The organism is Pseudomonas sp. RGM 3321 (assembly GCF_022836805.1).
In the GTDB taxonomy this organism is placed as follows: domain Bacteria; phylum Pseudomonadota; class Gammaproteobacteria; order Pseudomonadales; family Pseudomonadaceae; genus Aquipseudomonas.
This window is the reverse complement of record NZ_JALHBH010000121.1, coordinates 514547-566060: the sequence shown is the minus strand read 5'-3', so window position 1 is coordinate 566060 and position 51514 is coordinate 514547. Positions and strand designations below refer to the sequence as shown.

At 57.6% G+C, this 51514-nt stretch carries 68 protein-coding genes, 1 tRNA gene and 1 pseudogene (2 of these 70 cut by a window edge); 36 read left to right on the top strand and 34 right to left on the bottom strand.

Annotated features, from left to right (window positions below; genetic code table 11):
• From RGM3321_RS28025 to RGM3321_RS27950, 16 genes are all read left to right on the top strand, one after another.
• Positions 1–163: the final stretch of a type II toxin-antitoxin system HicB family antitoxin gene (locus RGM3321_RS28025; protein WP_122283810.1), read on the top strand. Its footprint begins 284 nt before the window's first position; the window shows 163 of its 447 coding nt (coding positions 285–447); its start codon lies beyond the left edge, outside the window; it ends in the stop codon at positions 161–163.
• Entirely contained in the window at positions 160–603 is a 444-nt protein-coding gene (locus RGM3321_RS28020) for a hypothetical protein (protein ID WP_122283809.1), read from the top strand. Before RGM3321_RS28025 ends, RGM3321_RS28020 begins: the two co-directional genes overlap by 4 nt.
• A gap of 559 nt (positions 604–1162) precedes the next feature.
• Positions 1163–1354, top strand: a complete 192-nt coding sequence (locus tag RGM3321_RS28015; RefSeq protein ID WP_244395725.1) for a hypothetical protein — start codon at positions 1163–1165, stop codon at positions 1352–1354.
• A gap of 850 nt (positions 1355–2204) precedes the next feature.
• Positions 2205–2402, top strand: coding sequence for a hypothetical protein (locus RGM3321_RS28010; protein WP_244395720.1), 198 nt, complete (start codon positions 2205–2207; stop codon positions 2400–2402).
• A complete protein-coding gene (locus RGM3321_RS28005) occupies positions 2399–2629 on the top strand; it encodes a DUF551 domain-containing protein (RefSeq protein ID WP_244395719.1) in 231 nt (76 codons plus the stop codon). Before RGM3321_RS28010 ends, RGM3321_RS28005 begins: the two co-directional genes overlap by 4 nt.
• Positions 2630–2649: 20 nt before the next feature.
• The gene (locus tag RGM3321_RS28000; protein ID WP_244395718.1) at positions 2650–2892 is read left to right on the top strand and encodes a hypothetical protein; all 243 of its coding nucleotides are present in this window, start codon (positions 2650–2652) and stop codon (positions 2890–2892) included.
• The gene (locus RGM3321_RS27995) at positions 2889–3140 is read left to right on the top strand and encodes a hypothetical protein (RefSeq protein WP_244395717.1); all 252 of its coding nucleotides are present in this window, start codon (positions 2889–2891) and stop codon (positions 3138–3140) included. The genes RGM3321_RS28000 and RGM3321_RS27995 overlap by 4 nt, the downstream gene beginning before the upstream one ends.
• Positions 3137–3640, top strand: a complete 504-nt coding sequence (locus tag RGM3321_RS27990) for a hypothetical protein (RefSeq protein WP_244395716.1) — start codon at positions 3137–3139, stop codon at positions 3638–3640. Before RGM3321_RS27995 ends, RGM3321_RS27990 begins: the two co-directional genes overlap by 4 nt.
• Positions 3637–3834: a hypothetical protein gene (locus tag RGM3321_RS27985; RefSeq protein ID WP_244395714.1), complete on the top strand. Its 198-nt coding sequence runs from the start codon at positions 3637–3639 to the stop codon at positions 3832–3834. Before RGM3321_RS27990 ends, RGM3321_RS27985 begins: the two co-directional genes overlap by 4 nt.
• Before the next feature lie 55 nt (positions 3835–3889).
• Complete coding sequence (locus RGM3321_RS27980) at positions 3890–5014, top strand: hypothetical protein (protein WP_244395713.1); 1125 nt, start codon at positions 3890–3892, stop codon at positions 5012–5014.
• A gap of 7 nt (positions 5015–5021) precedes the next feature.
• A complete protein-coding gene (locus RGM3321_RS27975; RefSeq protein ID WP_244395712.1) occupies positions 5022–5165 on the top strand; it encodes a hypothetical protein in 144 nt (47 codons plus the stop codon).
• 10 nt (positions 5166–5175) lie between these two features.
• Positions 5176–6042, top strand: coding sequence for an ATP-binding protein (locus RGM3321_RS27970; protein ID WP_244395711.1), 867 nt, complete (start codon positions 5176–5178; stop codon positions 6040–6042).
• Complete coding sequence (locus tag RGM3321_RS27965; protein ID WP_244395710.1) at positions 6039–6710, top strand: 3'-5' exonuclease; 672 nt, start codon at positions 6039–6041, stop codon at positions 6708–6710. Before RGM3321_RS27970 ends, RGM3321_RS27965 begins: the two co-directional genes overlap by 4 nt.
• Before the next feature lie 11 nt (positions 6711–6721).
• Positions 6722–7084, top strand: a complete 363-nt coding sequence (locus RGM3321_RS27960; protein WP_244395709.1) for a hypothetical protein — start codon at positions 6722–6724, stop codon at positions 7082–7084.
• Between the two features lie 81 nt (positions 7085–7165).
• Complete coding sequence (locus tag RGM3321_RS27955) at positions 7166–7477, top strand: hypothetical protein (RefSeq protein ID WP_244395708.1); 312 nt, start codon at positions 7166–7168, stop codon at positions 7475–7477.
• A 57-nt stretch (positions 7478–7534) separates the two neighbouring features.
• The gene (locus RGM3321_RS27950; protein ID WP_244395707.1) at positions 7535–8137 is read left to right on the top strand and encodes a hypothetical protein; all 603 of its coding nucleotides are present in this window, start codon (positions 7535–7537) and stop codon (positions 8135–8137) included.
• Between the two features lie 76 nt (positions 8138–8213).
• On the opposite strand, the gene RGM3321_RS27945 is transcribed toward RGM3321_RS27950, so the two are convergent.
• A complete protein-coding gene (locus tag RGM3321_RS27945; protein ID WP_244395706.1) occupies positions 8214–8708 on the bottom strand; it encodes a hypothetical protein in 495 nt (164 codons plus the stop codon).
• A gap of 79 nt (positions 8709–8787) precedes the next feature.
• Here RGM3321_RS27945 and RGM3321_RS27940 point away from each other — a divergent pair.
• A pseudogene (locus RGM3321_RS27940) lies at positions 8788–9644 on the top strand (phosphoadenosine phosphosulfate reductase family protein).
• Here RGM3321_RS27940 and RGM3321_RS27935 read toward each other — a convergent pair.
• A complete protein-coding gene (locus RGM3321_RS27935; protein WP_244395705.1) occupies positions 9645–10298 on the bottom strand; it encodes a hypothetical protein in 654 nt (217 codons plus the stop codon).
• A 32-nt stretch (positions 10299–10330) separates the two neighbouring features.
• Between RGM3321_RS27935 and RGM3321_RS27930 the strand changes: the two genes are divergently transcribed.
• Positions 10331–10597 carry a DNA cytosine methyltransferase gene (locus RGM3321_RS27930; protein ID WP_347880989.1) on the top strand — a complete coding sequence of 89 codons (267 nt, stop codon included), beginning with the start codon at positions 10331–10333 and terminating at the stop codon, positions 10595–10597.
• A gap of 186 nt (positions 10598–10783) precedes the next feature.
• Positions 10784–11368 (top strand): hypothetical protein, encoded by a 585-nt coding sequence (locus RGM3321_RS27925; RefSeq protein WP_244395703.1) that lies wholly within the window; start codon positions 10784–10786, stop codon positions 11366–11368.
• 303 nt (positions 11369–11671) lie between these two features.
• Here RGM3321_RS27925 and RGM3321_RS27920 read toward each other — a convergent pair whose 3' ends face one another.
• Together RGM3321_RS27920 and RGM3321_RS27915 are read right to left on the bottom strand one after the other, a co-directional pair.
• Complete coding sequence (locus RGM3321_RS27920; RefSeq protein ID WP_083493096.1) at positions 11672–11998, bottom strand: hypothetical protein; 327 nt, start codon at positions 11996–11998, stop codon at positions 11672–11674.
• A gap of 226 nt (positions 11999–12224) precedes the next feature.
• Positions 12225–12443 (bottom strand): hypothetical protein, encoded by a 219-nt coding sequence (locus RGM3321_RS27915; protein ID WP_055007613.1) that lies wholly within the window; start codon positions 12441–12443, stop codon positions 12225–12227.
• A gap of 121 nt (positions 12444–12564) precedes the next feature.
• On the opposite strand from RGM3321_RS27915, the gene RGM3321_RS27910 reads away from it, so the two are divergent.
• The 4 genes from RGM3321_RS27910 to RGM3321_RS27895 are packed head-to-tail and all read left to right on the top strand — an operon-like array spanning position 12565 to position 14929.
• Positions 12565–13062 carry a hypothetical protein gene (locus tag RGM3321_RS27910; protein ID WP_244395701.1) on the top strand — a complete coding sequence of 166 codons (498 nt, stop codon included), beginning with the start codon at positions 12565–12567 and terminating at the stop codon, positions 13060–13062.
• Between the two features lie 47 nt (positions 13063–13109).
• The gene (locus tag RGM3321_RS27905; protein ID WP_244395699.1) at positions 13110–13439 is read left to right on the top strand and encodes a hypothetical protein; all 330 of its coding nucleotides are present in this window, start codon (positions 13110–13112) and stop codon (positions 13437–13439) included.
• 39 nt (positions 13440–13478) lie between these two features.
• Positions 13479–13880, top strand: coding sequence for a hypothetical protein (locus RGM3321_RS28540; RefSeq protein ID WP_244395698.1), 402 nt, complete (start codon positions 13479–13481; stop codon positions 13878–13880).
• Entirely contained in the window at positions 13766–14929 is a 1164-nt protein-coding gene (locus RGM3321_RS27895; RefSeq protein ID WP_244395789.1) for a tyrosine-type recombinase/integrase, read from the top strand. The genes RGM3321_RS28540 and RGM3321_RS27895 overlap by 115 nt, the downstream gene beginning before the upstream one ends.
• A 79-nt stretch (positions 14930–15008) precedes the next feature.
• On the opposite strand, the gene RGM3321_RS27890 is transcribed toward RGM3321_RS27895, so the two are convergent.
• The 9 genes from RGM3321_RS27890 to thrS form a co-directional block, all read right to left on the bottom strand.
• Positions 15009–15085: transfer RNA gene (locus tag RGM3321_RS27890), tRNA-Pro, on the bottom strand.
• Between the two features lie 88 nt (positions 15086–15173).
• The gene (locus RGM3321_RS27885; protein WP_002553165.1) at positions 15174–15530 is read right to left on the bottom strand and encodes a MerR family transcriptional regulator; all 357 of its coding nucleotides are present in this window, start codon (positions 15528–15530) and stop codon (positions 15174–15176) included.
• The gene (gene ihfA / locus RGM3321_RS27880) at positions 15511–15813 is read right to left on the bottom strand and encodes an integration host factor subunit alpha (protein WP_002553164.1); all 303 of its coding nucleotides are present in this window, start codon (positions 15811–15813) and stop codon (positions 15511–15513) included. The genes RGM3321_RS27885 and ihfA overlap by 20 nt, the downstream gene beginning before the upstream one ends.
• Positions 15814–15816: 3 nt before the next feature.
• Complete coding sequence (gene pheT, locus RGM3321_RS27875) at positions 15817–18195, bottom strand: phenylalanine--tRNA ligase subunit beta (RefSeq protein ID WP_244395697.1); 2379 nt, start codon at positions 18193–18195, stop codon at positions 15817–15819.
• 28 nt (positions 18196–18223) lie between these two features.
• The gene (gene pheS / locus RGM3321_RS27870; RefSeq protein ID WP_002553162.1) at positions 18224–19240 is read right to left on the bottom strand and encodes a phenylalanine--tRNA ligase subunit alpha; all 1017 of its coding nucleotides are present in this window, start codon (positions 19238–19240) and stop codon (positions 18224–18226) included.
• Positions 19241–19344: 104 nt separating this feature from the next.
• Positions 19345–19701 (bottom strand): 50S ribosomal protein L20, encoded by a 357-nt coding sequence (gene rplT / locus RGM3321_RS27865; protein WP_002553161.1) that lies wholly within the window; start codon positions 19699–19701, stop codon positions 19345–19347.
• Between the two features lie 29 nt (positions 19702–19730).
• Positions 19731–19925: a 50S ribosomal protein L35 gene (gene rpmI, locus RGM3321_RS27860; RefSeq protein WP_002553160.1), complete on the bottom strand. Its 195-nt coding sequence runs from the start codon at positions 19923–19925 to the stop codon at positions 19731–19733.
• Positions 19926–19985: 60 nt separating this feature from the next.
• Entirely contained in the window at positions 19986–20537 is a 552-nt protein-coding gene (gene infC, locus RGM3321_RS27855) for a translation initiation factor IF-3 (RefSeq protein WP_170855886.1), read from the bottom strand.
• Positions 20537–22459 (bottom strand): threonine--tRNA ligase, encoded by a 1923-nt coding sequence (thrS, locus tag RGM3321_RS27850; protein WP_244395696.1) that lies wholly within the window; start codon positions 22457–22459, stop codon positions 20537–20539. Before thrS ends, infC begins: the two co-directional genes overlap by 1 nt.
• A 360-nt stretch (positions 22460–22819) precedes the next feature.
• On the opposite strand from thrS, the gene RGM3321_RS27845 reads away from it, so the two are divergent.
• Together RGM3321_RS27845 and RGM3321_RS27840 are read left to right on the top strand one after the other, a co-directional pair.
• On the top strand, positions 22820–23125 hold the full coding sequence (locus RGM3321_RS27845; protein WP_244395695.1) for a hypothetical protein: 306 nt from the start codon (positions 22820–22822) through the stop codon (positions 23123–23125).
• Positions 23126–23420: 295 nt separating this feature from the next.
• Entirely contained in the window at positions 23421–23633 is a 213-nt protein-coding gene (locus RGM3321_RS27840; RefSeq protein ID WP_002553156.1) for a cold-shock protein, read from the top strand.
• Between the two features lie 65 nt (positions 23634–23698).
• On the opposite strand, the gene RGM3321_RS27835 is transcribed toward RGM3321_RS27840, so the two are convergent.
• Complete coding sequence (locus RGM3321_RS27835; protein ID WP_005779800.1) at positions 23699–24046, bottom strand: I78 family peptidase inhibitor; 348 nt, start codon at positions 24044–24046, stop codon at positions 23699–23701.
• A gap of 309 nt (positions 24047–24355) precedes the next feature.
• Here RGM3321_RS27835 and RGM3321_RS27830 point away from each other — a divergent pair, with 309 nt between their 5' ends.
• On the top strand, positions 24356–24550 hold the full coding sequence (locus tag RGM3321_RS27830) for a hypothetical protein (RefSeq protein WP_002553154.1): 195 nt from the start codon (positions 24356–24358) through the stop codon (positions 24548–24550).
• A gap of 27 nt (positions 24551–24577) precedes the next feature.
• Here RGM3321_RS27830 and RGM3321_RS27825 read toward each other — a convergent pair whose 3' ends face one another.
• The 8 genes from RGM3321_RS27825 to RGM3321_RS27790 form a co-directional block, all read right to left on the bottom strand.
• The gene (locus RGM3321_RS27825) at positions 24578–25603 is read right to left on the bottom strand and encodes a nucleoside hydrolase (RefSeq protein WP_244395693.1); all 1026 of its coding nucleotides are present in this window, start codon (positions 25601–25603) and stop codon (positions 24578–24580) included.
• Between the two features lie 22 nt (positions 25604–25625).
• Positions 25626–26030, bottom strand: coding sequence for a D-ribose pyranase (gene rbsD, locus RGM3321_RS27820; RefSeq protein WP_044323545.1), 405 nt, complete (start codon positions 26028–26030; stop codon positions 25626–25628).
• Entirely contained in the window at positions 26027–26947 is a 921-nt protein-coding gene (rbsK, locus tag RGM3321_RS27815; protein ID WP_244395692.1) for a ribokinase, read from the bottom strand. The genes rbsD and rbsK overlap by 4 nt, the downstream gene beginning before the upstream one ends.
• Positions 26948–26977: 30 nt before the next feature.
• Positions 26978–27994, bottom strand: a complete 1017-nt coding sequence (locus RGM3321_RS27810; RefSeq protein WP_244395691.1) for a substrate-binding domain-containing protein — start codon at positions 27992–27994, stop codon at positions 26978–26980.
• Position 27995: 1 nt separating this feature from the next.
• Complete coding sequence (locus RGM3321_RS27805) at positions 27996–28988, bottom strand: ABC transporter permease (protein ID WP_002553148.1); 993 nt, start codon at positions 28986–28988, stop codon at positions 27996–27998.
• Positions 28985–30538, bottom strand: a complete 1554-nt coding sequence (locus RGM3321_RS27800) for a sugar ABC transporter ATP-binding protein (RefSeq protein WP_244395690.1) — start codon at positions 30536–30538, stop codon at positions 28985–28987. The genes RGM3321_RS27805 and RGM3321_RS27800 overlap by 4 nt, the downstream gene beginning before the upstream one ends.
• Positions 30539–30591: 53 nt before the next feature.
• A complete protein-coding gene (locus tag RGM3321_RS27795; protein ID WP_244395689.1) occupies positions 30592–31551 on the bottom strand; it encodes a sugar ABC transporter substrate-binding protein in 960 nt (319 codons plus the stop codon).
• A 193-nt stretch (positions 31552–31744) separates the two neighbouring features.
• Positions 31745–31969, bottom strand: coding sequence for a YgdI/YgdR family lipoprotein (locus tag RGM3321_RS27790; RefSeq protein WP_244395688.1), 225 nt, complete (start codon positions 31967–31969; stop codon positions 31745–31747).
• Between the two features lie 133 nt (positions 31970–32102).
• Between RGM3321_RS27790 and RGM3321_RS27785 the strand changes: the two genes are divergently transcribed.
• The 3 genes from RGM3321_RS27785 (at position 32103) to RGM3321_RS27775 (ending at position 33531) form a co-directional block, all read left to right on the top strand.
• On the top strand, positions 32103–32354 hold the full coding sequence (locus RGM3321_RS27785; protein WP_244395687.1) for a DUF1654 domain-containing protein: 252 nt from the start codon (positions 32103–32105) through the stop codon (positions 32352–32354).
• Positions 32355–32358: 4 nt separating this feature from the next.
• Complete coding sequence (locus RGM3321_RS27780; RefSeq protein WP_058400205.1) at positions 32359–33060, top strand: endonuclease I family protein; 702 nt, start codon at positions 32359–32361, stop codon at positions 33058–33060.
• A 234-nt stretch (positions 33061–33294) separates the two neighbouring features.
• Positions 33295–33531 (top strand): DUF6555 family protein, encoded by a 237-nt coding sequence (locus RGM3321_RS27775; protein ID WP_122259691.1) that lies wholly within the window; start codon positions 33295–33297, stop codon positions 33529–33531.
• 77 nt (positions 33532–33608) lie between these two features.
• Here RGM3321_RS27775 and map read toward each other — a convergent pair whose 3' ends face one another.
• The 4 genes from map to RGM3321_RS27755 form a co-directional block, all read right to left on the bottom strand.
• Positions 33609–34400, bottom strand: coding sequence for a type I methionyl aminopeptidase (gene map, locus RGM3321_RS27770; RefSeq protein ID WP_244395686.1), 792 nt, complete (start codon positions 34398–34400; stop codon positions 33609–33611).
• Positions 34397–34654, bottom strand: a complete 258-nt coding sequence (locus RGM3321_RS27765) for a ParD-like family protein (protein ID WP_002553140.1) — start codon at positions 34652–34654, stop codon at positions 34397–34399. The genes map and RGM3321_RS27765 overlap by 4 nt, the downstream gene beginning before the upstream one ends.
• 76 nt (positions 34655–34730) lie before the next feature.
• Complete coding sequence (locus RGM3321_RS27760) at positions 34731–34940, bottom strand: hypothetical protein (RefSeq protein WP_244395685.1); 210 nt, start codon at positions 34938–34940, stop codon at positions 34731–34733.
• A gap of 102 nt (positions 34941–35042) precedes the next feature.
• The gene (locus tag RGM3321_RS27755; RefSeq protein WP_244395684.1) at positions 35043–36074 is read right to left on the bottom strand and encodes an Ldh family oxidoreductase; all 1032 of its coding nucleotides are present in this window, start codon (positions 36072–36074) and stop codon (positions 35043–35045) included.
• A 255-nt stretch (positions 36075–36329) separates the two neighbouring features.
• Between RGM3321_RS27755 and RGM3321_RS27750 the strand changes: the two genes are divergently transcribed.
• Complete coding sequence (locus RGM3321_RS27750) at positions 36330–37358, top strand: FecR family protein (RefSeq protein ID WP_244395683.1); 1029 nt, start codon at positions 36330–36332, stop codon at positions 37356–37358.
• 228 nt (positions 37359–37586) lie between these two features.
• Entirely contained in the window at positions 37587–37979 is a 393-nt protein-coding gene (locus RGM3321_RS27745; RefSeq protein WP_060403656.1) for a hypothetical protein, read from the top strand.
• A gap of 33 nt (positions 37980–38012) precedes the next feature.
• On the opposite strand, the gene RGM3321_RS27740 is transcribed toward RGM3321_RS27745, so the two are convergent.
• The gene (locus RGM3321_RS27740) at positions 38013–38201 is read right to left on the bottom strand and encodes a hypothetical protein (protein ID WP_003393013.1); all 189 of its coding nucleotides are present in this window, start codon (positions 38199–38201) and stop codon (positions 38013–38015) included.
• Between the two features lie 243 nt (positions 38202–38444).
• On the opposite strand from RGM3321_RS27740, the gene RGM3321_RS27735 reads away from it, so the two are divergent.
• On the top strand, positions 38445–40253 hold the full coding sequence (locus tag RGM3321_RS27735) for a monovalent cation:proton antiporter-2 (CPA2) family protein (protein ID WP_244395682.1): 1809 nt from the start codon (positions 38445–38447) through the stop codon (positions 40251–40253).
• 42 nt (positions 40254–40295) lie between these two features.
• Here RGM3321_RS27735 and RGM3321_RS27730 read toward each other — a convergent pair whose 3' ends face one another.
• The 3 genes from RGM3321_RS27730 to moaB all read right to left on the bottom strand — a co-directional run bounded on the left by RGM3321_RS27730 (position 40296) and on the right by moaB (position 43067).
• Positions 40296–41222: a glycosyltransferase gene (locus tag RGM3321_RS27730; protein WP_244395681.1), complete on the bottom strand. Its 927-nt coding sequence runs from the start codon at positions 41220–41222 to the stop codon at positions 40296–40298.
• Positions 41223–41309: 87 nt separating this feature from the next.
• On the bottom strand, positions 41310–42521 hold the full coding sequence (gene glp, locus RGM3321_RS27725) for a gephyrin-like molybdotransferase Glp (RefSeq protein WP_244395680.1): 1212 nt from the start codon (positions 42519–42521) through the stop codon (positions 41310–41312).
• 6 nt (positions 42522–42527) lie between these two features.
• Positions 42528–43067, bottom strand: coding sequence for a molybdenum cofactor biosynthesis protein B (gene moaB / locus RGM3321_RS27720; RefSeq protein ID WP_244395679.1), 540 nt, complete (start codon positions 43065–43067; stop codon positions 42528–42530).
• A gap of 75 nt (positions 43068–43142) precedes the next feature.
• Here moaB and mobA point away from each other — a divergent pair, with 75 nt between their 5' ends.
• Positions 43143–43742, top strand: coding sequence for a molybdenum cofactor guanylyltransferase MobA (gene mobA, locus RGM3321_RS27715; RefSeq protein ID WP_244395678.1), 600 nt, complete (start codon positions 43143–43145; stop codon positions 43740–43742).
• A gap of 104 nt (positions 43743–43846) precedes the next feature.
• Positions 43847–44071: a YgdI/YgdR family lipoprotein gene (locus RGM3321_RS27710; protein ID WP_002553129.1), complete on the top strand. Its 225-nt coding sequence runs from the start codon at positions 43847–43849 to the stop codon at positions 44069–44071.
• 76 nt (positions 44072–44147) lie between these two features.
• Here RGM3321_RS27710 and RGM3321_RS27705 read toward each other — a convergent pair whose 3' ends face one another.
• On the bottom strand, positions 44148–45038 hold the full coding sequence (locus tag RGM3321_RS27705) for a pseudouridine synthase (RefSeq protein ID WP_244395677.1): 891 nt from the start codon (positions 45036–45038) through the stop codon (positions 44148–44150).
• Between the two features lie 184 nt (positions 45039–45222).
• Here RGM3321_RS27705 and RGM3321_RS27700 point away from each other — a divergent pair, with 184 nt between their 5' ends.
• A complete protein-coding gene (locus RGM3321_RS27700) occupies positions 45223–46077 on the top strand; it encodes a shikimate dehydrogenase (protein ID WP_244395676.1) in 855 nt (284 codons plus the stop codon).
• A gap of 3 nt (positions 46078–46080) precedes the next feature.
• Here the strand turns inward: RGM3321_RS27700 and RGM3321_RS27695 are convergent, their stop codons facing one another.
• Entirely contained in the window at positions 46081–46752 is a 672-nt protein-coding gene (locus RGM3321_RS27695; protein ID WP_244395675.1) for a TetR/AcrR family transcriptional regulator, read from the bottom strand.
• A gap of 106 nt (positions 46753–46858) precedes the next feature.
• Complete coding sequence (gene quiC, locus RGM3321_RS27690; protein WP_244395674.1) at positions 46859–48766, bottom strand: 3-dehydroshikimate dehydratase QuiC; 1908 nt, start codon at positions 48764–48766, stop codon at positions 46859–46861.
• A 617-nt stretch (positions 48767–49383) separates the two neighbouring features.
• Between quiC and RGM3321_RS27685 the strand changes: the two genes are divergently transcribed.
• Positions 49384–50712: an MFS transporter gene (locus RGM3321_RS27685; protein WP_244395673.1), complete on the top strand. Its 1329-nt coding sequence runs from the start codon at positions 49384–49386 to the stop codon at positions 50710–50712.
• A gap of 517 nt (positions 50713–51229) precedes the next feature.
• On the opposite strand, the gene RGM3321_RS27680 is transcribed toward RGM3321_RS27685, so the two are convergent.
• Positions 51230–51514, bottom strand: the final stretch of a protein-coding gene (locus RGM3321_RS27680) for a DMT family transporter (protein ID WP_002553127.1). It continues 603 nt past the right edge of the window; only the last 285 of its 888 coding nucleotides appear in the window; the start codon falls outside the window, past its right edge; it ends in the stop codon at positions 51230–51232.

Below are 51514 nucleotides of genomic sequence, written 5' to 3'. Positions count from 1 at the left end.
CAAAAGTATCAATGACTTTGTCAGAGAGGCTATTGACTGCCACCTCCACGGTAGACACCAAGAGGTTCATCACCATTACGACGCTCTTGCCGGCTACGAGACTTCTTTTTTCGTGCCGGAGAAAAAGAAGGCGCAGGTGCTCACCTTCAGGGCCGTACAATGAATCTCTATGACGTTCGTCTCACCCAAGTCAGACTCGCAGACATTACAGCTACTGCTGTATCAGAAAATGACGAGGTCGAAGACAAGAAAGGGTACAACGCCAACCTTCATGTGGAGATAGTCCATCCCGGTGATGGGTTAGCTGTAGGCGACTTTTTCGAAGTCAAAATCGCGCTTCTGACGACTGAGTCTAAAAAGCCTTTTTTGCAAATGACCATGTTCGGTACGTTCGAGATCCTGGGAGAGGCTGCCCTAACCGACCTTGGCCATGAAAATGCCCCCTATGAGCTGGGTTCCCTGCTCTATCCGTATATTAGAAATCTGACGAAGCCTATCATTGAATATATGGGAGCAAGCGCCGTTGAACTCCCCTTTGCGCCTCCTGCGCCGCCAGCCAAGAAGAAGAAAGCGGTGAGACGCAAAAAGCCCGTGACTGAGTAGTGAACACCGCCACATCGATTCAAGCCCGGCCCAGCGCCGGGCTTTTTCGTTCCTGAGTATCCCCTCCCGATCTGACCCAGCCCGCCACTGAGCGGGCTTTTTTGTGGGCGCGTGAAAAAAGATTACCTACAGGTATTGACGCTATGAGTTACCTACAGGTAATGTTCACCCATCGAGACGCGAAACAGCCCCTCAACAGGCCCAGCGGATCGAACCGCTCTTTACCACCGCCAAGATCCTCGCGACCGACTACCCCAGACCCGATCTGGTAAGTGCGAGCAACAAATAGTCGATCCCATGCCAGCTCTGGAACTGGCCGTGACTTCCATATGAGGTCACGCGAAACCACGCAGCCAAACTGGCAAAGCATCGGACACGAAATGTGCTGTCGCCAGTGAGAGAGGACTCGGAAGTGCTGCAGGGTGGAGATCGAACTACCGAGGATTTCTCGGGTGTTCAGCCAAGGCCACCGTGGCGGGTAACGGGGCTCAGATAGACCCACAGATTTACTGATGCCGCTTCTATGAGGCGGCATTGGAAATCAACGGAGAGAAACACAATGACAACAGAATTCGTGGACCTTGAACCAGAAGATCAGGAAATCGTCAGCGATGCATTGGGCCGAGCAATCGCAACCTTTCAGGATGTGGGATTGCCCGTTGAAAACCTTGATCACGATGAACTGCTGACCGCACTGGTCAACTTGTATATGCAGGTAAGCGGTGAACAACCAGCGCCAGCGTCAGCCTGACGAAAACTGCCCGATCCCTGTCATAGCGCCAGGCTGCATCGGAGTGTGATCTGCAGCGGAGCAAGGCACCTGACTCGTAATCAGGCGAGCCACTGAGCACCGTCGACATAGCGCGGCGGCAGGCAATGCCAGAGGTGACGACCTCGCGTAGATCACACCCCGATGCGGATGAGTACACACCGCGAAAGCGGCCCCCTGCATCAACGCAACAAAGCAGATGAAAGCGGACGTGGCCCCGGACAATGAGCGAGCTGGGGCGATCTTCAAATAGACGTAGCGGCTCGGGTTAACCGGCCATCTGCACCAACCGGCGAATAGCTCAACCCGCATTGCACAGGGTCAGCGCCAATCTGGTATTGGCGAGCTACCTTGATCTGGCACAAGCGCCGTGACAGCCGGGAAAGACCGGCACCCAATTCTACAGGTGGCCACTGCCTGACCAGTGAGCAAGCAATAGGAGATCACACATATCGTGGCGGGCCAGCATCCCCTCACATGCCGCATAACCTGAGATCACCGGCTTGCAGCTAAGTCCTGTGTAGGGCCCCATTCGGCGGGCGCGGTAGGTAGATTGCTAGATACGACAGCGCGCCGAGGCCTTCCAACTGCGGCACCGCCTCAGATGCACCCACAAAGCCCGACACGTTCGGGCTTTTCTACACCCCCGAACCTCTCCGACTGAACACCCTCCGGTGCCTGTATGGCCTCTATCCGTTCTTGAGTGTTCAGTCGAAGGGGTTCACCGAAACCATGCGCCTCGGAGGCGAACATGCATAACTGCACTGATACACAAGCTGTATGCCGTGGGTGCGGCTTGAAGCTGCGCGGCTCGCCTTCATGGAAAGGCGGTTTGGCTTATCACCCAGACCCGGGCGGTATCGTCCATCGCTGCCACTACGGCGGCTGGGTCTGCTCTCGGCGCTGCGACATCAATGCTTGCGTCGAACTGGAAGGCACCATGCCTGGCTGCGGGTCCACAACCAGCCACCAGCGCTTGTCGACCTACGCGAAAGAAAGCATTCAACGCCACTGGCCGGAGGCTGCATGAGTGAATGGATTTCAGTAAAAGACCGGCTGCCACCTTTGGGTGAGAGGCTTGATGCTCCATGTGAGGTCAGCGGTAGGCAAATTCCTCCGCTGAATCGTTCGGTCGAGGTGATCGTTTTCTCAAATGGCGGTGTTTTTAGCTCGACTGTCGAGTGGTTCGATGGCGAAGAGTCTCCTACCAGCAAAATCACACACTGGATGCCACTCCCAGCACCGCCCACCGCATAACCCAGATCCTGGAGGCAATCATGCTCAACGAACAAGCTGCTGCGTTCTTTGCTGATCGCATCAAAAAGGTGGCCTCCTTGGCGCCGACCGATCTGGTGGCCGCCGAAGCTGAGCTTGGCGTTGCCTCTGGCCTGCTGTCTTACGCGTTGTTTTCTGGCGATATCAGCTTCAACGAGCATGCATTGCTCAGCCGGCACATCAAGCAGGCGCGCAATGACCGGGTAAATCGTCTCTGTGATCCGGAGCTGAGGGTCTGCGCATGAGCAACCTTGAGCGGTATCAGGACAGTTACCAGGGCATGCGCTCGGTTCGTGAGATTGCTGGCGGCTACGACGCCTACGGCAACCTGATTGAGCCGAAGGCGGACTTCTTTCACAACTACGACGAGAAGGTCGACTACTCGGCAAAAATTGAAGCCGAGAAAGCCTACAAAAAGGATTTTGCCCATCGGATAAAAATCGCTATAGGCCAAATGGAAATGATCTGCCCGCCGAAAGGAGCAAGTGCATGACGATTGACTGGAGTAAGGCGCCCGCCGATGCAACCCATTACGATCCGGTTGACCAAAACTTCTTACGTGAAGTTGGCCCGGCGCTGCTGATGTACCGCATCAACGTCGGATGGGTTGTCCCGCATCACTGCCAGTATGCGCACACCGTCGAGGATACCGTGCGACCGCTGATGATCCGGCCTGCATGGAATGGCGAAGGACTGCCCCCTTCTGGTGAGCGTGTAGAACGTTCTTTCAGCCATAGCACATGGAAATTGACGACAATCTGCGGGCACTCCACGGATGGGGGCTACGCGGCTTTTTATGATGGTGACGGACTTATGGGATGGGCGGACAAATGCAAGCTTCGCCCTATCCGCACCGCCGAACAGATCGCGGAGGATGAGCGCTTGGCTGGCATCGCTGAAATACAGCGCATCGTTGAAGCTGGTTTTGCAAGTGGCTCCAGTTCATCCGCATCGCTATGGGATGCTGGCTACCGAAAGCAGGTGTCGCAATGAGCCAGCCCATCGTGAAATCCCTGATCGACGAGCAACTGGAAGAGATCAGCGCCCACAGCCTGCGCGAAGCCTACCGTCTTGCAGAGCTGCGCGGCTACTACGGCCCGCCTGTCGAGCAGTACGCAGAGCCTGGCTATCGCGGCCGTGTCCTGCAAGTGCTCCGCTTCCGCATCCAGCAACAAACCGCGCAGTAACCCATTCCCTATTCAATCGCAGCGCCCCGGCAACGGCATGGCGCAAGGAGCAACCATGTCTGAAGCACAGCAAGTCATCACCATCGACGACATCAGCGCCGACAATGCGCCGACGATCTTTGTAGCGGGCGGCCTTTCCCGCTTTGTTGATGCGGTGAAGGAGGAACTCTGTGGTGAGGTGCCCGACCTTAAAACCAAGAAAGGCCGGGATCGGATCGCCAGTCTTTCCGCCAAGGTCAGCACTCGCAAAGCGTCAGTAGAGAAACCGGGACGTGATTACCTTCGCCACATCAAGACGCTTCCCAAAGTGGTAGAGGACGAGCTTCGTGAGTTCGTTCTGGCCATGAACGCACTGCGTGATGAGGTGCGCAACCCCTTGACTGAGTGGGAAACGGCCGACAAAGCGAGGAAGGCCGCCCATAAAGACGGCATCCAGCGCATCGAGGACATGGCTTTATTCGTAGAGACGCCTACAGCGGCGCACGTCGCACAGGCGATCGCCAGTCTGGAGCTGGTCGCCATCAATGACGACTGGGACGAATTTATCACCGACGCGGCCCAGGCCAAAGACCGCTCATTGGCAACCCTGCGCACGCTGCTGGCCGATCGTACCAAGCACGAAGCAGAGCTGGCAGGCATCGCCCAATTCAACGCAGAGCAAGCGAAGCGCGATCAGGAAGCGCGTGATGCGGAGATTGCCCGCCAAGCCGTTGAGCGTGCCCAGCGTGAGGCTGAGCAGAAAGCTCAGGCTGAACGCGAAGCAGCGGCTAAGCGCGAGCAGGAACTAATCGATCAGGCTGCACAGGCAAAGCGCGACGCAGAGCAGAAGCAGCGGGATTCCGACGCAGCTGCCGAGAATCAGGCCCTTCAGTTGAAGCTGGCCGCCGAACGCGAAGAACGCCAGAAGCTACAGGCCGAGCAGGACCGCATTGCAGCCGAGCAACGTCAGGCCGCAGCGGTTGAGCGTGCCCGGCTTGATGAGATTTCCCGCCAAGAGCAGCAAGCCGCCGAGGCGCGCCGAATTGCTGAGGCCCGAGAGGCAGACAAGGCTCACATCAAATCCGTTTGCCTCGCCGCTCAGCAAGCCATGGTCGGTCTTGGGATTGATGAAGCCTGCGCAAAGGCAGTCATCATCCTGATTCACCAGAAGCGAATTCCAGCCATCTCCATAGCCTATTGAGGCCCTCATGAGTACCGCACGCATGGCCGCCCAGATCGACTGGAATACGGTCGGAAGCTTCTCGCCTGAACGCTTCACTGGCGACGAGCGCAAGGAGTACGAAGCAGAGCAAGCCCGCATTGAGCGGGAATGGGATCAACAACCGAACTGAGGCACACATCATGTTCAAGAAAGCCGAACGCAAGCAGGCCAAGCTACGGCTGGCACTTGCCGGGCCATCAGGTTCAGGGAAAACGTATTCAGCGCTGCTCATGGCCAAGGGTCTGGGCGGGCGAATCGCAGTCATCGACACCGAGCAGGGCAGCGCCTCGCTGTACTCGGACATCGCCGACTTTGATGTGCTGGAGCTGCAACCGCCGTTCTCACCTGAACGTTATGTCGAGGCGATCGCTGCCGCCGAGGCCGCTGGTTACAGCGTCCTGATCATCGACAGCTACTCGCACGAATGGACAGGTCCTGGCGGCTGTCTGGAAGCCAACGAAGCATTGGCGCATCAGAAGTTCAGGGGCAACACCTGGGCAGCCTGGAACGAAACTACGCCACGGCATCGCAAACTGACCAACAAGATACTGACCAGCACTCTCCACGTGATCTGCACGATGCGAAGCAAGACAGAGACGGTGCAGGGAGAAGGGAAAAAAATCCTCAAGCTGGGCATGAAGTCAGAGCAGCGTGACGGGACCGACTACGAATTCACCGTGGTGCTGGACCTTACCCACGACGCCCACACGGCCATCGCCAGCAAAGACCGGACGAAGCTGTTCGACAAGCCCGAACTGATCAACGAAGAGACGGGACGCCGACTGCTTGGCTGGCTCCACTCCGGCGTTAATCCAGAAGAGCGCGCCAAAGAGCTGTTGGTAGACGCCATTGCCGATATTGCCAGTGCGAAAGACATGGTCGCACTGCAGGCGGCGTTCAACGCGGCGAAGGTCATCGCAATAGGCTTCGACGACCTGGTTGCACAAGTCGTCGCCGCAAAAGACAAGAGAAAAAACGAACTCAATCCTCAGGAGCAATCTGCATGACAGCCTACATCTTCGACAGCGAGACAACTGGCCTAAATGAACCTCAACTGGTGGAGGCTGCGTGGCTGAAACTCGAATCCATTGCCGGGCTGGCGGTCCTGAATGATTATCTCGAACGCTTCAAGCCCTCAAAGGCAATTGAACTGGGTGCGCTCGCCACAAGCCACATCCTCGACGAGGAGCTGATCGACTGCCCTTCTCACACCGAGTTTTCGATGCCGGAAGACACTCAGTACCTGGTAGGCCACAACGTCGACTATGACTGGGGCGTCATCGGCCGGCCTGACCTCAAGCGAATCTGCACCGCTGCATTGAGTCGTCGCCTGTGGCCGGAAGCAGATAGCCACTCGCAATCGGCAATGATCTATCTGCACTACCGTGAGCAAGCTGCAGGTCTGCTACGCAACGCACACGCCGCGTTGGACGATGTGAAAAACTGCCGATTGCTTTTGGCAAAGATCGTTGATGCGCTGGCTGAAAAACTGGGACGTCCTGTGCGCGATTGGGAGGAGCTGTGGGAGCTGTCAGAAGACGCCCGCATCCCTACAGTGATCAGCTTCGGCAAACACAAGGGCATGCAAATTTCGAAGCTTCCGAGCGACTACAAGCGCTGGCTTCTGAGCCAAGCAGAGCTTGACCCTTTTGTGCGCAAGGCACTTTCTAGATAGGAGATAACCTCATGATCGCTACCGAACTTAGCTCCATCCAGGCCAACAGCATCAAGTCCTTTGAGCTGTCGCAGGCCGTGAATGAGTTCCAGCGCAGCGGCGGACAAGTTCGCGACCTCGGGTCATTCCGGGTCGCCCCCCGCCCTGCACGCAAGGAGCCACCACCCCGCAAGCCGCGCTACAACGGCGCGGATCACAGGAAATATGTCGAGGAAGAGGAAGATCTGAAGTTGCTTGAGCGTATCAAGGCGATGCGTGATCTGGGCGTCAGCCACTTCCATGCAGAAAAGCAGACCGGCATCAATCGGACCACGATAAGGCGGATCGTCAACAAGTACGGTCTCAATTATCCCAGCAGCAATCGCTCGGCATGAAGCGCATTCAAAGTCGCATCCGCCACGGCAGACGCCAGCAACACATTTACTTGCCGCCAAGCGGCTTGAAGGAGCCAGTAAGTGGCTATGAACCAGTCAGACCGCTCGGCAAAGACAGCGGCGAGGCGAAAGACTCGCGGCGAGGAAGAGCTGCGCATGCATGCGATGGAAGGCACGCGGACTGCACTTGCTGAACTGATGGCCTGGAACGGCATAGAAGAGCAAGGCGAGGCCATGACCTTGATGATCCACCACATCCACGGCCTCGGCCGAGAAGGCTCTGCCCGATTCCTCGCTGCTCCGCGCCACAAATACGTGATACCTGAAAACGTGTCGGCAAAACTGCAAATCGCCTACAACCGCGAAGCCCTCCGCATCTGTCACAACGAATAAACAACCCTACTCGCTGCATCCGGTAACCGGAGGGCGGCGCCTGACTGGAGATGATTCATGGACAAAACCACCAAGATCCTGATCACGGAGATCCCGGGTGAGTGGACCCAGCGCCAACGTAACGGCAGCCTCAACGTATGGAACGGGGCAGATCATCACAGATTTCACCGCACCACTACTGACCTGCCTGAAGTCAGCCTGCGTCCCCCGGAAAACGGCCTTTACGCCGAGCGAATCGATGGCGCCTGGTACTGGGTTTCTGGTTGCGCCAAGTGCAATGGAACCGGCGAGAAGTACAGCTACTCGGTGTGCGACAAGCACAATGTTTGCCGTCTGTGCAGCACCCACCGATCTAAGCTCACGGAAACACCGTGGGGCCATCCTGACGGCTTCACCTGCAAACCTTGCCAGGATGCAGAAGACGCGGTAGCGAAGGCTGAAGCCCTGGCCAAGTTTGCCGCCGCCGAATACGACGATTCGGATTTCGAGGGTCAGGACGAGTGCAAATGCCCTCACTGCGCAACGGTGATCCATATCGAGTCTGAAGACTACAGCGATAAAAACATGGACTGTGACACCTGCGGCGGCGCTTTCAGCCTCCAGCTCGAATACAGCCTCACCTTCACTACGACAGTGATCGGCGAACGCATCACGGCCTAACCCCACCCTCACCTATTGCGCTGAACGCCTCGGCAGGCACAGGTGGAAGTGCCTAAGCACATATTTTCAAACGTGATCATCGCCTTCGTATCTTTCGCACCCACCTTAGCAGGTTTGGTTCAACGCAATTTTGGCGGAGCGCTTTTATAAGTGCTGATTCGAAACTTCTGGACTTTGAAAGAGCACTCCTGACATATTCGTGGACGTCATGCGGGCTTGACTGCTCCATCATTGCGAAAAGCTCGCCTTGCAATAGTAACCAAGCATCATTGACACGTTCAAAGTCACGTTCTGGATATAAAACGCCGAGGTAAGCCAAGTCTCTTGCCAGCTCATAACGAGCTATTGGCCATTGTTCATTTAAAGTATTCTTTTCGTGAGCGGTGAGACCATGAATATAGAACTCCCCATTTTCTTCACTCTGCAAATATCTTGTGATTATATTGGCTTTCACAAGAGCACTGACTGATTTCTCATAAGTCTCTACCCAGAGCTTCTCGTGTTTAGTTTTTAAAACTGCGGTGTAAGCCGCTACGGCGGCGGCTGCAAGCGCAAGAATAGTTGGCCACATTCAGTTCTCTCCCCTCATCGTTATTTTCCACACCAATACCCCACTTCAACGACTCACGCCACCCCGGCGAGGAATCCCCATGTCTCCCTACAAAATGTCCGGGACGACGGTCGTCAGCTTTTCCGGTGGCCGGACCAGCGCCTACATGCTGCGCCAGGTGCTGGACGCCAACGATGATCTGGACGATCTGATCGTCACGTTTGCCAACACCGGCAGGGAACACCCCGCCACCCTCGACTTCGTGAACGAATGCGCGCAGCGCTGGCAAGTTCCATCGTCTGGCTGGAGTACCGCGACAATGATCATGGCTTCGCCATTGTCACCTACGAAACCGCCAGCAGGGACGGCGAGCCGTTCGAAGCGCTGATCCGCAAGCGCAGCTATCTGCCCAACCCGGTCACAAGGTTCTGCACCATTGACCTAAAAATCAGGGTGATCCACAAATATCTGCGGATGGTTGGATGCTCAACAGAGGAAACCCCGGTCGACATGATGACCGGCATCCGAGCTGATGAACCGCGGCGGGTAGCCAAGATACGGCATCGCAAGACCACATCAGAGAGCAAGCACGCAACGATGGTGATGCCGCTGGCAGACGCGGGCGTAGGCGTGCAGCAGATCGGAGAATTCTGGAAGGCGCAGCCGTTTGATCTGGAGCTACCGACCATCAATGGCCGGACTCTGGAGGGCAACTGCGACCTGTGCTTTCTCAAAGGTGCAAAGCAGGTCTACTCGATAATAGCCAGCGACCGGAGTAAGGCCGACTGGTGGGCTCGGATGGAGCGCACCGCCACCCAGAGCAGCGCCGCCACAACAGACGGCGCGCTGTTCCGCTTCGACCGGCCGAGCTATCAGCAGATGCTCGACTACTCAGACACTCAGTTCGACATGTTCGCCGACCACGACGAAGCCATAGCCTGCTTCTGCGGAGACTAGTTATAAGCAGATTAGCTTCAACTTCAGGGCAGACTCGAGATTCCTCACTACATCAGTCAGCTCGGCTCCGAATTCGTCATGCGAAAATAACCTATTTTTGAAGACCTTACGCCTCATGTCCAAATACACTCGGTGATCCACTTGCTCATCTTCGGACTCCCCCGGATCGGAGCACAAAAGCCTTAACCGCACATACTCTTCGTACTCATCTTTCAAAATCTCGAGCCGATTAGCGACTACCAAAACGTGCTCTCCCCAAAGGGCTTTTGCCTCAAACAGCGAAACCGAAATCTCAGCATAAGATGCGTTTAAAGCATCAAGGCGACGTTCGAAGCCGAGCGCGTGCCGCTGAAAACGCTCATCGGCGCTTGGCGCGAATAAGGGATCGCCATCACGGCGGACCTCCGATGAATTTATGGCTGGAGAACGGCAGCGATCAAATAGTTTTTCAAACTTATAAAGTTCGATAAGCATTCGCCTAGCAAGCTTGTGCTCGTCTTGGCCTCGTAATTGCTTTTTCCATGTAGCCAATCCCTTGATGCCTATACAGCCTGCTACAACTACTCCGCCAGCAGTAAATACCGTCCCTACTATCGAAGCGAAATCTTTAGTTAATGACCAGTCAATTTCGCTGAAGACAAAGCAAAAGCTCATTTCGATCCCTTTTCTAATTTCCCCACTGAACTATACGCGGGAGGTGCTTACATGCCCATCAACTATGGAAGCGTGTGCAGCGGCATCGAGGCCGCGACCGCCGCCTCACACCGCGGGAATGTGAGCGCCTGCAGGGCTTACCTGACGATTGCACCCGCATTCCTTCGCGCGGCAGGATCTCGGGTCTATGCCCGGACGGCCCGCGCTACATAGCGATCGGTAACAGCAAGGCCGTGCCAGTCGTGCGCTGGATCGGTATTCGCCTACTGATGCAGCTCAAACCCAGCCCATATGGCTGAATGCATTGCGAACATCGAGAATGATCGAGCCCAGCTTGTACAGCCAAATAGCCAAACTAACCGAGAAGATGAAATTTTTCATACGCTGAGTCTCCGAATTGTGGAGAGAAGGATTTCTCTAACCATTATATGTGGCTTCAAACGTCCCACCCTCCACCGCCCGGGCATGGCCCGAAAGGACTACCCATGATCAACTTCCCCTGGCGACTGCTCGCCAAGCTACTCGCTCGCCCGGCACTCGCTGCCTGGCTCATCACCCGCGCCCAGCGCACCCCTTACCTGCACATCCGGTCAGCTAATGGCCAAGAGGTTTACATGGGCCGCTGGTGGCTTTTCAACCCCTACGACAGGGAGACTCACATCGGGCGAATCCGATGGTGTCCTTGGTCGATCCGGGTACACCACATCATGCGGCCCGACGCCGACCGCGATCTACATGACCATCCCTGGGATGCGCGCACGGTGATCCTGCGGGGCTGGTACAAGGAGCAGCGCTTGCTGGCCGCCGACGATCCCCTTCTGATCGCTGCGCTGATCAAGACTGCTGAGCTGCGCGAAAGCTTCGATGGACCGTTCCAGGCCACTGAGTACATAGACCGCCGACCGGGCGACACGGCCCAGCTCAAGCACGGCGAATACCATCGCATCGACGAAGTGTCGCCCGGCGGCGTCTACACGCTCTTCATCACCAGCCGCTGGAAAGGCGACTGGGGCTTTCTGGTCAACGGCGTAAAGGTCACTTGGCGTGAATACACAGGGGAAACATCATGAGTGATGCATCAGCCGTGCGGAGCGTGAAGATAGCTGGTCCAGGCCTCAAAGGCTCGAATTTGGACACCTACAGCATCATCCCAGCGGGTTCCGCAGACATCTTTTGCAACCACCATCATCATCAGTGTTGCAGTCGTAGCATCGACTTGGAGAAGGAGTTCGTGACATTTGAATCTATATTCTTCGGAATCGCGCATGCGTTTTGCCCAACGACGAGCCTCACCAGGAATTCCGGATTGTCATGCACGCCTGCAGCGTAGACTCCTCAGTTCACAATTAATTCAGTTAGCGGTAGGAATACGGCTACTCAAAGACGCCTGCCTTCCTTGGGCGGCTGCGCCTAACATCTCCGGTGGGCTGCGAGGAGTAAGAGTCCAACCACGATTTGGCCCAGTTCATTCCCCAATCAGAAGCCTGAGTCATTGTCTGGCCCGGGCGAGAGTCAAAGGACTCTTCAAATAGCATTGTTCCATCAGGGCAGTAAATACCGATGAAGAGTCCCACTGAACCAGTGGTCGACGTCCTCACTTGGACGTTGATTGTGCCTCGATCCTGCAAACGGAAGTCGCTGGATCGGGAATGAAGGAACGGGTTTGCCCACGCCCAAAACACCTGACCTCTTATTCTCATCGCATCCCCCCCAGTGTTTAAGCGGGCGATTATGCATCCTTTGGAAACTAATACATATCCCCCAAAAAACTGAAAAACTTACGAGAATCAGCAGTCACAAAGTGAGCTGCCGATGAGGACGCCGCATGCACTGCGTGGAACCCCAAATCACCTGGCGCTGAGCGGTTCCTGCTTGGCATATTCGACTCAGGCGATAGCCCATACATGCGGTGGACGCGGCGTGTGCCTACCGCACCATAAATATCAGCTCTCCCCTGTCAGTAATCGCCATGCCGTACTTGAGGCGGCCCAGGTACTGCTCGTGCATTGAGTAGACCCGGTCGTCGATGATTCTGAAAATGAGGATCCTGCCAGACCAGATGTTGCCGTCCGCACAGCGCAGACCCAGCTTGGCGTTGTAAGGCCCGTAAACCTCGTTCGTGGTTGTGGTGCATTCCATGACCATGCATCTCCTTGATGCTACTCCAGCTCCTGCTGGCTGCTTGGACGATAGCAGTGATCGGTAACACCTGCCTGATATCCCCTTTCCCTTTACAGCCTGCCGCTTCGGCGGGCGAGGTATTTTTATGGCCAGTCCAAAGCACCACCTGCGCGAAGCAATCATAAATGCCCTTCCTGACATTGCCGTGCAACTCCCGCTCGACTGCGAGCTGTTCGTGATCGCTGTTCGCCCAGGCAGTGACGACTTCGACCTGGTCCTGCCTTCTCCGGAAGCGAACCTGGATAACGCTCTTGATGCACTCCGCCGAAACGGCCTGAGTATTGACGGAGACAACGCGTACAAACGCGATCTGCTGGATGCGGCATGCGGCGCGATGGGTTTTGGCTTTCAAGGCACGAATCCGCCACCTCTCGGCCATTGGGGCCAACGCTTCTATGACCTGGGCCGCGCAGAGGCTGAACTTCGCGAAGAGCTGGTTGCAGCACTCAAGCTCAACCGCGAAAACCTGCGGGCATGCCAAGCGACCATCCACCTTTGCGGCGGCGTCGATCCCGCCTACGTCAACGATGCGCAGGCGGCCATGAAAGTGGCTGACGCCGTGCTGAGCAAGACACCTCAATAACCCTTCCCTACAGAGCCTGCCGGTGATCGGCGGGCGGAGATGTGCCCATGAATAAAGATGAACTGGCCTCACTCGGGCCAAAGATTCAGACCGCGATTGAAGCGGGACAACAAGCCGCGGAAGCCTGCCCGGACGATGGAGGAAGCGCGAACCTTGACCGCGTAGTAATTCCAATGCCGGGCATCCGCGAGGCGGCAGTGATCAACAGTGGTCTGCCCGGCTATCTGTCCAAGGCCAGCACCTACCACTCACGCGGTCTTCATTTGGGCGCGCCATTCGAGGGCCAGGGTAACCGGCGATATGCCGGAGTTCAGGCTATGCACAAGTCGCTGCAAGAGCAAGGCGTTGACTGCTACGTCTATTACCAGATCGATTAACCCCTTCCGCCGCCCAGCGCGGCCCCGAGCAGTACCTCTATGGCAAATAAATCTGCCGCCAAGCTCCCGCTCGCGCCGCGCTTTATTCGGGCGGGAGAGGCACCGGCATACCTCAGCATGAACCTTGCCCTTTTCAACACGATCGTCCGGCCTTTCGTGAACGAATTCCCCATCGGCGAGCGCGGCGTCGGTTTTGACCGGCAAGAACTCGATGAATGGGCGTCGTCCTATGTGGCCGCCAAAGCGATTGATAAAAAAGGCGCGCCGGAGCAACAATTGCCCCGCAGCGAGCGCCAGAAAGGAGATACACAATGGCGCGAAAAACGATCACCGGGCTCTCCCAAAGGAAAGGGCTCTGGCATATCGACAAGAAAATCAACGGCGAGCGACTTTACGAATCTACTGGTACAGCTGACCGACAAGAAGCAGAGCGTTACCTGATTCACCGACTTGAGCAGATCCGGCAGCAGAAGGTCTACGGGGTGCGCCAAGTGAGGACCTGGCGTGATGCTGCAATGAAATTTCTGGTGGAGATCAAGGATCAGCCGTCTTTCAAGTTATCAGCGCACCACCTATCTCAGCTTGACCCATTCATTGGCGACATGCCGCTAACCCATATCGATGATCAGGCTCTTGAGCCATTCATCAAGGATCGATTGTCGACCAAGAAGCTCGCGGACGGCAAGGTGAAAAAGGGAGTGAGCAATCGGACTGTGAACATCTCGATTGAACGCGTGGTTCGGGTTTTGTCGTTGTGTGCCAGGAAGTGGCGAGACAGTGAGCGAAGGCCATGGCTGGATAGCGTGCCGATGCTCTCGAAGCTGGAAGAGAAGAAATCAAGCAGAAAGCCCTACCCGATGTCATGGGAAGAGCAGTCGATTCTTTTCGGGGAGTTGCCGGCTCACCTGCAGACAATGGCCTTGTTCAAAGTGAACACTGGCTGTCGCGAGCAGGAGGTCTGCAAATTGAAATGGGAATGGGAGATCGCGGTGCCGGAACTCAACACCAGCGTATTTCTGATCCCGGCCGACTTCGGCGGACGTCATGCGAGATCGGGCGTGAAGAATGGCGACGAGCGCCTAGTCGTGCTCAATAGCGTGGCAAGGTCGATCATCGAGAAGCAGCGCGGCGTGAGCAAGGACTGGGTGTTCCCATTCAACGACACGGCAATGCATCGGATGAACGATTCAGCCTGGAAAAAGGCACGGGTTCGCGCGGCGAAACTCTGGCAGGAGAAAAACCTTCGCCCCGCACACCCAGGCTACCTATCGATCAGGATTCACGATTTGAAGCATACCTTCGGCCGGCGCCTGCGCGCGGCCGGCGTCACCGAGGAAGATAGGAAGGCCTTGCTCGGTCACAAGAACGGCAGCATCACCAGTCATTACTCAGGCGCTGAGCTTGGGCATCTGATTGAAGCTGCGAACATGGTATCAGCTACCGATTCACGCGGACCGGTGCTGACTATTTTGAAGAGGAGGCAGGCATGAAAAAACAACTAGTCACGCAAAAGTCACGCGCATGAAAAAGGCCAATGCTGCGAACATTGGCCTAAGTCATTGAATTATATGGTCGGGACGGAGTGATTCGAACACTCGACCCCTAGCACCCCATGCTAGTGCGCTACCGGACTGCGCTACGCCCCGACTAGGCGTGTATCTGTTTTGCAACCTGAGAAAACGTTGAGAAATATACCCTAAGCATTTGAATTTTGGAAGTATCCTGGTTGCTCAATTACGCTTTGAGCATAACCAGTACGTCTTCCAGCTCGGCAATCATCTGCCGGATCATCTGCTTGTACTGCTGGGTATCGTCCTTCGGTTCCCCGGTGGTAAGACGAAGTCGGGCACCACCAATAGTGAAGCCCTGATCGTAGAGCAAGCCGCGGATCTGACGGATCATCAGCACGTCCTGGCGCTGATAATACCGGCGGTTTCCGCGTCGCTTGACGGGGTTGAGTTGAGGAAACTCCTGCTCCCAATAACGCAAAACGTGCGGTTTTACCGCGCAAAGCTCGCTGACCTCACCGATGGTGAAGTAGCGTTTGCCGGGGATCGGCGGTAGCTCATCGTTATGACTTGGTTCCAGCATATGCCTCAACTCGGGCCTTCAGCTTCTGCCCTGGACGAAAGGTGACCACACGGCGCGCCGTAATCGGAATTTCTTCACCGGTCTTGGGATTTCTCCCAGGCCGCTGGCGCTTGTCTCGAAGGTCGAAGTTGCCAAAACCTGACAACTTCACCTGCTCGTTATCTTCCAGAGCGTGCCTGATTTCTTCAAAAAACAGTTCAACCAGTTCCTTGGCTTCCCGTTTATTCAGACCCAGCTCTTCGTACAGACGTTCGGCCATCTCAGCTTTCGTCAGAGCCCCCATACGCTACTTCCTTAACGTGGCGTTTAACCTCTCCTCAAGCGAGGTGAGGATAGCAAGTGTCGTTGCGTTTACCTCATCGTCATTAAGAGTGCGCGATGGATGCTGCCAGGTCAAGCCGACTGCAAGGCTTTTTCTATGCGGATCAATGCCTTTACCCTGGTAAACATCAAATAACCTGAGGTCTGTGAGCCACTCGCCTGCATTTTCACGAATAACGTCCAGAACCGCACTGGCCGAAACGTCGCGATCAGCCAGCAAGGCCAGGTCGCGGCGCACTTCCGGGAAGCGCGACAGCTCGTGGAATTTCGGCAGACGGCCTGTCGATACTTCAGCCAGAACCAGCTCGAAAACAAATACTGGACGATCCAGGCCCAGGGTTTTCGACAGTTCCGGGTGAATGGCGCCCAGGAAACCGACTTCACGACCATCACGCTCGATGCGAGCTGTCTGGCCAGGGTGCAAGGCGGGATGCTGGCCCGGTGCGAAGGTGAACTCACCCAGCGCACCGGCAAAACCCAGAACCGCTTCAACGTCAGCCTTGACGTCGAAGAAGTCCACCGCATCACGGCCTTGCGCCCAACCTTCCGGCAGACGGCTGCCGCATACCACACCCGCCAGCATCGGCTCTTGCTTCAAAGCGTCAAGCTGACCGACGAAACGCAGGCCACTTTCGAACATGCGTACGCGGTCCTGCTGGCGGTTGAGGTTGTGTTGCAGCGATTTGACCAGACCCGGCCACAACGAGGCGCGCATGGCGGCCATGTCATTGGAAATCGGGTTGGCCAGCAACAGTGGCTTGGCGCCCGGCGAGAACAGTTCGAACCATTTCGGGTCGATGAAGCTGTAGGTAATCGCCTCTTGATAACCGCGCGCAACCAGCAAGCGGCGCAGTTCGGGCAGATCGCCCTTGGCTTCGGCCTTGGCCTGAGGAGCAAGACGGGCTTGCGGGTAACGGACCGGCAGACGGTTGTAGCCGTAAAGACGTGCCAGCTCTTCGATAAGATCGACTTCAAGGCTGATGTCAAAGCGATGACTTGGCACTTCGACACGCCACTGGCCGTCGGCTTCGGCAGCGACAGCAAGGCCCAGACCTGTCAGCAGACGCTCGATTTCGGCGTTTTCAATGACCAGACCGAGCATCTGCTCGACGCGACTGGCGCGCAAAGTAACCGGAGCAATCGATGGCAAGTGCTGTTCGCTGACCACTTCTGTTATCGGACCAGCCTCACCACCGGTGATTTCCAGCAGCAGGCCAGTCGCCCGCTCCATGGCCTCACGGGCCAGCTGCCAGTCAACACCACGCTCGTAACGGTGCGAGGCATCGGTGTGCAGGCCGTAGGAACGCGCCTTGCCAGCCACCGAGATGGTGTCGAAGAAAGCACTTTCCAGGAAGATGTCACGAGTACCGGCAGTTACGCCGCTGTGCTCACCCCCCATGACACCGGCAATTGCCAGAGCACGCTGGTGGTCGGCAATGACCAGAGTGTCGGTACGCAGGCTGACTTCCTGACCGTCGAGCAGAACGAGCTTCTCGCCCTCCTCCGCCATGCGCACACGAATGCCACCGTTGATTTCGGCCAGATCGAAAGCATGCAGAGGCTGACCCAGCTCGAGCATCACGTAGTTGGTGATATCGACAGCGGCATCGATGCTGCGCACGTCGGAACGACGCAGACGCTCGACCATCCACAACGGAGTAGGACGTGACAAGTCAACGTTGCGAATAACGCGGCCCAGGTAACGTGGGCAAGCCGCTGGAGCCAGGACTTCAACCGGGCGCACTTCATCGTGCACGGCAGCGACAGCAGCGATCTGCGGACGCATCACGTCAGCGGCGTACAAAGCGCCGACTTCACGCGCCAGGCCTGCTACTGACAGGCAGTCGCCACGATTCGGGGTCAGGTCGACCTCGATGCTGGCGTCCTCCAGGTTCAGGTAGACGCGAATGTCCTCACCGACCGGCGCATCGGCGGCCAGCTCCATCAGGCCATCATTGCCCTCGCCGGCCTGCAACTCGGCAGCTGAACACAGCATGCCGTTGGACTCGACGCCACGCAGCTTGGCTTTCTTGATCTTGAAATCGCCCGGCAGCTCGGCACCGATCATGGCGAACGGAATTTTCAAACCGGGGCGCACGTTTGGCGCGCCACACACAACCTGAAAGGTTTCGCTGCCATTGCTGACCTGGCACACGCGCAGCTTGTCGGCATCGGGGTGTTGTTCGGTGCTCAGCACCTCGCCCACGACCACTCCACTGAAAACGCCGGCGGCCAGCGTGACGCTGTCAACCTCAAGACCGGCCATCGACAGACGAGCAACCAGCTCGTCGCGGGAAACCTGCGGGCTTACCCAGCCACGCAGCCATTGTTCACTGAATTTCATCCTGCTCTCCTGAAAGGTTCGTTACGACTTAGCGAAATTGCGCGAGGAACCGCAAATCGTTGTCGAAGAACAGGCGCAAATCATTGACGCCGTAACGCAGCATGGCCAGACGCTCTACGCCCATGCCGAACGCGAAGCCCTGAAACTCTTCAGGGTCGATGCCCGACATGCGCAGCACGTTCGGGTGGACCATGCCGCAGCCCATGACTTCAAGCCAGCCAGTCTGCTTGCAGACACGGCAGCCCTTGCCACTGCACATCACGCATTCCATATCCACTTCTGCCGACGGCTCGGTGAACGGGAAATACGAAGGACGAAAGCGCACGGCCAGTTCTTTCTCGAAGAACACCCGCAGGAATTCTTCGATGGTGCCTTTCAGGTCGGCAAAATTGATGTCGCGATCAACCAGCAGACCTTCGATCTGGTGGAACATCGGCGAGTGGGTAATATCGGAGTCGCTGCGGTACACACGGCCTGGGCATACAATGCGGATCGGCGGCTGTTGCGATTCCATGGTGCGGACCTGTACCGGCGAGGTATGGGTGCGCAGCAGCATGTTCGCATTGAAATAGAAGGTGTCATGCATCGACCGGGCCGGGTGATGGCCTGGGATGTTGAGCGCCTCGAAGTTGTGGTAATCGTCTTCCACTTCAGGGCCTTCGGCGATGCCGTAGCCAATGTGCGTGAAGAATTGTTCGATACGTTCCAGAGTACGGGTAATCGGGTGCAGGCCACCGGAGGTCTGGCCGCGGCCCGGCAGGGTCACGTCGATGCATTCGGCGGCGAGTTTGGCAGTCAGTTCTGCCTGCTCGAACGATGCCTTGCGTGCATTGAGAACCTCTGTGACACGCTCCTTGGCAACGTTGATCAGCGCACCGACTTGCGGACGCTCTTCAGCTGGCAGGTTCCCCAGGGTCTTCATCACCTGAGTCAACTCGCCTTTCTTGCCGAGGTAGTGAACCCGGATTTGCTCCAGGGCATTGATATCTTCGGCGCTTTGCACAGCCTCAAGAGCTTGAGAGACCAGCGCGTCCAGGTTTTCCATGTACAGACTCCAGATACAAAATAGGGGAAGAGCTGAAGGCTCTTCCCCTATTTATGACGTTTAACACCGACCCCGGAGAACCGGGGCAAGTGATTGTCGGGGACTTAGGCCAAAGTGGCTTTAGCTTTCTCGACAATCGCAGCAAACGCCGCTTTTTCGTTCACTGCCAGATCAGCCAGAACCTTGCGGTCGATCTCGATGGACGCTTTTTTCAGGCCGGCAATGAAACGGCTGTAGGACAGACCGTTAACACGAGCACCAGCGTTGATACGAGCGATCCACAGAGCGCGGAACTGACGTTTTTTCTGACGACGGTCACGGTAGGCGTATTGGCCTGCCTTGATTACCGCTTGCTTGGCAACACGGAATACGCGTGAACGCGCGCCGTAGTAGCCTTTTGCAAGTTTCAGAATTTTTTTGTGACGCTTACGGGCAATGACGCCACGCTTTACACGAGCCATGAGTTACTTCCTCTATATCTTGATCAAAATTAACGAAGGCGCAGCATGCGCTCGACTTTTGCCACGTCAGACGGATGCAGCAAGCTGCTACCGCGCAGTTGACGCTTACGCTTTGTCGACATTTTGGTCAGGATGTGGCTCTTGAAAGCGTGCTTGTGCTTGATGCCGTTGGCGGTTTTCAAAAACCGCTTAGCTGCACCACTTTTAGTCTTCATCTTTGGCATGTTCGGATACTCCGCATTCAGTTGATAAATATAACCGCAAGGCCTGCCGTGCCCTGGTGGTTATTTCTTCTTTTTCGGGGCGATGACCATGATCAGCTGGCGTCCTTCCATCTTAGGATGCTGTTCGACGGAACCGTATTCGAGCAGGTCACCTTCAACCCGCTTCAACAGCTCCATACCCAGCTCCTGGTGGGCCATCTCACGACCGCGGAATCTCAACGATACCTTGGCCCTGTCCCCGTCACTCAGGAAACGTACCAGGTTGCGTAGTTTTACCTGGTAATCCCCTTCCTCCGTCCCTGGACGAAACTTGATTTCTTTAACCTGGATCTGCTTCTGGTTTTTCTTCGCTGCAGCAACCTGCTTCTTCTTCTCGAAGATCGATTTACCGTAATCCATCACACGGCAGACCGGAGGAAGTGCGTCGGCAGAAATCTCTACAAGATCCAGCTTAGCCTCTTCGGCAATACGAAGCGCTTCATCAATCGAGACGATGCCAATCTGCTCGCCGTCAGCGCCAATTAAACGAACCTCGCGGGCCGAGATATTTTCATTGATCGGGGCCTTGGGTGCAGCTCGTTTATCTTGTCTCATTTCACGCTTAATAATAATTACTCCGTATCTTGGCGACCACGCCGGGAAACCGCTTGTGCGAGGAATTCAGCGAATTGGGCAACCGGCATTGAGCCAAGGTCAGCGCCTTCACGTGTACGCACAGCGACAGTTTGCATTTCAACCTCCCGATCTCCAATCACGAGGAGATAAGGAACCTTGAGCAAAGTATGCTCGCGGATTTTAAAGCCGATCTTTTCATTTCTCAAGTCGGACTTGGCACGAAACCCGCTTTCAGCCAGAGTTTTTTCCACTTCAAGGGCAAAATCGGCCTGTTTGTCAGTGATATTCATGATCACTGCCTGGGTAGGCGCCAGCCAGGCTGGAAACGCGCCCTCGTAATGCTCGATCAGAATTCCGATGAAACGCTCGAAAGACCCAAGGATCGCACGGTGCAACATGACCGGATTCTTGCGACTGTTGTCTTCCGAAACGTACTCGGCGCTCAAACGGATCGGCAAGTTGAAGTCCAGCTGCAAGGTGCCGCACTGCCAGACCCGGCCGAGGCAGTCCTTGAGGGAAAACTCGATTTTCGGACCGTAGAACGCGCCTTCGCCCGGTTGCAGATCATAGGGCAGACCAGCACTGTCGAGCGCAGAGGCCAGCGCCGTCTCGGCACGATCCCAAAGCTCGTCGGAGCCTACACGCTTTTCAGGGCGAGTGGACAATTTGAGTTCGATGTCCTTGAAGCCGAAATCGGCGTAGACATCCAGCGTCAGCTTGATGAATGCGGCAGATTCGGCTTGCATCTGATCTTCGGTACAGAAGATGTGAGCATCGTCTTGAGTAAAGCCACGCACACGCATGATGCCGTGCAAGGCCCCCGACGGTTCGTTACGGTGGCAGGCACCGAACTCGGCCAGACGCATCGGCAGCTCGCGGTAGCTCTTCAGGCCCTGATTGAACACCTGCACGTGGCAAGGACAGTTCATCGGCTTGATCGCGTAGTCGCGGCTCTCGGACTCGGTGGTGAACATGTTGTCAGCGTAGTTGGCCCAGTGCCCGGATTTCTCCCAGAGCGAGCGATCGACCACTTGCGGGGTCTTGATCTCGAGGTAGCCATTCTCACGCTGCACTTTGCGCATGTATTGCTCAAGCACCTGATACAGGGTCCAGCCCTGCGGATGCCAGAACACCATACCCGGCGCTTCTTCCTGGGTATGGAACAGGCCGAGGCGCTTGCCGATCTTGCGATGATCGCGCTTTTCGGCTTCTTCGATACGCTGAATGTAGGCAGCCAGCTGCTTCTTGTCAGCCCAGGCAGTGCCGTAGACACGCTGCAATTGCTCGTTCTTGGCGTCACCGCGCCAGTAGGCACCGGACAGCTTGGTCAACTTGAACGATTTCAGGAAACGCGTATTCGGCACGTGCGGACCACGGCACATGTCGACGTATTCTTCGTGGTAATACAGGCCCATGGCCTGCTCGTTCGGCATGTCTTCGACCAGGCGCAGCTTGTAGTCTTCATGACGGGCGGTGAACACCTCGATCACTTCAGCGCGCGGGGTAACTCTCTTGATGACGTCGTAATCTTTTTCGATCAGCTGCTGCATGCGCTGCTCGATCGCCGCCATGTCATCAGGCGTGAACGGGCGCTCGTAGGCGATATCGTAATAGAAGCCGTCGTCGATCACCGGGCCGATGACCATTTTTGCAGTCGGATACAACTGCTTCACCGCATGCCCGACCAAGTGAGCGCAAGAGTGACGGATTATTTCCAGTCCTTCCTGATCCTTGGGGGTGATGATCTGCAGGCTAGCATCGTTTTCGATCAGGTCGCAGGCGTCAACGAGCTTGCCGTCAACCTTGCCGGCCACGGTGGCCTTTGCCAGCCCGGCACCGATTGAAAGCGCGACATCGGCTACGGAAACCGCATGATCGAATGAACGTTGACTGCCGTCGGGAAGAGTAATAGTTGGCATGGCGCCTCCTCTCCTAGTGGTGACCCCTACCAAAGGTCACGTGGGTTGGGATGAGCCAGTACGTGATCCGGTGGTATGCCTGCCTCACAGTGGCAGGAGCCTTGGGGCCAACCTTGAACCGGACCAGATGACTGGAATGTACGAAAAACCTGCCTGCGTCGCGTCCAAAGCCATCAGCAATGGGGACACTTGAAAATAACAGGACGCGCATCCTAGCACAGCTCGGCCGACACCGGACGTTCATATGCGTAAATCACGCCAAATAACACGTCACCTGAACTGGCAGGTGTGATGGGCGTCTTAACCAGTCAGGATCCTGTACGTTTCCTTGTTCACTAAAGTCAGCAAAAGGAGAACACCATGAAGCTTTCCCGTCTGTCCGCACTCTTCGCCTGCGCCGCCGTCCTGGCCCCTTGGGGCGCTCAGGCCGCCATGGAAAAAACCGTGCAAGACACGTTCACGCAGGAATGCATCGCCGCAGCGAATCAGCACAAGCAGGATGCGAAGGCCGCGCAAGCTCATTGCGATTGCAGCGCCCGGGTAGTGAACAAGGAGTTTTCTCAGCAGGAAATCGCAGCATTGAGCAGTACCGATAGCGCTCCTGCCCCTGCATTGACGCAAAAACTGCAGAAACTGGTTGCCGAAAACTGCACCAAATCAAAATAAATCATTTTTTTTAACGCGGTAAAGCAGCCGCCTGAAATGCCGAGAGCTACGCCCCGCCGCTAACCTGAAAGCCTTGCAGAGCGGGGCTTTCAGCATATCCTGCACAGTCTTGATGCGAGGCAATCAGAGACATCATTTAGCCACTTTACGTGTATGACGCTTTGCATATGCAGGGGCCCAGGCTAAAGAGATCACCTTAGTAGCTGTCTTTTTGCGCATTTCGACTATGATAGGCCCGTGTGCCCAGTTGGCCTGAGCAGCACGTTATTGAAAATTATGTTTCTGGAGATACACCATGTCTAATCGCCAAACCGGCACCGTAAAATGGTTCAACGATGAAAAAGGCTTCGGCTTTATCACTCCACAGGGTGGCGGTGACGACCTGTTCGTACACTTCAAAGCGATCGAAAGCGACGGTTTCAAAAGCCTGAAAGAAGGCCAGACCGTTTCTTTTGTTGCTGCTAAAGGCCAGAAAGGCATGCAAGCAGAACAAGTCCGCGTTGACTGATTCATCCGGCGCAAAAAAACCCCGTCACTGACGGGGTTTTTTATGCGCCACAGAAAAGTGCCGACTCAGCCGCAGTTGATGCGTGTCACCTTTCCCGAAGCGTCGGTATTGACGTTCACCCGCTCGGATCGGTATTCCAGCGTGACCATGTCGTCAGGCCCGAGAATGCGGGCATCCTGAGAACCGGTACGGGCGCGCACTTGTGACAGAAGGTCGATGGACGCTGGCTTTCCGATTGCGAACTGGCCAAGCCCTGCATCACAACGGCCAGGTATGGCGTTGGCGTTACTGGCGGATGCGGGAGCGTCTGCCTTGACGGACGCTTCAGCGCCCTTATCAGAGGACGTGCTGCTGCATCCTGCCAGCAACGACGCCACGACCACAAAACCCAATGTTGCGAACTTCCGGGGCATACACCCTCCTCTGCCAATAAAACATTCCAGACCTGTCCGACCGCACTCAGGCGCGTTGGTTGCACACCTCGGCTGAGAAGCCATCGGTAACCTGTTGATATGCCTGGGCCGAGAGTCTGCCTTGGGATCACACAGGACGCGCGGTCAAATCGTCACAAAACGTTTACAACCTATGGCCATAGACTCGGACTATCGGGATGAGATGTAAGTAGAAGTGTCAAAATGTGCGCGGGATGGTTTACTGCGATAGACGCAAGCGCCGGGAAGCGAACAGCGTAGTGCGTGACCCTTCACTGGAGATCAACAGACATGACAGCCATAACTCTGGATGCAGACATCAAGGCCAGATGGCCTCAGGGCCACTGCTCGCACAGCCCCGGAAACCCGGAAGAGCTGATGATCATTGCCGTCGACCTGCTGATCAAGGAACTGGGCACCGAGGGTGCCCGCGCCTTCATCAGCCAGGTACTGAGCCGTTATGCCACGGCAGGGCTGCCGGTCTGATGCACCTGTTGCAGCCCGCGTGATGGGTTACTTCAGTCGCGCCAGACGCTCGGTCAGCAGATCGAAGAAACCCTGAGCGTCGCCATTCTCGACCCAGAATACATTCTGCGGCTGCTTGAGCGTGCCGTACCAGTCAGCCACCGTCTGGCCGAAACCAATGCCCTCGCGGGTGTCGACCGTAACGTTGATCTGCCGCCCGGAAAACAACTCGGGCTTGAGCAACCAGGCAATGACACTGGCGTCGTGAACCGGACCACCGGGCAAGCCGTAATGCTCCATGTCCAGTTTGACGTATTCATTGAGAATGCCGTCGACCAGCTTGCCGGCGTTATTGCCCAGTGCGGCGATCTGCTTGAGGCGTTGTTCGCTGGTCAGGATCTTGTGGGTGACGTCCAACGGTACATAGGTGAGCTTCACACCACTGGCCAGAACGATCTGCGCAGCATGCGGGTCAGCAAACAGGTTGAATTCGGCAACCGGCGTAATGTTACCGCCGTTGAAATGCGCGCCCCCCATGACCACCACTTCCTTGATGCCCTGCGTGATTTGCGGTGCCTGCACGAGCGCCAGCGCCAGGTTGGTCTGTGGACCGAGCATGGCGATAGTGATGCTGTGCGGCTTGGCCTTGCTCAAGGTGCGGATCAGGTAATCGACTGCATTGCCGTCGGCCAAGCCCTTGGCTGGCTCATGCACGGGCACGCCGGGCAACCCCTCCTGACCGTGAACGTTTTCGGCGTAGATAGGTGTGCGCACCAACGGCTTGGGCGCACCGGCATACACCGGCACCTCTTCACGCCCGGCCCATTCACGCGCCAGCCTGGCATTGCGCGAGGTCTTGTCCAGACGGACATTGCCGGCCACGGTGGTGATCGCCATCACGTTCAATTCTTCGGGTGACGCCAGCGCCAGCAGTAGCGCAACGACGTCGTCCGCGCCGGGGTCGGTATCGATGATCAGGTCACGTTTTTCTGCCGCCTGAACGGCAGCGGTACTGAGTATGGACAAGAGCAATGCTCCACGAATGAACTGTCTGGAAAACTGCATCAACGTCATATGAAACTCCCTTTCTTGATAGCTAGAACACAACTCCGGAAACCAGCGCCACATTACTGTACGGCTGGCATTCTCCGGTACGGATGATTGCCTTGGCCTTGCGGCTCAATACTTTCAGGTCCTCATGGCTTATCCAGCGCTGCTGACCCAATTGATCATCAAGGTTCAGGCTTTCGATGACCTGCAATGCGGGCGGCTTGACCTCGGCCATTTCGTTGGCCAGCACATGGCTTTCGACCTGCATTTCACTCAGCACCACGTCCAGCACACTGACGAAATCAGGTACGCCGCGAGTCAGCGCCAGGTCTATCAGCTCGACGCCTGCCGGTACTGGCATTCCAGCGTCGACGATCATCAGGATGTCGCCATGCCCCAGCGACGCAATGACGCGAGACAGGGCAATGTTGAGTAGCGGGGTCTTTTTCATAGTGAATCGAATTCCTTTACTTCCTCGAACGTCGGGATGGACGGCTGAGCACCCGCGCGGGTCACGGATATGGCTGCCGCGGCCTGACCGAAGCGAATGGCCTGCGATTCACTCTGACCCGCCGCCAGTGCTGCGGCAAAACCACCGACAAAGGTATCACCTGCAGCGGTGGTGTCCACGGCCTGTACACGACGCGCAGGGATATGTTCCACGCCCCCAGCATTGGCGAACAGGGTTCCGCGCTCACCCAGGGTAATGATTACGTTGCGCGCCCCGGCCGCCAGCATGGCAGCTGCCGCTTTTTCAGCCGCCGCCGAGGAGTCGACAGTCACACCGGTCAGGGTCTGTGCCTCGCTTTCATTGGGGATCAGATAGTCGATAAGGCCATACCAGTTTGCCGGCAAAGGCTCGCTGGCCGGGGCAGGATTGAGAATGACGGTCTTGCCCAGCGCGCGGGCGCGGGTCAGGGTGTGGAAAACTGTTTCAGTCGGCACTTCAAGCTGGCAGATGACGATCCCGGAACCCGCCAGCAATGTGTCGAAACGCTCGATCAATGCCGGAGTGAGCCGACCATTGCCTCCGGCAACGATGACAATTGCATTCTGACTGCTGGCGTCGACCACAATCGAAGCGATCCCGGTGGACACGCCTTCAACGACCGTCACGGCCTGACAGTCGATATGCTCGGCCAGCAGTGCTGCACGCAGCTGTTCCCCGTAGGCATCGGCACCCACACAACCGATCATCGCCACACTGCCACCCAGGCGCGCTGCGGCAACTGCCTGGTTGGCGCCTTTACCGCCAGGCACGGTGTCGAACGTCTCCCCGCTCAGCGTCTCGCCGGGGCGCGGCAGACGCTGGGCGCGGATGACCAGATCCATGTTCAGGCTGCCCACTATCACTATTTTTGCTTGCATGGCTCATTAATCCGTTGCTGTGCGTGCGCGTCATTCATTGGACAAAGTGTTCGGCGCTGCCGTGGACTCGCGCACCAAGACGCAAGGCGTCACGAGTCTTTTTTCGACAGGAACTGTATGCGGTGCGGCGATTCGGTTTAACAACATTTCGGCGGCGGTTTCGCCCAGTTGCATGATCGATTGCCCCACGGTGGTGAGGGCCGGATAGACGTAGCGGCTCATCTGAATGTCATCAAAGCCGATGACCGACAGATCCTGAGGCACGCGAATAGAACGCTCGGCGGCAGCGCGCAGCACACCGATGGCGATGACATCGTTGCCGGCAAAAATCGCTGTCGGCGCATGCCCGGCCAGTAGCAGGCCCGCAGCTGCGTGGCCAGCCGAACTGGTAAATTCGCTGTGCACCGCCCAATCCGGGCCGACCTCGACAGATGCCTGCTGCATGGCCCGCCGATAACCCGCCAGGCGCATTTCGGCAACCATGCTGTCGCGCGGTCCGCCAATGCAGGCAATGTGACGATGCCCGAGATCCAGCAGATGTCGGGTCGCCAGCCAGGCGCCCTGCTCGTGATCGATGCGCACCATGTCAGCTTCGATGCCTTGCAGCTCGCGGTCGACGATTACCAGCGGTGTGCGCACCTCGGTCAGCCCGCAGGTGACGCTGCTATCGCCAGCCACCGACGAGACAATCAGGCCGTCCACGCGTTTTTCCAGTAATACGCGCAGGTAACTGCGCTGCTTTTCCGGGTTGTCGTCGGAGTTGCAGAGGATCACGCAAAAGCCGTTACGCTCGCAGTAATCCTCGATGCCCCGCGCCAACTCGGCGAAATACGGATTCATACCGTTGGGAATCAACAGGCCGATGGTCGATGTGCTCCTGGCCTTCAGCGAACGCGCCACGGCGCTGGGCACATAATCGAGCTGCGCGATGGCCGCTTCGACCTTGAGCCTGACCGGCTCGCTCACCGGCCGGGTCTTGTTCAGCACATGGGAGACCGTGGTGTACGAGATCCCCGCCAGCGCCGCGACATCCTTGATAGTCGCCATATCAGCCCTGGCGCCGTGCCCGGTGACTGCGATAGGTGTCCAGCACTACTGCGATCACGATCACCGCACCAGTGATGATGCGTTTGGTCGGCTCGGTCGCACCGATCTGCGCCAGGCCTGCGGCCAGTACCGAAATGATCAGCACGCCGAAAAAAGTACTGATGATCGAACCGCGCCCGCCCATCAGGCTGGTGCCGCCGATCACGACGGCGGCAATCACTTGCAGCTCAAGCCCGGCACCGGCATTCGGATCAGCCGCTTCCAGTCGCGATATCTGAAACAGCGCCGCCACACCGGCCAGCAGGCCCATCAGCGAGAACACCAGGATCTTGTAGGGTTTGGGATTGATACCGGCCAGACGCACCGCTTCTTCATTGGTGCCGATGCCGATCAGGTAGCGACCAAAAACGGTACGGGTCAGCACGGCCTGGGCAATGAAAATAACCAGCAGTGCGATGATGAACGACGGCGCGATACCGAACGCGATCGGGTCAGACAGCCAGGCGAACGAATCACCTATATAAGCGGTGCGCGAATTAGTCATCTGGTAGGCCGCGCCACGGGCCATCTCCAGCACACCGAGGGAGACGATGAACGAAGGGATGCGCCAGGCAACGGTAATGGAGCCGGTAATCGTGCCTGCCAGGGTCGCGCAGGCGATGCCCAGCAAAGCGGCCGGGAACACACTCCAGCCCCAACCCAGGATAGCCACACTCACAGCCGAAGCAGCCAGCGCCAACACCGACCCAACGGACAGGTCGATACCGCCGATAATGAGGATCAGCGTCATGCCGACCGACAGCACCATCAGGTCAGGGATCTGGTTGGCCAGCATGCTGAATGTCTGATAGGACAGAAAGTGATCGCTGAGCAGGGAAAACAGCACGATCATCACCAGCAGCGCACCCGCCAGCCCGATGTAGGTGCCAAGACCAAAGTAGTTGCCGCCGCGACGGGCCGGCACGGTCAGCGTCGGAGAAGGAGTATTTTTCATGAGTCGTTCCTGGGCGCGGCGTCATTGAGCAGCGCGTCACGTTTCTGATAACCGGCAAAGGCAGCGGCAAGCAATTGGTCCTGGGTCCAGCTGTCACGCTCGAACGTGTCGATCAGGCGACCGGCAGACAGCACACCGATACGATCGCAGATCAACATCAGCTCGCGCAGATCACTGGAAACCACCACCAGCGCCCTGCCCTGACGGGTCAGTTCGGCCAGCAGCGCGTAGATATCGAATTTGGCACCGACGTCGATGCCTCGGGTCGGTTCGTCGAACAGCATCACCGGGCAATCACGTTCCAGCCAGCGACCGATCACGACCTTCTGCTGGTTACCGCCTGACAGCTCGGAGACCAGTTGGTCCGGACTGGAACTGCGAATACGCATGGCAGCCACCTGGCGCTGCGCCAGTTTCAGTTCGTCGTCGGCTTTAACCAGGCCTGCTCTGGAGATCGAATGCATATTACCCAGCGCAATGTTGGCGCTGATTGACTGCGACATCAGCAGCCCTTCGCTCTTGCGGTCTTCCGTGATCAGGGCAATACCGTGCTCCACGGCGTCCGAGGGTGAACGGATGGTGACGGCTTGCAGTGGCTGGCCAACTTCAATAGCACCACTGTCAGCAACGTCTGCGCCGTAGATCAGGCGCAGCAACTCGGTGCGCCCGGCACCGATCAGCCCGGAAATACCGAAGATTTCACCTCGTCGCACATCGAACGAAACATCCTGAACCTTACCGGCACGACTGAGCCCCTTGACTGACAGCGCTATTTCGCCAATCTGCCGGGCACCCATGTCCATGTGTTCGCCAAGTTCACGGCCGACCATCAACGTGACCAGTTGCTCGCTGTTGTAACGGGCAATCGGCTCGACGCACACCAGCTTGCCATCACGCAGTACGGCTATGCGCTGAGACACCCTGGCAAGCTCCTCAAGCCGGTGGGAGATGTAAATGATCGAGACGCCACGAGCCTGCAATCGCGTGATCTGCTCGAACAGCATTTCCACCTCGCGGGAGGTGAGCATGGCAGTAGGCTCGTCGAGGATCAGCACCTGGCAGTCGCCAACCAGGTTGCGAGCGATCTCGACCATCTGCTGATGACCGATCCCCAAATCGCCGACCAGCGTATCGGGATCAATAGCGTCCAGCCCCACTTGAGCCATAGCCTTGATCGCGTTTTCACGCAGACGCTTGCGGTCAATCCAGCCAGCACGACGCGGCAGGTCGTCAAGGAACAGGTTTTCGGCAACGGTCAGGGTCGGTAGCAGATTGAGCTCCTGCATGACCATGCGAACCCCAAGCTTTTCAGCCTGGGTACGACTCGTAGGCTCATAAGGCTGCCCCTGAAACTCCATGCGCCCGGTAGTGGGCGTCACCAAGCCACCTATGATTTTCGACAAGGTGCTTTTACCGGCACCGTTTTCCCCGGTCAGGGCCAGCACTTCGCCACGCATCAACGTCAGATCGACGTCACCGAGCACGGGTTGAGCGTAGGTTTTACCGATGCCACTGACCGAAAGAACAGCTGTCTGAACAGACGCTGACATACATTTCTCCCAGCGCCCGCCCTTCAAGGACAGGCGCCTTTACGCGGCGTGGATCAAGGTTTGGTAACGAGTTCTACCGGCGTTTCGATGACGCCTTTTTCGTTGGTTTCGACCTTCTCGCCCTTGACCAGCTTGAGCGCAGCTTCGATCCCGAAGACCGCTTGCTTGGCTGCAAACTGATCAGCGGTAGCCAGTACTCGGCCGTCCTTGAGCATCGGTTTGATCGCGTTGATGTTGTCGTAACCCACGACCATGACCTTGCCAGCCTTACCTGCTGCACGCACCGCAGAAACTGCCCCCAGCGCCATGCTGTCGTTACCGGCCAGCAGGGCCTTCAGGTTCGGGTATTCATTGAGCATCGCCGAAGCAACGGCGTTGCCCTTGTCAATTTCCCAGTTGCCGGACTGCACAGACACGACCTTCATCTGCGCTTTGTCCATGGCATCCTTGAAACCGGCGGTACGTTGCTGAGCGTTGGTGGTGGTCGGCACGCCTTCGATAATGCCGACTTCGTCACCGCTCTTGAGCTGCTTGGCCAGGTAGTCGCCTACCAGCTCGGCACCTTTGCGGTTGTCCGGACCCACGAACGGGATCATCAGGCTTTTGCTTTTGAGCACGTCGGGATCAAGCTGGTTGTCGATATTGACGACCTTGATACCGGCGTCTGTAGCTTTCTTGAGCACAGGCACCAACGCCTTGGAGTCGGCAGGCGCGATCACCAGGGCGTCGACCTTGGAGACAATCATCTGCTCGACGATACGAATCTGCGCAGAGGTGTCTGACTCGTCCTTGATCCCGTTGGAAATCAGGTCGAAATCGGTGGCGTGCTCTTTCTGATAAGCCTTGGCGCCGTCTTCCATGGTCAGGAAAAATTCATTGGCGAGCGACTTCATCACCAGTGCGACCTTGGGTTTTTCAGGCGTCTGGGCGTATGCAGCAGAGAGGGGCATGACTGCGGTAACAGCAGCGAACATGGCGACAGCGAGAAGGCGTCCAGCGAATGGCAGCTTCATGAGTTCATCTCCGATCTTGTGATTATTGTTCGGGCGAACGACGCAGGGTCGATGCAATGCATCAACACGCAAACGTTTGCGAGGGATGAACTATGAAAAAACCCGCTGGGTTTGTCAATCCGTCGAAAATGAAATCTGTTCGTACTGCTCGCCCCCAACGCGCAGGGAACGAGCATTAGCGCTCAGTCGGATTTCACTCCTCCGGTCTGACCGTAGCCACTTCGTCAGCCTTGATCCGCACTCTCTTGCCGGAGATATCTTCAAACTCGTAGAAACCATCACGACTCTTGGTCTTGGGCATGTCCTTGGTGATGTATTGTGTGCCGTTCTGCAGGGTGACGACCGAAGACGTGGAGCAGCCTGCCAGCAATACAGCAGTTGCGGCCAGTAACGGAAATGCCAGTGACTTGATATTCATGCGCGACTCCGGGAGCGTTGGTTTTTCAAGACAATAGTGTGCCATTTCAAGCGCTTTATCTTACATAGATGTTGCGAAAGATCCGACACTGAAATACTGTATGCCCGTACAGCTAAAATCAGGAACCTTATCCGTGGCCAAACAAACCGCAGCGATCGCCTCCACTCCCGGCCCTTACGAGCGCATGGGCATGCGGGTACAGAAGATCATCAACTCGCCTACCGCGCAGAAATCCAGGGCTGCCCTGCTTTTTCGTCAACCGGATGAGTCAGAGGACGACTGGGCGCAGCTTCTTGAAGAAATAGCCGAGAACGATAACGTCACCCTCGCCTGGCGCGACGATGGTGGTGTGCAAATATTCTGGACGTTGCCGAAGGAAGACTGACGGCATGATGTTTCGATTCTCGACACTGCTTTGCACCACCCTGCTCATCACCGCTTCATTCAGCGCTCAGGCCGAAGCTCCGCGTACTTTCAGCGAAGCCAAGAAAGTCGCCTGGGGGTTATACGCACCACAATCGACCGAATTTTACTGCGGCTGCAAATACACCGGTAATCGGGTCGATCTTGCGGGCTGCGGCTATGTCCCGCGCAAGAGCGCCAAGCGCGCCAGTCGTATTGAATGGGAACACATCGTCCCGGCCTGGCAGATCGGCCATCTGCGCCAATGCTGGCAGAACGGCGGGCGCAAAAACTGTACAAAGACCGATGCCGTTTATAAACGCGCCGAGGCAGACCTGCATAACCTGGTGCCCAGCATCGGCGAAGTGAATGGCGACCGCAGTAACTTCAGCTTTGGCTGGATACCCGAGCAAAAAGGCCAGTACGGTTCATGCCTGACGCAAGTGGATTTCAAGGCGAAAAAAGTCATGCCTCGCCCTTCCATACGCGGCATGATCGCCCGCACCTACTTCTACATGAGCAAACAATACAACTTGCGCCTGTCGCGCCAGGACCAACAGCTTTATCAAGCCTGGGACAAGACTTATCCGCCCCAGGCCTGGGAGCGCCAGCGCAATCAGCAGGTCGCCTGCGTTATGGGACGAGGTAATGATTTCGTCGGCCCGGTAGACCTCAAGTCATGTAAATGAGGCTTGTCTCAAAAAAGAAGACATTCGTTTGGATGACCATTCGGTCATCCATTCATGCGTTTGAGTGAACCCAAAACCACTCATCGGACAACTGTTAACTGCATCTCGAAACGACGCGATTTTCGCTCTACGATCTGAAGACAGCAGCGTGACCGGAGAAGGTTTCTCGCGCATGCCCCACTGGAATAATCACACTATTTTGATGGCATGCCGTCAGGCTCACGGGCAGGAAAGATGAATCATCAAACAGAATTTGAAATTCACTATCAGTTCAATGGCGAACCTCGTTGTTTCCTGCACAAGACCAGGCAAATGTGCCAGTGCGACGCATTGCACTGCGCAACACTGCACGCCGGCGTTGGCACAGTGAGTGGCAATATGTCTGCAGGGCCGATAGGAATGGCTACCTTGCAAGCCGAGCGTTTTGGCGTAACAGAAGTACGCTGGAAAAGATCTTCGCCGCAATACTGAAACATCACCCCTGATCAAAAAAATGGCCTCTCGGGAAGGCCATTTTTTATGCACTCAAATCACCGAACCACTCACGTCTAAATGGCAGGATAATTACCTGTACCTTCAGGCCAGGGCGTCAGCAGTTCAAAACCGGTCGAGGTGACTGCAACCATGTGTTCCCATTGCGCAGACAATGAAAGATCACTGGTCAGAACCGTCCAGCCATCCGGCAGAGTACGAGTACCGGCCCTGCCGGCATTGATCATCGGTTCGATGGTGAACACCATACCCGGCTTCAGCCTGAGCCCCTTGCCCTGAGCGCCGTAGTGCAGAACCTGAGGCTCTTCATGGTACTTGCGGCCAATGCCGTGCCCGCAATATTCACGCACCACGCTAAAGCCTTCACGATGAGCGATGCTCTGAATGGCATAACCGATATCACCCAGCGTCGCCCCAGGGCGCACTGCGTGAATACCGGCGCGGGTTGCCTCGTAGGTCGTCTCGACAAGACGTTTTGCCAGGGGGCTGACCTCACCGACCAGATACATACGGCTGGTATCGCCGTACCAGCCATCCTTGATTACCGCGACATCGATATTGACGATATCGCCATCTTTCAGAATATCGGTGGCAGAAGGTATGCCATGACAGACCACTGCATTGGGAGAGATACAGGTGGTCTTGGTAAAACCGTGATAGCCCACATTCGCGGGAATCACTTTCAGCTCTTTGACGATGTATTCGTTGCAGATATCGTCGAGCGCTTCGGTGCTGACGCCAGCCTTGACGTAAGGCGTGATCATTGCAAGTACATCGGCAGCCAGCCTGCCAGCTATGCGCAACTGCACAAGGTCCTGTTCGGTCTTGATTCCGATGGCGCTGCTCATGAGGCCGCCTTGGAAAGGCTGGACGCAGAAAGCTCTGCAACGTTGAAGTTCGAAGCAGTCAGCACCGTGCCGCCTGCGTTCTCGATACGGATCAACATCTGGCAGATCTCGCTGTAATCCAGTGCCGGGTGCAATTCGGCAAGCATGCCGATACGCATCCAGTGCTCAGCCTGCGCATTGATGGAGCGACTGAGCGCAACACTGGCAGAGCGCAGGTTGGCGTGCATGTTTTCGGAAATCTTTACCAGACCCATGATTCACCTCAAATTGAATATATGAAGCATATACGTTACATATACTCACAATCAACCCGAGACGCTACCGGCCACACTATTCCATCGCGCTGGCCTGACGGTATTCACCGCTCGCGCGGGCTGCCGCAATGGCTATCGATACATCCTGCTCGTAGCCCTTGAACTGACGCAGACCCGCCGCCAGCCGGAGGAAATCCTCACGCTGCATTTCATTGACGGTAGAGAGAGTACGATGCTGCTGAGCGACCGGGCTTTGTACAGATGTTTGCACTGACTTAAGGGACATGACAGACCTCATTCGTTCTTTACTGTTCATGCATACAGTATTTAGAACCGAGCGCCGACACAAGACTGGCTGCGACGAATGGTCAGCGAATTTGTAAACGGCTCAACCGCCTGCCAAACCCTGCAAGCGCTCCAGATCAACCTCAGCGATGTCGATACCGTGCGCCATCGACCGCGTACGCTCGCTGTAGCGTCGGTCCCCCGGCAGGCGCTCCTGCCCTGCCCCGTGGAGCTGCCTTACCAGTTCCTCACTACGCTGTGCAAAATGCTGACCGCTGCCTTTGTCCGGATCGATGACGATCAGCAACTGACCGGTCCAGGGTGTCTGCGCACCGGGATGCTTCGACCAGTCAAAGCCGAACGAGAAATTGCCACCTGTCAGCCCTGCCGCCAGCAACTCGACCATCATCGACAGTGCAGAACCCTTGTGACCGCCAAAGGGCAATAGGGCCCCGCCATCGAGAATGGCGCGGGGGTCTTCAGTGGGCCGGCCGTCGCGGTCCACACCCATACCCGCCGGCAGCAATCGCCCTTCGCGCGCTGCGATCTGAACGTCACCATGGGCAATGGCGCTGGTCGCCAGGTCGAAAACAATAGGCTCGCCCCCGGCACGCGGTGCAGCGAAGGCAATAGGGTTGGTGCCGAACAAGGGCTGACGCGCACCATGTGGCACTACGCAGGTCATGCTGTTGACCATGCTCAGGGCGACCAGCCCTTCTTCGGCGAAAGGTTCGACATCCGGCCACAGCGCGGCAAAGTGATGAGAGTTGCGTATCGCCAGAATGGCAATCCCGGCACTGCGCGCCTTGTCGATCAGCAATGATCTGGCCGCCGCCAGCGCAGGCTGGGCAAAGCCGTTACCGGCGTCGACCCTGACAAATGCGGCACCGACATCCTCGATCAACGGCACTGCCTTGCCGTTCACCCAGCCGCTGCTCAGCGATGAGATGTAGCCAGGCATGCGAAAGATGCCATGACTGTGCGAGCCGTCGCGCTGGGCGCTGGCGCAGTTCTCAGCAAGCACATCGGCGACTTCCGGGGATGTGCCGTGTGCAAGGAAGATCCGCCGCAACAGATCTGTCAGTTGCTGATATGAAACGGTCCGGACTGGCTGATCGTTAGGAATGGCGGGCATCTGAGACTCCTGTTCATGTCATGGCAAGGTACCGGGAACAACCACACGAAATAACAGCACCGAGAGTAGCGCTGCAGGCCCTGTAAAAAAACTCTCTGCGCACTACACGTACTCGATTGTCGCGAACAGGTTTCAATGAGAGCTGCTTGCATTCACAAGGAATTACGCTGTGCGTTGACGGGTAATATCCTGCAAATGTTCTCTCTCCCTGATATCCAAGGGTAGAATGCGCCAACGGTATAGGCCGGAGCGCCCATGAGCGACCCTCTTTTCAGCAAGGCAGAACACGACGCTATCACCGATGCCGCTGCGCATTGGTGCATGCGCCTGCATGCCGAAGACTGCACGGCCGCAGAACGAAAAGCGTTCGAGCAATGGCTTAAGGCCCATCCCCTGCATGCGGTGGAGTATGAGGCTATGCGGGAAGTCTGGGACATTACCGGACAAATCGAACCGCTCAATCCGGCCCCTGCACTCCCTATTCAGGCTACACAGAACAATCAGCCCATACTTCGTCGCAAGCGCCGCCTGGCACCACTCGCGGCTGCCGCTGCGATCATTGCTCTGGCTGTGCCAGTCACCGGTTATGTGGGCTGGAATCAGGGCTGGCTGCCTGACACCTACGAGTCCTATAACGCCGATACCGCGACGCGTCTTGTGGTATTGGCAGATGGCAGCCGTGCCGAACTGAACCTCGGCACCGAGCTGACCTACGCCAACTACAAGGATCGACGCAGCGTCACGCTGAAAAAGGGTGAGGCGTTCTTTGAGGTCAGCCACGACAACACACACCCCTTTGTAGTCGATGCCGGCGAGGGCAGTATCAAGGTCACGGGCACACGCTTCAATGTGTGGATGTATCAGGATCAGGTGCGTGTGACGCTGGTCGAGGGCTCGGTTCAGGTCAGCAGTGATCGCGCGCATCCGTCATCAAGCCATAATCTTGACCCTGGCATGCAGGCCAGCTACAAGACAGGCGACGACGCGCCCCTGATCAGCCAGACCGACACAAAGGATTCGAGCCTGGCGTGGCGTAATGGCAAGCTGATCTTCAATGATCTGCCTCTCAGCCAGGCACTGCCACTGATCAATCGCTACCTGCAAACGCCTATTCTGCTGGCCGATACCGCAACCGGTGCCATGCGCCTGGGCGGCAGTTTCAACACGCGCGACCTGTCCAGCCTGCTGGCCTCTCTGCCCAAGGTGCTGCCGGTTTATGTCACGCAGAACCAGAACGGCAACCCAGTGCTCAACCGCCGGATACCCGACGCGCCAAAAGGCTGAGCGCTCTCGCGTACCTGACTGACGCAGAGCGATTTTGTATCCGCCGATAGCCGGATCAACCGCCCCTCGCGACTGCCCGATCTTCATCTACCCTGAAACGCACAGCGCTGCGGCGACCTCATGCGCGTTGGCGTTTGTATTTTTTTCCATTGATAACTGAGGTTTTGCTGCGCTCGTTCGTCTTAGTAACTGAGATTGTTTAAAAAAAGCCTGAAAAGGAGTTTGCGGATGTTCAATCGCCAAGGAATCACGACTCGCACCCTGCTGCGCCAAACAGCACTGGCTGCGCAGGCACAGTCGCCCGCTCTGGAGACAGAGCGGCCCGGAAACGAGCACATCCGACTGCTCCTGAAAAGCTTTGGTCTGCGCACCAGCCTGGTCAGGCTCAAGGTGCTTGATGCGCTTCTGGTATCGAGCGAAGAAGGCCAGCCATTGGGAGTACGCGGCGTGCACAGCCAGTTACTCAGGCTTGATGTACCGCTGTCGTTTTTAAGTGTGCGCGAGGTGCTCAAGCGCTTGTGCGATGAAGGCGTGATTCACCTCAATGACGACAAGACCTACAGCCTGCACCCTCGTGCCCGACAATGGCTGGGTGAAGCGGGCAAGGATGGCGCCCAGTGAAGCAGGCCTCGTCATCCTTGCCACTTCCCGCGCTTATCGCTTGACCTTGCGGCGCATGATCCCGTTGAGGATTACGACCAGCACGGCCACGCTGATTGCGATGTACTGAAAGGTTTTTTCGGTAATGGCACCGCTGTTTTGCAGGTGCGACAAGCCCAGCATGATCGCCAGAACGCCGAGGGCGATCAGAATCGAGTAAATCAAACGCTGCTTGTTGGTCATAACGGTTTCCTGAATGCTCATGAGCGGGCAGTTGGCACTGCCTGTTTGCGCGCATAGCTTACGCCGATGCGCGACGAATGGCATCGTCAGCCTGCCCTGTTCCCCTCCTTCGCACCCTTCACGCACGCTCCATCAACCGCGTTGATTATTGTCATGCCGCGATGAGCGTTGCCGTGTAAAACTCCCATGCTTTAATACCGCCCTGCTTAAACAGTGTGTTCAATTATTACCAAGGAGTGTTACATGCCCCATGAAGGCAGCCTGTTGCAGGCCGCAGTAGTGTTTCTACTCGCCGCCGTGCTGGCGGTACCGCTGGCCAAGCGCCTGAAGCTGGGCGCGGTGATCGGCTATTTGTTCGCGGGAGTGATCATTGGCCCTTCGGTGCTGGGCTTGATAGGCGATACGGAGAGCGTCAGTCACATTTCCGAGCTGGGCGTAGTCTTGCTGCTGTTCATCATTGGTCTGGAGCTGTCGCCAAAGCGTTTATGGGTCATGCGCAAATCGGTGTTCGGCGTAGGCATGGCGCAGGTGTTGCTGACGGGCCTGGTCATTGGCGGGATCGCGTTGTTTGCCTTCGGCCAGTCGCTGAACACTGCGGTCATTCTGGGTCTTGGCCTGGCGCTGTCATCCACGGCCTTCGGCTTGCAGAGTCTGGCCGAGCGCAAGCAGTTGAACAGCCCGCATGGCCGGATGGCGTTCGCCATCCTGCTGTTTCAGGACATTGCAGCAATTCCCTTGATTGCCATGGTGCCATTCCTAGCCGGGGCCGATCATGCAATGGACACCGGCGAAAGCATCAACCACGGCCTGCGCGTGCTGGGCAGCATTGCCATCGTGGTGATCGGCGGACGCTATTTGCTGCGTCCGGTATTTCGCATCGTTGCCAAGACCAAAATTCAGGAAGTCTCGACCGCCACTGCCTTGCTGGTAGTGATTGGTACGGCGTGGCTGATGGAACTGGTGGGCGTGTCCATGGCGCTGGGCGCGTTTCTCGCCGGTCTGCTATTGGCCGACTCCGAGTACCGTCATGAGCTGGAAGCACAGATCGAACCGTTCAAAGGGTTGTTGCTGGGGCTGTTCTTCATCAGTGTCGGCATGGGTGCCAACGTCGGCTTGCTGCTCAGCTCGCCCCTCGCGGTGCTGGGCCTGACGCTGCTGTTGATCGGAATCAAGCTGCCGATGCTGTTCCTGATCGGTCGTACCGCTGGCGGCCTCAATAACCGCAGCGCGCTGCAACTGGGCCTGGTGCTGGCCGCCGGTGGCGAATTTGCCTTCGTGGTGTTCAAGATCGGCAGCGCTCAAGGGCTCTTCGAGGCGGGGCTTTACGACATGCTGGTGTTGACCATCACGCTGTCGATGGCGATCACGCCGTTGTTGTTCATTGCTTTGGCGCGCTGGATCAAACCCAAGGCCAAGACCGTCAACGTACCGGACGAATACCGCGATATCCAGACCGACAAACCACGCGTGGTCATCGCGGGCATGGGCCGTATGGGGCAAATCGTAGCGCGGATCCTGCGAGCGCAGAAAATTCCTTTCATCGCTCTGGATACGGCAGTGGAATCGATCGAGTTTTCGCGCAGCTTCGGCAATGTCCCGGTGTTCTACGGCGACCCGCTGCGCCCGGAAATACTGCGTGCAGCCAAGGTTGATGAAGCGGAGTACTTTGTCATTGCAACGGATGATCCGGACACCAACATCAAGACCGCCGAGTTGATCCGCAAGCTGTATCCACACATGAAGATCATTGCCCGCGCACGTAACCGCCAGCACGTTCACCGGCTGATGGACATTGGCGCTCATGCCGTACGCGAGACGTTTTATTCAAGCCTGGAGATGAGCCGTCAGACCTTGATGGGGCTGGGCCTGACCGAAGCACAGGCCGACGCGCGCATCAGTCGCTTCAAGCGCCACGACGAACAAGTGCTGGCCGCACAGCATGAAGTGTATGACGACGACGCCAAGGTTCTGCAGACCGCCCGTGAAGCCAGGGCCGACCTCGCACAACTGTTCGAGGCCGACCGTCTGGACGAAGAGGCTGCGAAACTCTGATGTGCTCGACGCCGGGCGCTCAGCGTCCGGCGCAGGGTTCGGTCAGGCGTAAGGGCTGTCCCAGTAGCGCTTGTACATCCCGAGCTTTTTCTTCACACCGCGGGGCAGGCGCTTTTCCTGCTTGCTCAACTTGTACGCCAGCAGCTTCAGCGCATTACGCACGAACGACATGGGCCACCAGAGAATTCGCCGGGGGCCGAGGAATTTAAGCTCGGACTTGACGTAACGCATGCCCTCGCCGCCGATGCCACCAAAGGTTTCGTAGATCCAGGCTTCTCGGGACTGGAACACACCGATATCAAAGTAACGGCAAAACTCCTCTCGCAGGCTGTAGTTGTGCGAATGACGGCATACGGCCGAACCTTCATAAGCTGCTTTCCAGCCAGCGATCAGCATTTTGGCAGTGACGTACATGTCTTCGGAAAGAATCACATGCCGGGGAAAGCCACCAATCGCCCGCAACGCTTCGCCGCGATAGGCTGCGAACGAGTTGGACATGAATGGCGTCTTGATGCCCAGCGTGCGGGCATCGGCCAGGGTTTTGATCTGCGACGTCGGAGGGTAATTGAACAACCGTGCATGCTGAGCCAGCAGATTGGCGTTCTTGTGCGGCAATTGACGCCCGCACACCGCACCGACCTTGGGGTCGGCGAAAGGCAGCAGAATGTTGGCAATGGCATTGATATCTTCAACGTAGGCGTCCTGGGTCAGATAGACATAGACGTCGTAGTCGGGATGCAGATCGACCATCATCTGCCGGGTGCCACCGTGGTTGAAGTCCTTGCTGTCGATGCGCAGCACATTGGCACAGCGGGCTTGCGCCAGTTCCAGCGTGCCATCAGAAGAACTGGAGTCGACGATCAGCGTATCGAAGCTCGCAGTCTGCGTAGCCAGTGAGTCCAGCAGACGTTCCAGATCCTTGCGTCCGTTGTAGGTCGGGATCACACAAGCCACTCTCAATGGCACCATAACAATACTCCAGGGCGAAGTCCGGCTGCCCAACTTGTCAGCGATGTTGAGAGTAGCTCATGTGTGCCCGCCCGACCATTGATGCTCTCAGCCCAGCACTTCACTCAACGGGATAAAGTTGACCCAGTCCCCTTCGGCCACGGTTGAGCCTTCACGCACTTCAATCAGGCCGTCAGCCCAGGCAGCGCTGCGCAATACACCTGAGCTCTGGTTGCGATAGGCCACGGCCCTGCCCTGTTCCAGACGCCCGCGCAGGTACTCGCGACGATTGCCCGGACGCGTCCAGACAAAGCCTGCGGGCACCGGAAACTGCAACGGCGCTACGTCAATCACACCTTGGCGGCGCAGCAGGTAAGCGCGCGCCAGCAAAGCGAAGGTGACCAGTGTGGAGGCGGGATTGCCGGGCAGGCCAATCACCGGTACGCCACGAAAATGCCCGAAAGTCAGCGGTTTGCCGGGCTTGACGGCCAGCTTCCAGAGCGTCAGCTCGCCTTCTTCGCGCAATGCGTGGCCAAGGAAATCCGCTTCGCCTACCGAGACGCCACCCGTGGAGAGGATCAGGTCGACATCGTGCAGACTCGCCAGCGCAGCACGAGTCTTTGCCAGATCGTCCGGCAGGATGCCTGCATCCACGACCTCGCATTCGAGCCGCTTCAGCCAACTGCACAGCAACACCCGGTTGCTGTTGTAGATCTGCCCCGGCGCCAATGGCTGACCTGGCTCAATCAGCTCGTCGCCGGTGGACAACACGGCGACACGCACGCGCCGAATCACCTCAAGCTCGGCGAGGCCCAGCGAAGCGGCCAGACCCAACTCAATAGGACCAAGCCGCGTCCCGGCCGCCAGCACGGTATCGCCGACCCGGGTTTCCTGCCCCTGAGGGCGAATGTTCTGCCCGACGCTCAGCGGCTCGCTGAAGCGCACGCGCTGATCCGCCAGCACCTCGGCGTTTTCCTGCATCTCGACGCAATCGGCACCTTCAGGCATCGGCGCGCCGGTGAAGATACGTGCACAGGTGCCAGGGACCAGCGGCTCGGGGGCCTGACCGGCAAAGATGCGCTGGCTGACCGTCAACGGCTCGCCGCTCCAGTCCGCTACGCGCAACGCATAACCGTCCATGGCGCTGTTCGGCCAGGGCGGCAGATCCAGCGTGGAGATCAGATCTACCGCCAGCACGCGGCCTTCGGCATCGGCCAGCGGAACACGCTGGCGATCAGTGATCGGCGTGGCCTCGGCCATCGCCAGCAGCCGCGCGATAGCCTCTTCGACAGGCAGCAAGGTTTTCGGCTCGTCGTTCATCAGCACTCAACCGCGGGTCGTGCAGGGCTCGGCCTGCTTGAGGTGCGGCACAAAGTTGCAGGGCCGGAAACGCGAATCCAGTTGCTGGGCGAGAATACCGTCCCACGCCGTACGCACCGCATTGGTGGAGCCCGGCAGGCAGCACACCAGGGTGCCATTGGACAGGCCCGCCAACGCACGGGACTGAATGGTCGAGGTGCCGATATCCGGCACCGAAATCTGCCGGAACAGCTCACCAAAACCATCAACTTGCTTGTCCAGCAAGCACGCCACGGCTTCCGGCGTACTGTCACGGCCGGTAAAGCCGGTGCCACCGGTGATCAGTACGACCTGTACCTGATCGTCGGCAATCCAGGTCGCTACCTGAGCGCGGATTTTGTACAGGTCATCCTTGAGCAGCACGCGTTCGATCAGGCCATGACCGGCGTCGGTCAGGCGGTCGACGAACATCTGGCCCGAGGTATCGGTTTCACGGGTGCGGGTATCGCTGACGGTCAGCACCGCGATATTCAAGGGTACGAAAGGTGTGTCAACCTTGGCTTTCATGGCCTCATCCAGTTGTTAAGGAAACAGGCCGGTGTTATATCACAGCACTCCTTTTGACTGCCCGCCGAGTGTTTAATGAATGTCCCTGCCGCACTGCCTCCCTGCTCTATCCTGCTGCTGGCCGGAGGTCGCGGGCAGCGCATGGGCGGGCGTGACAAGGGACTGATCGAGTGGCAGGGCAAAGCGCTGATCGAGCATCTGCACCGGCTTACCCGGCCGCTGACCGATGACCTGATCATTTCCTGCAACCGCAACATCGAGCGCTATGCGCAGTACGCCGATCAACTGGTGCAGGACGACGATGCCGATTTCAACGGCCCTCTGGCCGGAATTCGCGCCGCCCTGCCACTCGCCCGGCATCAGTGGTTGCTGGTTTTGCCCTGCGATGTACCTTTGGTCGATGAGCCGTTGCTGCACGCGTTGCGCGAGAAGGCTGTTGAATGCCCGGAGCGACCAATAATGGTGCGTGAAGGCCAGCACTGGCAGCCGCTTTTATGTATGATCCCCATCGCTCAAGCCGCAACGCTGGAAGCCGCATGGCAGGCCGGCGAACGCAGCCCGAGACGGGCCCTGGAACCGCTGCAACCAGTCGCCCTGCAACTGGAAGCCGGTGATTCACGCCTGGCCAACCTGAACACCCCCTGTCTGTTGACCGGGATCAGCGAGAAACCGTAGCAAGTGGCTGGCTATTGAACTTGCTGACGGTGTATACGGAACTTTGCCGACGGTGTATCCGTCTGAGAGTTCAGTAAATCAAGAATCCATCTGGAGACACAGTAATGAAACAACGGACCCTTCCCGCTGCCTTCCTGCTTGCATTGAGCATTGCCTCCCTCGCCGGTTGCGCATCGCCCACTGTGATCACCTTGAACGATGGTCGTGAAATCCAGGCTGTCGACACGCCAAAGTACGATGAAGAATCGGGCTTCTACGAGTTCAAGCAACTCGACGGCAAGCAGACCCGCATCAACAAGGATCAGGTACGTACCGTCAAGGATCTGTGATCCAGGCGTCACGTGACTGATTTGAAAAAACCCGCCGAGTGCGGGTTTTTTTTGGCCGTCAGCCCGGCTTTGGCGCTTACCAGTCGAGTTCAAGCTGGCTCTCGAACTGACGCTGTTCACCGCTGAGCGGGTCGATGAAGCGCAAGCCCTTGGCCAGCAGCTTCAGAGGGTTTTGATAATCGTCGACAGGGTCTTTTACCACGTCCGGGTAGAACGGATCGTTGCAGATCCCCGCGCCCAGCGCTGCCATGTGCACGCGTAGTTGATGTTTCTTGCCGGTCACCGGATAAAGCCCGTACCGCCACAATTGATCCTGCCGCTCGAGCACTTCGATCTGCGTCCGGGTATTGCTCGCCCCTGCTCCTTCCTGCATGCGAAAGAACGGTTCGCCTTCGACCAGACGGCTTTCGTGCAAACGTGGAAACTCCAGCCCCGGCAGCGCCGGCGCAATGGCTTGGTAGAACTTGTCGATCTGCCGGGTGGGAAACAGTGCCTGATAAGCCGAGCGCGTCTGTCGGTTGGCGGAAAACAGCACCAGCCCGGCGGTGTGCCGGTCGATACGGTGCAGCGGTACCAGATCGGGGTTGCCCAGGCGATGGATCAAACGGCGCAGTAACGTCTGCTCGACGTACTCGCCTGCGGGTGTCACGGGCAAAAAGTGCGGTTTGTCCGCCACCACCAGATGCTCGTCGGCGTACAGAATCGTTTCGAGCACCGGGATCGGCGTTTCATTGGGCACCTCACGGAAATAGTGAATGCGCAGGCCCTCCCGGTACACAAGGTCAGGCGCGATGGCCTTGCCGTTTTCGTCCAGCACCCGCCCGCGGGCAATACGGTCCAGCCATTGTTCGCGGCTGATGGCGGTGAATTTTGCGCACAGACAATCGAGCACTGTGGCCCACGCGCCCGGTGGCAGGTACAACGTGCTGGCTTGTTGCTGTGCGGCGCTGAAAACGGAATCGGGCATGTGCGGCGTGAACTCTGGCTGATCTGAAGCGGCTTGCCGTGGATTATCACTGATTAGGGCGATCACCGCACAACATCGCTGCGTAGTAATCGCCTGCCACCTGCGGCACTATTAACCATCTGGTACATTCCGCTCAACACCTGCTCTGGACCGGGCAGTGGCACAAAAACAAGAGACGTATTCTATGACCCATGCTGAAAAAACATCCGTTCTCGCCGGCCTGATCGGCTCGGGTATCCAGGCCTCGCGAACGCCCGCCATGCACGAGCACGAAGGCGATGCACAGAACCTGCGCTACTTGTATCGGCTGATTGATATCGACGCCCTGCAACTGGACATCAGCGACCTGCCCCGGCTTATCGAAAGCGCGCAAAACTGCGACTTCACCGGCCTGAACATCACCTTTCCGTGCAAGCAGGCGGTTATCCCCTTACTGGACGAGCTGTCCGCCGAAGCCCGCGGTATCGGCGCAGTGAATACTGTGGTGTTCAAGGACGGCAAGCGCATCGGTCACAACACTGACTGCCTGGGTTTTGCCGAAGGCTTCCAACGCGGCCTGGACAAGGCTCCACGTCAGCAGGTGGTGCAAATGGGCGCAGGTGGCGCAGGCGCTGCCGTGGCTCATGCGTTATTGAGCGCTGGCGTCGAATGCCTGACGGTATTCGAAGTCGAGCCGCAACGCGCGCAAGACCTGGTGGACAACCTCAACGCGCATTTCGGTGCCGGACGGGCGCAGGTGGGTGTCGATTTGCCTGCCGCGATGGCCAAAGCCGATGGCCTGGTCAATACCACGCCGGTCGGCATGACCAAACTGCCAGGTACGCCGTTGCCGGTCGAGTTGCTGCGCCCTGAGCTGTGGGTCGCGGAAATCATCTACTTCCCGCTGGAAACCGAACTGCTCAAGCATGCCCGTGCGCTGGGCTGCCGCACGCTGGATGGCAGCACCATGGCGGTGTTTCAGGCGGTCAAGGCATTCGAATTGTTCAGTGGCCAGTCAGCCGATGCAGAACGGATGATGGCGCACTTCCATACGCTGTAAATCTCAGCGCTTGAGGTAACGCAGCACAGCGTCGCAAATCATCGCCTTGTGACGCTGTTTGACCTCCTCGCTCCACAGCTCGATCTGGAAAATTTCGCTGAAGGTATGGCGGTTGGAGATCCGGTAAAAGCAGAACGAACTGATCATCAGGTGCAGGTCCACCGGATGAACGCCATCGCGGAACAAGCCACTGGCCTCGCCGCGACGCAGGATACCGTCGAGCGCCCTGATGATGTTCTGGCTTTTGGCTTGAATCGAATCGGACTGTTTGACGTTCTCGCCGTAATGAATGTTTTCGATGCACACGATGCGGACGAAATCGACGTTGCTGTCGTGGTGATCGAACGTGAACTCCACAACGCGATGAATCGCCTCGACAGGCTCCAGCTCCCCCAGATTCAGCTCGCTCTCGGTGTTGCGAATCGCGCCGTAGAGTTTTTCCAGCACTTCGACATACAGCTGCTCCTTGCTGCCGAAGTAGTAATAGATCATCCGTTTCGAGGTTTTAGTGCGCTCGGCGATGGCATCGACGCGCGCGCCCGTAAGACCGTGGGCAACGAATTCGGCGACAGCAGCCTGAAGAATGTCTTCGCGGGTTTTTTCCGGGTTGTTCTTGCGGCCCTTGGGCGCGGTAGCGGCGGGTTCAACGGCAACGGCGGAGTCGATTTTTTTCATTGTTGGCTCATGACCACGGGTAATGCGCGAAGTATGAAGCTGACCGCAGGCAGAGGGAAGCTGCGAGGGATCGAACCCTCGCAGCAGCTCTACTGTCGGCCTCGCTTTACAGCCGCGCCTGACGCGCTGCTACATTGCGCGCCTTGGCCATCGCCGCCAGACGCACCGGCACGTTGGCCGCGCCATAGCCCACGTAGCCATTCTTGCGTTGCAGAATCTCGAAGAAGAAGCGCCCGTCGAAGGCATCTGTGTAGACGTGGAACAGCTCGCCGCCCTGCGCATCGCGGTCATAAAGCACGTTGTAATACGCCAGTTCGCTGAGAAACTCTTCATCGAAATCGAAGCGGGCTGCCAGATCGTCGTAGTAATTGAGCGGGATGTCCAGCAACGGCACCCCCGCTTCCTTGGCGCGGCTGACCTCGGCAAAGATGTCTTCACAGGAGAACGCAATGTGATGCACCCCAGAGCCGCGATAGCTCGACAGCGCGTGGGAAATGGCCGTGTTGCGATTCTCGGAAATGTTCAGCGGCAGGCGCACGGTACTGCAACGGCTGCGCAGTGCGCGGCTCTTGACCAGACCGTAGGGGTCGGGCAAGACCACTTCGTCGTCAGCCTCGAAATCCAGAATGCTTTTGTAGAACAGTACCCAGCTGTCCAGGCTGTCGGCGGGCAGCGCCATGGCCATGTGGTCGATACGCTGCAAACCACCCTTGGCAACCGCTTGCGGGTCGACGACAAAATCGCTGTCGTAAATCGATTCTCCGGGCGCAGCGTTATCAACCAGATAGATCAGGCTACCGTCGGGCGCACGGACTGAAGGAATCTCCCGCTCATTGGGGCCGACCAGCCCGCGGTACGGCTGGCCCTTGAAGGCCCTTGCACGCTCCAGCGACTGATGGCCGTCATCGACGCGCAAGGCAGTGGCGCACAACGACGGTCCGTGGGCCTCGAAAAAGCTATGGGCAAAAGAATAGGGTTCGGCATTGAGCACGATCCTGATATCACCCTGCCCCAGCAGACTGACGGCCTTGGAGCGATGCTGACCCAGCTTGGCAAAGCCCAGCCGTTGCAGCCAGCCCGACAGGCGCGCGCCGTGGCTCTCGTCGACCGCAAACTCCAGAAACTCGACGCCGTTGTAAGCGCTGGCAGCGGGCGGGTTGAAGAGTATTTCAGGCGCAGCGGCTGGCTCGTCACGCGCCATCAACTGGCGGGTTTTTTCTTCCAGATAAAGCAGCGAACGCAAACCGTCCGCCGCATTGGCACGAGTCGGTGCGGCACGGAAACCGTCGTTGAATACTTCCAGCGACAACGGACCGGTGTAGCCGCTGCGCAGAATCGGCGCGAGGAAACCGGCAAGATCAAACTCGCCCTGACCGGGGAAGCAGCGGAAATGGCGGCTCCACTCCAGCACATCCATGGCCAGAATCGGCGCGTCGGCCATTTGCACAAAGAAGATCTTGTCACCCGGGATTTGCGCAATCGCGCTCGGGTCGCCCTTGAGTGACAAGGTATGGAAGCTGTCGAGCAACACCCCAAGTGCCGGATGATCAACCTGACGCACCAGGTTCCAGACCTGTTGCCAGGTGTTCACATGCTTGCCCCAGGCCAGCGCCTCATAACCGACACGCAGGTTACGGGTTCCGGCACGCTCGGCCAGCAGGCTCAGGTCATCCAGCAGAATGTTCTCGTCGCCCACCGAATCGGCAGACGCATTGCTGCAGACCAGCACCAGATCGGTGCCCAGTTCCTGCATCAGATCGAATTTGCGTTCGGCACGGTCGACATTGCGCTGCAGACGATCACGGCGGCAGCCTTCAAAATCCCGGAACGGCTGGAACAGGGTGATGGCGATCCCCAGATCGGCACATATCTGCCTGACGTTGCGTGGGCTACCGTCGTAATACAACAAGTCGTTTTCGAAAATCTCGACGCCGTCAAAGCCGGCTGCGGCGATGGCTTCGAGCTTTTCGGGCAGAGTACCGCTCAAGGATACGGTAGCAATTGAACGCTGCATGCTTTTCAGCTCCTGGATGAACGCAACCTGTTTCGGTCGCGACTGGACAGCACCGCATTCCTGGCCTTTCCCGGCCTTATTCAGAGGTGCGAATAAAGTATTTGCCTGTCAAAATACTACAGCAACATAAAGTGTACGAACCGGTTAGTTTTACGTTCGATTATCGAACAAAAGCCGTTTTACTCAATTGACGCTGTATCGCGCAATGCTCAACATCAGCATCACATTGCAGGGTAGACCCGCAGTCAAACGTTTTGATCTTTTGCTTCATCAGCAGCAACCCATAACAATTCAAAAAACAGGAACATTGCTCATGTGCACCCCTCTCGCTTTGCTCGCCCGCTCGCCCGTCCGTCTCACCCGACGTCAGGTTCAACGAACTCGTCCGGCCAAAAGTCCGGCGCGGATCTGCGTCTCCTGAAACATTCCAACACACTTGCGCGGCCCAACCTGTAAATTGTCGGCCCGACGGATCGTCTCGATGACAGCCTGAGTCAACAGGCCAGTCGAATCACGGTTCTACGACTTCACTTTACCTGCACAACGCCTGCATCGAGTGGACTTCTCAGTCCGACTGTTGCCAGCAGCACAGTCCTGGAACGGATGGTTAGAACATCATGCTTAACACCCAGACCAACCCTGTCGCCCAGGCCGCCCGTGCCGGGATGGGCGAAAAGATTCGCGGCGCGCTCGCCGTGGGCAAGACGCGCTGGGGCATGCTCGCCCTGGTGTTCTTCGCCACCACGCTGAACTACATCGACCGGGCGGCGCTTGGCGTCATGCAGCCCATCCTCGCCAAGGAAATGAGCTGGACGGCGATGGACTACGCCAACATCAACTTCTGGTTTCAGGTCGGTTACGCGGTGGGCTTCGTGCTGCAAGGCCGCTTTATTGACAAGGTCGGCGTCAAGCGCGCGTTCTTCCTCGCGGTGCTGCTGTGGAGCCTGGCGACCGGTGCCCACGGTCTTGCAACTTCCGCCGTGGGTTTCATGGTCTGCCGGTTCATTCTGGGCCTGACCGAGGCGGCCAACTACCCGGCCTGTGTAAAGACCACACGTCTGTGGTTCCCGGCAGGTGAGCGTGCAGTGGCGACTGGCATTTTCAACGCTGGCACTAACGTCGGCGCAATGGTGACCCCGGCGCTGCTGCCGCTGATCCTCACCGTCTGGGGCTGGCAGGCCGCCTTCGTGGCGATGGGTTCGCTGGGGCTGATCTGGGTCTTCATGTGGCGCCTGAAATATTACAACCCCGAAGAGCATCCGACAGTCAGCAAGACCGAGCTGGATTACATCAACCAGGAGGTCGAACCTGCGCCGGTCAAGGTGCCCTTCACCGGCATTCTGAAGATGCGCGGCACTTGGGCGTTCGCGCTGGCTTACGCCATTACTGCGCCGGTGTTCTGGTTTTACTTGTACTGGTTGCCGCCGTTTCTCAATCAGCAGTACAACCTGGGGATCAGCGTGACGCAGATGGGCATCCCGCTGATCCTGATCTGGCTGACCGCCGACTTCGGCAGTGTGGGTGGCGGCATTCTGTCCTCCTGGCTGATCGGGCGCGGCATGCGTGCGACCACTGCGCGTCTGCTGTCGATGCTGATCTTTGCCATCACTATCTGCAGCGTGGTGTTTGCCGCCAATGCCAGCGGCCTGTGGGTCGCGGTACTGGCCATCTCGCTTGCGGTGGGTGCGCATCAGGCCTGGACCGCAAACATCTGGAGCCTGGTGATGGACTACACGCCCAAGCACATGATGAGTACAGTGTTCGGCTTCGGCGGCATGTGTGCTGCCATCGGCGGCATGTTCATGACCCAGATTGTCGGTGCCGTGCTGACCGCCACCAACAACAATTACAACGTGCTGTTCACCATGATCCCGGCGATGTATTTCATCGCGCTGATCTGGCTGTACTTCATGGCCCCGCGCAAGGTGCCGACGCTCAGCGAGTAATCGTCTGACGCTGCCAGAAAACCCAGAATGGCTATCGTCCCCACGCTCCGCGTGGGGATGCAGTTCGTGACGCTCTGCGTCACACAGCGGGTTTTCTTTGTCAGGTGGATTGGGGTCCGACTCAGGTCACCTTTTCGCCCCTCGGCGACTCACTTTGAAGGACCAAAGTGAGCAAAGTCCCTCGCTCCTGTTTCCGGCCCGACTTCGTCGGGTTCCTTCGCCCTGACACTGATCCGGGGGGCGCCGCAACGGGCCATCCATGGCCCGGTGCGGCTAGCCTGGCGTCCTGCCAGGCCACCCCCGGATCAGCGTCAGGACTCAGCCGTCACTAAGGTCGCAATTTTCGTCGTCTGTGCCATCGTGGTTGAAAGGCACTGCGTTGGCAGCGGCTGCGCGTAAAGCGTGGACGTTGCGCTGCGGTACAGATGCGACGCAGAGCGTCACGAACTGCATGCCAACGCGGAGCATTGGCACGATAGTCAGTCAGATTTGTGTATTCGTGCGAGGGAACAGCTCATCACCCACCCTTACGCCGCTGTTGCCACGCTGCCGCCAGGCCACTGAGGCAGATGATGGCGATGCCTGCCTGTGCGGTCGGTGATGGCATGTGATCGAACACCACGAAACCCAGCAGCCCGGCAAACACGATCTGGCAATAGCTGAACGGTGCGAGCATGGCCGGGGCGGCGAAGCGGAAGGCCTGGGTCAGCAGCAAGTGGGCTGACATGCCACATGCCCCCAGCGCCAGCAGAAACGGCAGATGTTTAAGCGCAGGCACTTCCCAGAAGAACGGCACCAGCGC

Bases quoted from the DNA above. Each gene is read 5' to 3' on its own strand.
- rpmI (WP_002553160.1), bottom strand. From the start codon at position 19,925: ATGCCAAAGATGAAGACTAAAAGTGGTGCAGCTAAGCGGTTTTTGAAA.
- RGM3321_RS28540 (WP_244395698.1), top strand. From the start codon at position 13,479: ATGGCAAATAAATCTGCCGCCAAGCTCCCGCTCGCGCCGCGCTTTATT.
- RGM3321_RS27965 (WP_244395710.1), top strand. From the start codon at position 6,039: ATGACAGCCTACATCTTCGACAGCGAGACAACTGGCCTAAATGAACCT.
- RGM3321_RS27985 (WP_244395714.1), top strand. From the start codon at position 3,637: ATGAGCCAGCCCATCGTGAAATCCCTGATCGACGAGCAACTGGAAGAG.
- mobA (WP_244395678.1), top strand. From the start codon at position 43,143: ATGAATGTCCCTGCCGCACTGCCTCCCTGCTCTATCCTGCTGCTGGCC.
- RGM3321_RS28005 (WP_244395719.1), top strand. From the start codon at position 2,399: ATGAGTGAATGGATTTCAGTAAAAGACCGGCTGCCACCTTTGGGTGAG.
- rplT (WP_002553161.1), bottom strand. From the start codon at position 19,701: ATGGCTCGTGTAAAGCGTGGCGTCATTGCCCGTAAGCGTCACAAAAAA.
- RGM3321_RS27800 (WP_244395690.1), bottom strand. From the start codon at position 30,538: ATGTCAGCGTCTGTTCAGACAGCTGTTCTTTCGGTCAGTGGCATCGGT.
- RGM3321_RS27915 (WP_055007613.1), bottom strand. From the start codon at position 12,443: ATGGTCATGGAATGCACCACAACCACGAACGAGGTTTACGGGCCTTAC.
- RGM3321_RS27765 (WP_002553140.1), bottom strand. From the start codon at position 34,654: ATGGGTCTGGTAAAGATTTCCGAAAACATGCACGCCAACCTGCGCTCT.
- RGM3321_RS27695 (WP_244395675.1), bottom strand. From the start codon at position 46,752: ATGAAAAAAATCGACTCCGCCGTTGCCGTTGAACCCGCCGCTACCGCG.
- ihfA (WP_002553164.1), bottom strand. From the start codon at position 15,813: ATGGGGGCTCTGACGAAAGCTGAGATGGCCGAACGTCTGTACGAAGAG.
- RGM3321_RS28000 (WP_244395718.1), top strand. From the start codon at position 2,650: ATGCTCAACGAACAAGCTGCTGCGTTCTTTGCTGATCGCATCAAAAAG.
- thrS (WP_244395696.1), bottom strand. From the start codon at position 22,459: ATGCCAACTATTACTCTTCCCGACGGCAGTCAACGTTCATTCGATCAT.
- RGM3321_RS27935 (WP_244395705.1), bottom strand. From the start codon at position 10,298: ATGAGCTTTTGCTTTGTCTTCAGCGAAATTGACTGGTCATTAACTAAA.
- RGM3321_RS27700 (WP_244395676.1), top strand. From the start codon at position 45,223: ATGACCCATGCTGAAAAAACATCCGTTCTCGCCGGCCTGATCGGCTCG.
- RGM3321_RS28020 (WP_122283809.1), top strand. From the start codon at position 160: ATGAATCTCTATGACGTTCGTCTCACCCAAGTCAGACTCGCAGACATT.
- rbsD (WP_044323545.1), bottom strand. From the start codon at position 26,030: ATGAAAAAGACCCCGCTACTCAACATTGCCCTGTCTCGCGTCATTGCG.
- quiC (WP_244395674.1), bottom strand. From the start codon at position 48,766: ATGCAGCGTTCAATTGCTACCGTATCCTTGAGCGGTACTCTGCCCGAA.
- glp (WP_244395680.1), bottom strand. From the start codon at position 42,521: ATGAACGACGAGCCGAAAACCTTGCTGCCTGTCGAAGAGGCTATCGCG.
- RGM3321_RS27740 (WP_003393013.1), bottom strand. From the start codon at position 38,201: ATGACCAACAAGCAGCGTTTGATTTACTCGATTCTGATCGCCCTCGGC.
- RGM3321_RS27705 (WP_244395677.1), bottom strand. From the start codon at position 45,038: ATGCCCGATTCCGTTTTCAGCGCCGCACAGCAACAAGCCAGCACGTTG.
- RGM3321_RS27910 (WP_244395701.1), top strand. From the start codon at position 12,565: ATGGCCAGTCCAAAGCACCACCTGCGCGAAGCAATCATAAATGCCCTT.
- RGM3321_RS27970 (WP_244395711.1), top strand. From the start codon at position 5,176: ATGTTCAAGAAAGCCGAACGCAAGCAGGCCAAGCTACGGCTGGCACTT.
- RGM3321_RS27975 (WP_244395712.1), top strand. From the start codon at position 5,022: ATGAGTACCGCACGCATGGCCGCCCAGATCGACTGGAATACGGTCGGA.
- pheS (WP_002553162.1), bottom strand. From the start codon at position 19,240: ATGGAAAACCTGGACGCGCTGGTCTCTCAAGCTCTTGAGGCTGTGCAA.
- RGM3321_RS27835 (WP_005779800.1), bottom strand. From the start codon at position 24,046: ATGCCCCGGAAGTTCGCAACATTGGGTTTTGTGGTCGTGGCGTCGTTG.
- RGM3321_RS27945 (WP_244395706.1), bottom strand. From the start codon at position 8,708: ATGTGGCCAACTATTCTTGCGCTTGCAGCCGCCGCCGTAGCGGCTTAC.
- RGM3321_RS27990 (WP_244395716.1), top strand. From the start codon at position 3,137: ATGACGATTGACTGGAGTAAGGCGCCCGCCGATGCAACCCATTACGAT.
- map (WP_244395686.1), bottom strand. From the start codon at position 34,400: ATGAGCAGCGCCATCGGAATCAAGACCGAACAGGACCTTGTGCAGTTG.
- RGM3321_RS27980 (WP_244395713.1), top strand. From the start codon at position 3,890: ATGTCTGAAGCACAGCAAGTCATCACCATCGACGACATCAGCGCCGAC.
- RGM3321_RS27755 (WP_244395684.1), bottom strand. From the start codon at position 36,074: ATGCCCGCCATTCCTAACGATCAGCCAGTCCGGACCGTTTCATATCAG.
- RGM3321_RS27810 (WP_244395691.1), bottom strand. From the start codon at position 27,994: ATGGCGACTATCAAGGATGTCGCGGCGCTGGCGGGGATCTCGTACACC.
- RGM3321_RS27950 (WP_244395707.1), top strand. From the start codon at position 7,535: ATGGACAAAACCACCAAGATCCTGATCACGGAGATCCCGGGTGAGTGG.
- RGM3321_RS27710 (WP_002553129.1), top strand. From the start codon at position 43,847: ATGAAACAACGGACCCTTCCCGCTGCCTTCCTGCTTGCATTGAGCATT.
- RGM3321_RS27760 (WP_244395685.1), bottom strand. From the start codon at position 34,940: ATGTCCCTTAAGTCAGTGCAAACATCTGTACAAAGCCCGGTCGCTCAG.
- RGM3321_RS27960 (WP_244395709.1), top strand. From the start codon at position 6,722: ATGATCGCTACCGAACTTAGCTCCATCCAGGCCAACAGCATCAAGTCC.
- RGM3321_RS28015 (WP_244395725.1), top strand. From the start codon at position 1,163: ATGACAACAGAATTCGTGGACCTTGAACCAGAAGATCAGGAAATCGTC.
- RGM3321_RS27845 (WP_244395695.1), top strand. From the start codon at position 22,820: ATGAAGCTTTCCCGTCTGTCCGCACTCTTCGCCTGCGCCGCCGTCCTG.
- RGM3321_RS27920 (WP_083493096.1), bottom strand. From the start codon at position 11,998: ATGAGAATAAGAGGTCAGGTGTTTTGGGCGTGGGCAAACCCGTTCCTT.
- RGM3321_RS27750 (WP_244395683.1), top strand. From the start codon at position 36,330: ATGAGCGACCCTCTTTTCAGCAAGGCAGAACACGACGCTATCACCGAT.
- RGM3321_RS27730 (WP_244395681.1), bottom strand. From the start codon at position 41,222: ATGGTGCCATTGAGAGTGGCTTGTGTGATCCCGACCTACAACGGACGC.
- RGM3321_RS27995 (WP_244395717.1), top strand. From the start codon at position 2,889: ATGAGCAACCTTGAGCGGTATCAGGACAGTTACCAGGGCATGCGCTCG.
- RGM3321_RS27780 (WP_058400205.1), top strand. From the start codon at position 32,359: ATGATGTTTCGATTCTCGACACTGCTTTGCACCACCCTGCTCATCACC.
- RGM3321_RS27745 (WP_060403656.1), top strand. From the start codon at position 37,587: ATGTTCAATCGCCAAGGAATCACGACTCGCACCCTGCTGCGCCAAACA.
- RGM3321_RS27795 (WP_244395689.1), bottom strand. From the start codon at position 31,551: ATGAAGCTGCCATTCGCTGGACGCCTTCTCGCTGTCGCCATGTTCGCT.
- rbsK (WP_244395692.1), bottom strand. From the start codon at position 26,947: ATGCAAGCAAAAATAGTGATAGTGGGCAGCCTGAACATGGATCTGGTC.
- RGM3321_RS27885 (WP_002553165.1), bottom strand. From the start codon at position 15,530: ATGCTGGAACCAAGTCATAACGATGAGCTACCGCCGATCCCCGGCAAA.
- RGM3321_RS27805 (WP_002553148.1), bottom strand. From the start codon at position 28,988: ATGAAAAATACTCCTTCTCCGACGCTGACCGTGCCGGCCCGTCGCGGC.
- RGM3321_RS27905 (WP_244395699.1), top strand. From the start codon at position 13,110: ATGAATAAAGATGAACTGGCCTCACTCGGGCCAAAGATTCAGACCGCG.
- moaB (WP_244395679.1), bottom strand. From the start codon at position 43,067: ATGAAAGCCAAGGTTGACACACCTTTCGTACCCTTGAATATCGCGGTG.
- RGM3321_RS27775 (WP_122259691.1), top strand. From the start codon at position 33,295: ATGAATCATCAAACAGAATTTGAAATTCACTATCAGTTCAATGGCGAA.
- RGM3321_RS27825 (WP_244395693.1), bottom strand. From the start codon at position 25,603: ATGACGTTGATGCAGTTTTCCAGACAGTTCATTCGTGGAGCATTGCTC.
- RGM3321_RS27790 (WP_244395688.1), bottom strand. From the start codon at position 31,969: ATGAATATCAAGTCACTGGCATTTCCGTTACTGGCCGCAACTGCTGTA.
- RGM3321_RS27840 (WP_002553156.1), top strand. From the start codon at position 23,421: ATGTCTAATCGCCAAACCGGCACCGTAAAATGGTTCAACGATGAAAAA.
- RGM3321_RS27830 (WP_002553154.1), top strand. From the start codon at position 24,356: ATGACAGCCATAACTCTGGATGCAGACATCAAGGCCAGATGGCCTCAG.
- RGM3321_RS27735 (WP_244395682.1), top strand. From the start codon at position 38,445: ATGCCCCATGAAGGCAGCCTGTTGCAGGCCGCAGTAGTGTTTCTACTC.
- RGM3321_RS27925 (WP_244395703.1), top strand. From the start codon at position 10,784: ATGATCAACTTCCCCTGGCGACTGCTCGCCAAGCTACTCGCTCGCCCG.
- RGM3321_RS27685 (WP_244395673.1), top strand. From the start codon at position 49,384: ATGCTTAACACCCAGACCAACCCTGTCGCCCAGGCCGCCCGTGCCGGG.
- pheT (WP_244395697.1), bottom strand. From the start codon at position 18,195: ATGAAATTCAGTGAACAATGGCTGCGTGGCTGGGTAAGCCCGCAGGTT.